At 66.6% G+C, this 57,671-nt stretch carries 43 protein-coding genes, 1 rRNA gene and 1 pseudogene (1 of these 45 running past the window's edge); 21 read left to right on the top strand and 24 right to left on the bottom strand.

Features of this window, described 5'->3' with window-relative positions; genetic code table 11:
* From QRM96_RS15855 to QRM96_RS15830, 6 genes are all read left to right on the top strand, one after another.
* Positions 1 to 1,215 carry the 3' portion of an aldehyde dehydrogenase family protein gene (locus QRM96_RS15855; RefSeq protein ID WP_285320224.1) on the top strand. It extends 324 nt beyond the left edge of the window, so the window shows 1,215 of its 1,539 coding nt (coding positions 325-1,539); the start codon falls outside the window, past its left edge; its stop codon occupies positions 1,213 to 1,215.
* Positions 1,216 to 2,871, top strand: coding sequence for a GMC family oxidoreductase (locus tag QRM96_RS15850; protein ID WP_285320223.1), 1,656 nt, complete (start codon positions 1,216 to 1,218; stop codon positions 2,869 to 2,871).
* A gap of 145 nt (positions 2,872 to 3,016) precedes the next feature.
* Entirely contained in the window at positions 3,017 to 4,591 is a 1,575-nt protein-coding gene (locus tag QRM96_RS15845; RefSeq protein ID WP_285320299.1) for an APC family permease, read from the top strand.
* Positions 4,592 to 4,740: 149 nt separating this feature from the next.
* Entirely contained in the window at positions 4,741 to 5,298 is a 558-nt protein-coding gene (locus tag QRM96_RS15840; RefSeq protein ID WP_051083402.1) for a hypothetical protein, read from the top strand.
* On the top strand, positions 5,295 to 8,129 hold the full coding sequence (locus QRM96_RS15835) for an ATP-binding cassette domain-containing protein (protein WP_285320222.1): 2,835 nt from the start codon (positions 5,295 to 5,297) through the stop codon (positions 8,127 to 8,129). Before QRM96_RS15840 ends, QRM96_RS15835 begins: the two co-directional genes overlap by 4 nt.
* A 362-nt stretch (positions 8,130 to 8,491) precedes the next feature.
* Positions 8,492 to 10,111, top strand: coding sequence for an ABC-F family ATP-binding cassette domain-containing protein (locus QRM96_RS15830; protein ID WP_285320221.1), 1,620 nt, complete (start codon positions 8,492 to 8,494; stop codon positions 10,109 to 10,111).
* A gap of 48 nt (positions 10,112 to 10,159) precedes the next feature.
* On the opposite strand, the gene metH is transcribed toward QRM96_RS15830, so the two are convergent.
* A complete protein-coding gene (gene metH, locus QRM96_RS15825) occupies positions 10,160 to 13,804 on the bottom strand; it encodes a methionine synthase (RefSeq protein ID WP_285320220.1) in 3,645 nt (1,214 codons plus the stop codon).
* A gap of 375 nt (positions 13,805 to 14,179) precedes the next feature.
* Here metH and QRM96_RS15820 point away from each other — a divergent pair, with 375 nt between their 5' ends.
* Positions 14,180 to 15,385 carry an AAA family ATPase gene (locus QRM96_RS15820; protein WP_285320219.1) on the top strand — a complete coding sequence of 402 codons (1,206 nt, stop codon included), beginning with the start codon at positions 14,180 to 14,182 and terminating at the stop codon, positions 15,383 to 15,385.
* A complete protein-coding gene (locus tag QRM96_RS15815) occupies positions 15,382 to 16,299 on the top strand; it encodes a hypothetical protein (RefSeq protein WP_285320218.1) in 918 nt (305 codons plus the stop codon). The genes QRM96_RS15820 and QRM96_RS15815 overlap by 4 nt, the downstream gene beginning before the upstream one ends.
* A 60-nt stretch (positions 16,300 to 16,359) precedes the next feature.
* Here QRM96_RS15815 and QRM96_RS15810 read toward each other — a convergent pair.
* Positions 16,360 to 16,818 (bottom strand): annotated as a pseudogene (locus tag QRM96_RS15810) (ABC transporter ATP-binding protein); the annotation flags it as partial.
* 151 nt (positions 16,819 to 16,969) lie between these two features.
* Entirely contained in the window at positions 16,970 to 18,019 is a 1,050-nt protein-coding gene (locus QRM96_RS15805; protein WP_285320217.1) for an LLM class flavin-dependent oxidoreductase, read from the bottom strand.
* Between the two features lie 142 nt (positions 18,020 to 18,161).
* On the opposite strand from QRM96_RS15805, the gene QRM96_RS15800 reads away from it, so the two are divergent.
* Positions 18,162 to 19,127: an alpha/beta fold hydrolase gene (locus tag QRM96_RS15800; protein ID WP_285320216.1), complete on the top strand. Its 966-nt coding sequence runs from the start codon at positions 18,162 to 18,164 to the stop codon at positions 19,125 to 19,127.
* A 131-nt stretch (positions 19,128 to 19,258) separates the two neighbouring features.
* Positions 19,259 to 19,537: a YciI family protein gene (locus tag QRM96_RS15795; protein WP_285320215.1), complete on the top strand. Its 279-nt coding sequence runs from the start codon at positions 19,259 to 19,261 to the stop codon at positions 19,535 to 19,537.
* A gap of 2 nt (positions 19,538 to 19,539) precedes the next feature.
* Here QRM96_RS15795 and QRM96_RS15790 read toward each other — a convergent pair whose 3' ends face one another.
* The 7 genes from QRM96_RS15790 to QRM96_RS15760 form a co-directional block, all read right to left on the bottom strand.
* Positions 19,540 to 20,115, bottom strand: a complete 576-nt coding sequence (locus tag QRM96_RS15790; RefSeq protein WP_285320214.1) for an SRPBCC family protein — start codon at positions 20,113 to 20,115, stop codon at positions 19,540 to 19,542.
* Positions 20,116 to 20,204: 89 nt separating this feature from the next.
* Positions 20,205 to 21,854, bottom strand: coding sequence for an alkaline phosphatase family protein (locus QRM96_RS15785; RefSeq protein ID WP_285320213.1), 1,650 nt, complete (start codon positions 21,852 to 21,854; stop codon positions 20,205 to 20,207).
* A gap of 236 nt (positions 21,855 to 22,090) precedes the next feature.
* Entirely contained in the window at positions 22,091 to 23,464 is a 1,374-nt protein-coding gene (locus QRM96_RS15780; protein ID WP_285320212.1) for a polysaccharide deacetylase family protein, read from the bottom strand.
* Positions 23,465 to 23,674: 210 nt separating this feature from the next.
* Positions 23,675 to 24,601: an intradiol ring-cleavage dioxygenase gene (locus QRM96_RS15775; RefSeq protein ID WP_285320211.1), complete on the bottom strand. Its 927-nt coding sequence runs from the start codon at positions 24,599 to 24,601 to the stop codon at positions 23,675 to 23,677.
* A 333-nt stretch (positions 24,602 to 24,934) separates the two neighbouring features.
* Entirely contained in the window at positions 24,935 to 25,570 is a 636-nt protein-coding gene (locus tag QRM96_RS15770; RefSeq protein ID WP_285320210.1) for a GntR family transcriptional regulator, read from the bottom strand.
* 39 nt (positions 25,571 to 25,609) lie between these two features.
* Positions 25,610 to 27,073 carry an FAD-dependent tricarballylate dehydrogenase TcuA gene (gene tcuA / locus QRM96_RS15765; RefSeq protein WP_285320209.1) on the bottom strand — a complete coding sequence of 488 codons (1,464 nt, stop codon included), beginning with the start codon at positions 27,071 to 27,073 and terminating at the stop codon, positions 25,610 to 25,612.
* Positions 27,074 to 27,193: 120 nt separating this feature from the next.
* Positions 27,194 to 27,862 carry a GntR family transcriptional regulator gene (locus QRM96_RS15760; RefSeq protein ID WP_223992974.1) on the bottom strand — a complete coding sequence of 223 codons (669 nt, stop codon included), beginning with the start codon at positions 27,860 to 27,862 and terminating at the stop codon, positions 27,194 to 27,196.
* Between the two features lie 319 nt (positions 27,863 to 28,181).
* Between QRM96_RS15760 and QRM96_RS15755 the strand changes: the two genes are divergently transcribed.
* The 5 genes from QRM96_RS15755 (at position 28,182) to QRM96_RS15735 (ending at position 34,391) form a co-directional block, all read left to right on the top strand.
* Complete coding sequence (locus QRM96_RS15755; RefSeq protein ID WP_285320208.1) at positions 28,182 to 29,273, top strand: PrpF domain-containing protein; 1,092 nt, start codon at positions 28,182 to 28,184, stop codon at positions 29,271 to 29,273.
* Positions 29,274 to 29,312: 39 nt separating this feature from the next.
* Entirely contained in the window at positions 29,313 to 30,410 is a 1,098-nt protein-coding gene (locus QRM96_RS15750; protein WP_109045441.1) for an ABC transporter ATP-binding protein, read from the top strand.
* Positions 30,407 to 32,191 carry an ABC transporter permease gene (locus QRM96_RS15745; protein WP_018763863.1) on the top strand — a complete coding sequence of 595 codons (1,785 nt, stop codon included), beginning with the start codon at positions 30,407 to 30,409 and terminating at the stop codon, positions 32,189 to 32,191. The genes QRM96_RS15750 and QRM96_RS15745 overlap by 4 nt, the downstream gene beginning before the upstream one ends.
* Before the next feature lie 31 nt (positions 32,192 to 32,222).
* Positions 32,223 to 33,341 (top strand): ABC transporter substrate-binding protein, encoded by a 1,119-nt coding sequence (locus QRM96_RS15740; RefSeq protein WP_285320207.1) that lies wholly within the window; start codon positions 32,223 to 32,225, stop codon positions 33,339 to 33,341.
* A 78-nt stretch (positions 33,342 to 33,419) separates the two neighbouring features.
* Entirely contained in the window at positions 33,420 to 34,391 is a 972-nt protein-coding gene (locus QRM96_RS15735; RefSeq protein ID WP_285320206.1) for a serine hydrolase domain-containing protein, read from the top strand.
* 40 nt (positions 34,392 to 34,431) lie between these two features.
* Here QRM96_RS15735 and QRM96_RS15730 read toward each other — a convergent pair whose 3' ends face one another.
* A complete protein-coding gene (locus tag QRM96_RS15730) occupies positions 34,432 to 35,337 on the bottom strand; it encodes a LysR family transcriptional regulator (protein ID WP_285320205.1) in 906 nt (301 codons plus the stop codon).
* A gap of 128 nt (positions 35,338 to 35,465) precedes the next feature.
* Here QRM96_RS15730 and QRM96_RS15725 point away from each other — a divergent pair, with 128 nt between their 5' ends.
* Both QRM96_RS15725 and dctA read left to right on the top strand, forming a co-directional pair.
* Positions 35,466 to 36,608: a PrpF domain-containing protein gene (locus QRM96_RS15725; RefSeq protein ID WP_285320204.1), complete on the top strand. Its 1,143-nt coding sequence runs from the start codon at positions 35,466 to 35,468 to the stop codon at positions 36,606 to 36,608.
* 56 nt (positions 36,609 to 36,664) lie between these two features.
* Positions 36,665 to 37,975, top strand: coding sequence for a C4-dicarboxylate transporter DctA (gene dctA, locus QRM96_RS15720; RefSeq protein WP_018763858.1), 1,311 nt, complete (start codon positions 36,665 to 36,667; stop codon positions 37,973 to 37,975).
* A 214-nt stretch (positions 37,976 to 38,189) separates the two neighbouring features.
* On the opposite strand, the gene QRM96_RS15715 is transcribed toward dctA, so the two are convergent.
* Genes QRM96_RS15715 through QRM96_RS15680 form a run of 8 tightly spaced genes read right to left on the bottom strand, consistent with a single transcriptional unit; the run spans position 38,190 to position 45,661 of the window.
* Positions 38,190 to 38,372, bottom strand: a complete 183-nt coding sequence (locus tag QRM96_RS15715) for a hypothetical protein (RefSeq protein WP_018763857.1) — start codon at positions 38,370 to 38,372, stop codon at positions 38,190 to 38,192.
* Positions 38,372 to 39,745 carry an NtaA/DmoA family FMN-dependent monooxygenase gene (locus QRM96_RS15710; protein ID WP_285320203.1) on the bottom strand — a complete coding sequence of 458 codons (1,374 nt, stop codon included), beginning with the start codon at positions 39,743 to 39,745 and terminating at the stop codon, positions 38,372 to 38,374. The genes QRM96_RS15715 and QRM96_RS15710 overlap by 1 nt, the downstream gene beginning before the upstream one ends.
* A gap of 9 nt (positions 39,746 to 39,754) precedes the next feature.
* Complete coding sequence (locus QRM96_RS15705) at positions 39,755 to 40,816, bottom strand: LLM class oxidoreductase (protein WP_285320202.1); 1,062 nt, start codon at positions 40,814 to 40,816, stop codon at positions 39,755 to 39,757.
* The gene (locus QRM96_RS15700) at positions 40,813 to 41,646 is read right to left on the bottom strand and encodes a DUF1684 domain-containing protein (RefSeq protein WP_285320201.1); all 834 of its coding nucleotides are present in this window, start codon (positions 41,644 to 41,646) and stop codon (positions 40,813 to 40,815) included. Before QRM96_RS15700 ends, QRM96_RS15705 begins: the two co-directional genes overlap by 4 nt.
* Complete coding sequence (locus QRM96_RS15695; RefSeq protein WP_285320200.1) at positions 41,630 to 42,754, bottom strand: LLM class flavin-dependent oxidoreductase; 1,125 nt, start codon at positions 42,752 to 42,754, stop codon at positions 41,630 to 41,632. The genes QRM96_RS15700 and QRM96_RS15695 overlap by 17 nt, the downstream gene beginning before the upstream one ends.
* On the bottom strand, positions 42,751 to 43,797 hold the full coding sequence (locus QRM96_RS15690) for a transporter substrate-binding domain-containing protein (protein ID WP_285320199.1): 1,047 nt from the start codon (positions 43,795 to 43,797) through the stop codon (positions 42,751 to 42,753). Before QRM96_RS15690 ends, QRM96_RS15695 begins: the two co-directional genes overlap by 4 nt.
* Before the next feature lie 11 nt (positions 43,798 to 43,808).
* A complete protein-coding gene (locus QRM96_RS15685) occupies positions 43,809 to 44,618 on the bottom strand; it encodes an amino acid ABC transporter ATP-binding protein (RefSeq protein ID WP_018763852.1) in 810 nt (269 codons plus the stop codon).
* Entirely contained in the window at positions 44,618 to 45,661 is a 1,044-nt protein-coding gene (locus QRM96_RS15680; protein WP_018763851.1) for an amino acid ABC transporter permease, read from the bottom strand. Before QRM96_RS15680 ends, QRM96_RS15685 begins: the two co-directional genes overlap by 1 nt.
* A 283-nt stretch (positions 45,662 to 45,944) precedes the next feature.
* Here QRM96_RS15680 and QRM96_RS15675 point away from each other — a divergent pair, with 283 nt between their 5' ends.
* The 4 genes from QRM96_RS15675 to QRM96_RS15660 all read left to right on the top strand — a co-directional run bounded on the left by QRM96_RS15675 (position 45,945) and on the right by QRM96_RS15660 (position 51,419).
* Positions 45,945 to 47,912: an FAD/NAD(P)-binding protein gene (locus QRM96_RS15675; RefSeq protein ID WP_285320198.1), complete on the top strand. Its 1,968-nt coding sequence runs from the start codon at positions 45,945 to 45,947 to the stop codon at positions 47,910 to 47,912.
* Between the two features lie 20 nt (positions 47,913 to 47,932).
* Positions 47,933 to 48,472, top strand: coding sequence for a GNAT family N-acetyltransferase (locus tag QRM96_RS15670; protein WP_285320197.1), 540 nt, complete (start codon positions 47,933 to 47,935; stop codon positions 48,470 to 48,472).
* 49 nt (positions 48,473 to 48,521) lie between these two features.
* A complete protein-coding gene (locus tag QRM96_RS15665) occupies positions 48,522 to 50,231 on the top strand; it encodes a helicase HerA-like domain-containing protein (protein WP_285320196.1) in 1,710 nt (569 codons plus the stop codon).
* 195 nt (positions 50,232 to 50,426) lie between these two features.
* Entirely contained in the window at positions 50,427 to 51,419 is a 993-nt protein-coding gene (locus tag QRM96_RS15660; RefSeq protein ID WP_196803377.1) for a hypothetical protein, read from the top strand.
* A gap of 128 nt (positions 51,420 to 51,547) precedes the next feature.
* Here the strand turns inward: QRM96_RS15660 and QRM96_RS15655 are convergent, their stop codons facing one another.
* The 5 genes from QRM96_RS15655 to rrf form a co-directional block, all read right to left on the bottom strand.
* Complete coding sequence (locus QRM96_RS15655; protein ID WP_285320298.1) at positions 51,548 to 52,198, bottom strand: endonuclease domain-containing protein; 651 nt, start codon at positions 52,196 to 52,198, stop codon at positions 51,548 to 51,550.
* A gap of 388 nt (positions 52,199 to 52,586) precedes the next feature.
* Complete coding sequence (locus tag QRM96_RS15650; protein ID WP_285320195.1) at positions 52,587 to 54,596, bottom strand: NHL domain-containing thioredoxin family protein; 2,010 nt, start codon at positions 54,594 to 54,596, stop codon at positions 52,587 to 52,589.
* Positions 54,596 to 56,755 (bottom strand): bifunctional copper resistance protein CopD/cytochrome c oxidase assembly protein, encoded by a 2,160-nt coding sequence (locus QRM96_RS15645; RefSeq protein ID WP_109045424.1) that lies wholly within the window; start codon positions 56,753 to 56,755, stop codon positions 54,596 to 54,598. Before QRM96_RS15645 ends, QRM96_RS15650 begins: the two co-directional genes overlap by 1 nt.
* 114 nt (positions 56,756 to 56,869) lie before the next feature.
* Positions 56,870 to 57,154, bottom strand: a complete 285-nt coding sequence (locus tag QRM96_RS15640; protein ID WP_011693739.1) for an HU family DNA-binding protein — start codon at positions 57,152 to 57,154, stop codon at positions 56,870 to 56,872.
* Positions 57,155 to 57,393: 239 nt separating this feature from the next.
* Positions 57,394 to 57,510 (bottom strand): 5S ribosomal RNA (gene rrf / locus QRM96_RS15635).
* Between the last annotated feature and the right edge of the window lie 161 nt (positions 57,511 to 57,671).

The following is a 57,671-nucleotide window of genomic DNA, read 5'->3' as shown; positions in this document are numbered from 1 at the left end:
ACCGGCAAGCGGATGGTCGAAAGCCGGATCGACATGGACGACGTCGCCGCCTGCTTCGAGTACTTCGGCAGGCTGGCCGGGCAGCAGGCGGGCCGGATTGTCGACGCCGGGGATGCCGCCGTGGTCAGCAGGATCGCCTACGAACCCGTGGGCGTCTGCGCCCTTATCACCCCGTGGAACTACCCCCTGCTCCAGGCGGCGTGGAAGATTGCGCCCGCACTGGCCGCCGGGTGCACCTTCGTCCTCAAACCCTCCGAGCTGACCCCGTCCACTGCCATCCTGGCCATGCAGCTGCTGCAGGACCTCGGCCTGCCGGACGGTGTCGCCAACCTCGTCACCGGGGCCGGCGCTGAGGCGGGCGCCCCGCTCTCGGAACATCCCGACGTCGACCTCGTCTCCTTCACCGGCGGCCTGGAAACGGGCAAGCGGATCGCGGCGGCGGCCGCGGGCACCGTCAAGAAAGTGGCCCTGGAGCTGGGCGGCAAGAACCCCAACGTCATTTTCGCGGACGCGGACTTCGACGCCGCCGTGGACAATGCCCTGAACGGCGCCTTCGTCCACTCCGGGCAGGTCTGCTCCGCCGGGGCGCGGCTGGTGGTGGAGGAATCCATCGCTGAACGCTTCGTGGACGAGCTGGTGCGCCGTGCCCGGGAGATCCGGCTCGGCGGCCCGTTCGACGACGACGCCGAAACCGGCCCCCTGATTTCCGCGGCCCACCGGGACAAAGTCAGCGCCTACGTCCAGCGCGGCATCGCGGAAGGCGCCCGGCTCCGGACCGGCGGCGCGGCACCTTCCGGAGGGAAGTACGACGCCGGGTTCTACTATCAGCCCACCATCCTGGACCAGGTGCAGCGCGGCATGTCCGTGGTCACCGACGAGGCATTCGGCCCCGTGGTCACGGTCGAGACGTTCCGCACCGAGGACGAGGCCGTGGCCACCGCCAACGACACTATCTACGGGCTGGCCGGCGCGGTGTGGACCCAGGACGCCGGAAAGGCGCAGCGCGTCGCCGCCCGGCTGCGGCACGGCACCATCTGGATCAACGACTACCACCCCTACCTCCCGCAGGCCGAGTGGGGCGGCTTCGGCCAGTCCGGCGTGGGCCGCGAGCTGGGCCCCACCGGCCTGGCCGAGTACCAGGAAGCCAAGCACATCTACCAGAACACCAGCCCCCAGGTCACCGGCTGGTTCGCTGACCACGGCAAGGAGAACTAGATGCACTACGACAACATTGAGGACCTCACCGACCGCGGGTTCGACTACGTCGTCATCGGCGGCGGATCTGCCGGCGCCGCCGTCGCCGCCCGGCTGAGCGAGGATCCGGACGTGAACGTGGCCCTCGTGGAGGCCGGTCCGGACGACCGCAATATCCCGGAGATCCTGCAGCTGGACCGCTGGATGGAACTGCTGGAATCCGGCTACGACTGGGACTACCCCATCGAACCGCAGGAAAACGGCAACTCCTTCATGCGCCACGCCCGCGCCAAGGTCATGGGCGGGTGTTCCAGCCACAACTCCTGCATCGCCTTCTGGGCACCGCGCGAGGACCTGGACGAGTGGGAGTCCAAGTACGGCGCCACCGGCTGGAACGCCGCCAACGCATGGCCGCTGTACCAGCGGCTGGAGACCAACGAGGACGCCGGCCCGGACGCACCGCACCACGGGGACTCCGGCCCCGTGCACCTGATGAACGTTCCCCCGGCGGATCCTGCCGGCGTCGCGCTTTTGGACGCCTGTGAGCAGGCCGGCATCCCCCGCGCGAAGTTCAACACGGGCACCACCGTGGTCAACGGAGCGGGTTTCTTCCAGATCAACCGGCGCGCGGACGGCACCCGTTCCTCCAGCTCCGTCTCCTACATCCACCCCATCGTGGACCGGCCCAACTTCACCCTGCTGACCGGCCTGCGCGCCCGCCAGCTGGTGTTCGACGCGGACAAGCGCTGCACCGGCGTCGACGTGGTGGACAGGGCGTTCGGCCGCACCCACCGGCTCAACGCCCACCGGGAAGTCATTGTGTCCACCGGCGCCATCGACTCCCCCAAGCTGCTCATGCTCTCCGGCATCGGCCCGGCAGCGCACCTGGCCCAGCACGGCATCGACGTCGTCGTGGACTCCCCCGGCGTCGGCGAGAACCTGCAGGACCACCCTGAAGGCGTGGTGCAGTTCGAGGCCAGGCAGCCCATGGTGCAGACCTCCACGCAGTGGTGGGAGATCGGCATCTTCACCCCCACCGAGGACGGCCTGGACCGCCCCGACCTGATGATGCACTACGGTTCGGTTCCGTTCGACATGAACACGCTGCGGCACGGCTACCCCACCACGGAAAACGGCTTCAGCCTCACCCCCAACGTCACCCACGCACGCTCCCGCGGCACCGTGCGGCTGCGCAGCCGCGACTTCCGCGACAAGCCCATGGTGGACCCCCGCTACTTCACGGACCCTGACGGCCACGACATGCGCGTCATGGTGGCCGGCATCCGCAAGGCCCGCGAAATCGCGGCCCAGCCTGCCATGGCGGAGTGGACCGGCCGCGAACTCTCGCCCGGCATCGAGGCGCAGACGGACGAGGAGCTGCAGGACTACATCCGCAAGACCCACAACACCGTGTACCACCCGGTGGGCACCGTCCGCATGGGCGCAGCCGACGACGACATGTCGCCGCTGGACCCCGAGCTGCGGGTCAAGGGCGTCACGGGCCTCCGCGTGGCCGATGCGTCCGTCATGCCCGAACACGTCACCGTCAACCCCAACATCACCGTGATGATGATCGGCGAGCGCTGCGCCGATCTGATCCGGGCCGCCCAAACGGCCGCGGACCGCACGGCCGAAGAGGCCATGGAAGAGAAGGAGCTCACCACGTCCCTCGCCTGAGCGGCAGGACCTCAGGGGGCCGTCTCCCCAACGGCAACGGCCCCCGCCAACGTCATTCCGCCGCACCCCAGGGCGGCCGGTCCAATCGTGCTTTCTGATCCAGGAGTCCATAGTGGAACCCAGCAAGAGTATTGATTCAAGCGGCATGGACGAATTCGGCTACACCCAGACCCTTGACCGGAGCATCGGCAAATTTGCCAGCTTCGCCGCAGGTGTCAGCTACATCTCCATCCTCACCGGTGTTTTCCAACTGTTCTATTTCGGTTTTTCCATGGCCGGCCCGGCGTACGCCTGGTCCTGGCCCATCGTGTTCGTCGGCCAGCTGATGGTGGCCCTGTGCTTCGCCGAACTGGCCGGCCGCTACCCGGTGGCCGGTTCCGTGTACAACTGGGCCAAGCGGCTCGCGTCGGGGACCTCGTCCTGGCTGGCCGGCTGGCTGCTGCTGCTCTCCTCCATCATGGCCTTGGGCTCGGTGGCGCTGGCCCTGCAGATCACACTGCCGCAGCTCTGGTCCGGCTTCCAGTTCGTCGGTGACGGCACCGGCCCGTACGACTTCGCCATGAACGGCGTGGTGCTGGCCACCATCATGATCACCATCTCCACCCTGATCAACGCGTTCGGCGTGAAGCTGATGACCCGGATCAACAGCATCGGCGTGTTCGTGGAACTGGTGGCCGCCGTGCTGCTGATCCTGGCCCTGGGCTGGCATGTGGTGCGCGGCCCTGAGGTTTTCTTCCAGACCAACGGCTTCGGCGAAGGCCACGACCTTGGCTTCTTCGGCGTCTTCCTGATCGGCGCCATGGCTTCCGGCTACGTCATGTACGGCTTCGACACCGCCAGCTCCCTCGGCGAGGAAACCAAGGACCCCAAGAAGACCGCTCCCAAGGCCATCCTGCGCGCCGTCACGGCATCGTTCCTGCTGGGCGGCGGGATCCTGCTGTTCGGCATCCTGGCCGCACCGGACCTCACCGACCCGCAGGTGGGGTCTCCCGACGGCGGCCTGCAGCACATCGTGCTCTCCGTCCTGGGCGGCCCGTTCGGCAAGGCCTTCCTGGCCTGCATCGTGGTGGCCGTGGTGGTGTGCACCCTGGCCGTCCACGCCGCCGCCATCCGGATGATGTTCGCCATGGCACGGGACAACAACCTGCCGTTCAGCCGGCAGCTCAGCAAGGTGGATCCCGTCCGCAGGACCCCCACGGTCGCGGCGATCGTCATTGGCGTCCTGGCCGTCCTGCCGCTCCTGGTCAACGTCACGCAGCCTGCCATCTTCACCATCCTGTCCAGCATCAGCATCGTCCTGATCTACCTCTCCTACCTCCTGGTGACGGTTCCCCTGCTCCGCAAACGGTTCCTGAAGAAATGGCCGCTGGCCGAGGACGGTTCCGAGCCAGGGTTCTGCCTGGGCAAGTGGGGGGTTCCGGTGAACATCCTGGCCGTCCTGTGGGGTGCCGCCATGACAGTGAACCTGGTGTGGCCGCGCCCGGAGATCTACAACTCGGTGCCGCCGTTCGAGTGGTACCTGCAGTGGGGCGGCGTGATGTTCGTGGCCGCGGTGGTGGTTGGCGGGACCCTGCTCTACCGGCTGAAGATCCGCCACCAGACCGGGGTGCTGGCCGAGCATGCTGCGTCCGTTGCCGCCCATCCGTCGTCCAATGACCCGCGGTACGACGCGCCGGAGGACGCGGTGCCGGCCAACGCGGTCCTGGCAACCGAAAGCTAACAGCACTTAAACAGTACGGCCGACGACGGCGCCCACCCGGGTGCCGTCGTCGGCCGTTGCGCGGGGCCGGGTGCGCGCCGGGCCGAGACGTTGCGTCACACAAGGCGACCGCCTCCGGTTCCCGGCCCGGCACGCCCTACCCTTGACAGGTGACATTGACTAAGACCCGCACCGCCGCCGCGAGCTCCCTCGCCGCCGCCGGCCTCCTGCTGACCCTTGCCGCCTGCTCCACGCCGGCCGCCACCCAGTCCGCTCCCTCCGCATCCGCTTCCACCTCGGCATCGGCGAGCGCCTCTGCCTCCGCCGGGCCCTGCACCGGGGTGAAGGTAGTGGTGGACTCCGCCTCCCTGAAGCAGTCCGCCGCCGACACCTCCGCCTGCGTGCCCGCGGACGGACCCACTCCGGCATCGGACGTGCTGGCCAAGGCCAACGTGAAGATCGAGGGCACCGCCAAGTACCCCACGAGCTTCGCGTGCCGCGTCAACGGCGTGCCCGCTGCGGACTTCGACATCAAGCACAAGGGCGGCAGCACCCGCGAAGCGTGCGATGACAAAAACACTGTCTCTTATTGGGCCCTCTGGGTGAAGCCCGCCGCCGGCGCATGGGCCTACGCGCAGGAAGGCCTGGACACCCTCAAGCTCAGCCCCGGCGAGAGCCTTGAACTGCTCTACACCGTGGACAACGAACCGGCTGCACCCGCGGCATGACCTTCCGGCCCGCGCCGTTGCGCGCAGCAGCGGTTCTCGCTGCTGTGTTCATTGCGGCGCGGGTCCTCTACCGGGTCCTCTTTAACGGGGCGGGTATTGGGGAGCCGCTCCTGCTGGCCCTGCCGCCGCTGCGGCTTCCGGCTCCGTACGCCCACGTGGTGTTCCTGGGCCCGGTCACCGCCCCGGGGCTGTGGGCTGCGGTCCTGTCCGCGCTGCCCATTGCCGGGCTGATCCTGGGCTTCGGCCTGCTCAATGCGTGGGTGGATGTGTCCCGCGGATTCGTCCGGCTGGCCCGGGGCGGCCCGCTGCAGGGTGTGGCCCGGATGGTGGTGGTGGCGTGGGCGGCGCTTCCGGCACTTGCCGACGCCGCGGGGTCCGTTCGCCTGGCCTTCCGGTTGCGTGGCGAACGCTTCGGGCCGCGGGCCTTGGTGCCCGTCCTGGAGCGGACCCTCGAACATGCCGGCCGGATTGCGGCGGCCCTGGAGCTGCGCGGCTTCGCTGGCCGGCCCGTACCGCCACCGGCCTCCGGAAGCGATGCTCCTCTGGTGGTCCGGGACGCGCTGTTCCGGGTGGGCGGGGCGCAGGTGCACGCGGCCGGGTTCGCGCCCGCCGGCGGATCCCTCACCGTGATCACCGGGCCTACGGGGTCCGGCAAGTCCACCGTCCTGCGCGGCATCGCGGGGTTGCTCTCCCACGTCGACGGCGGGGACATCACCGGCATGGTGCAGGTGGCCGGCGTTGACCGCGCTGCAGTACCGCCGCGGGACACCGCGCGCCTGATCGGCGTGGTCCTGCAGAATCCCCGCGCCGCCTTTGCCAGCACAAGGGTCCGGGACGAGATCGGCCTGGCCCTGGAACTGCGTGGCGTGGCCCGGCCGGCCGCCAAAGCCCGGGTGCTGGAGGTGGCGGAGCGGGTTGGGGTTTCGGCGCTGCTGGATCGGGATCTCAGCACCCTCTCGGCGGGTGAGGCAACGCTGGTGGCCATCGCGGCCGCCGTCGTGGACCATCCCGTCCTGCTCCTGGTGGACGAGCCGCTGGCCGACCTGGATTCCACTGCCAAGGCCCGCGTGACCGCCGTGCTCGGCAGCCTTGCGCACCACTCCGGGGTGTGCGTGATCGTGGCGGAGCACCGTGCGGAAGCGCTTGTCCCCGTCGCCGATTCCTGGTGGACCCTTGAGGGCGGCGCGCTGGTGGCGGGTACGGCCCCAACGCCCGCGCCCCTGCGTCCCTTTGTTGGTCCGGCCACGGCGCCGCCGGCCTCCGCGCCCGTGCTGGCGGCCGTAAACCTGGCCGTGCACCGCGGCGGCACGCCCCTCGTGCGGGAGGCTTCCCTGGCCCTGCACCCCGGCGAGATTGTGGCGCTGGTGGGCCCGAACGGTGCCGGGAAGTCCTCCCTCCTGGTGGCGCTGGCCCTCGGTGAGGGGACCAGCGGTGCAAGGACGGACGACGGCGGCCGGGTGGCGTTGGTGCCGGACGCCTCGGACGACCTCTTCACCAGGGACACCGTCGCCGCCGAGTTGCGGGCGGCGGAGCGGCGCCTGGCGCGGGGAAAGCCGGGCCAGCCTGCGGAGCTTGGCTTTGCGGCGTCCCGGCTGGCCCTCCTGCGGGGCAACGCCAGCATGCCGATCGGGCATGAGCATCCCCGGGACCTGTCCGCCGGCGAGCGCAGGATCCTTGCCATGACGTTGCAGACCATGGACCGGCCGCAGGTGCTCCTGATTGACGAGCCCACCCGTGGGCTGGATCCCGCGGCGCGGACGGCGGTGGCGGCGGCGTTGCGGGCGGCCGCGGATGACGGCGCCGCGGTCCTGTTCGCCACCCACGATCTCGAGTTTGCGCACCGGCTTGGGGCCCGGGTCCTGCCGATGCGGGACGGGGTGGCGCCGGCCGCCGTGACAGCCGTGACAACAGAAGCTGCCGTTCCCGCGGCACTACCCGTGGCCTCGGCCCGGGCCGCCGGGCGCCGGCCTGACCTGCCTGCCGCGATGCCGGCCCGCCGCCCTCGAATGCCGCGGGGCGCCGAGCTGGCCGTCCTGGCGGCAGCAAACCTGCTGGCGTTGGCGGCGTTCTGCTGGCCGCTGCTGGCCGCGGCACTGCCGCAGGATGCCGCTGCGGCCACCCCGTACGCTGCCCTGGCCATCGCACCCCTGGCGGCGGCCGCCGTCGTGGTGTCCCTGGACGGCACGGTCCGCTCGGCACACACCGTGGCGCTGCTCGGCGTTCTCGCCGCGGTAGGTTCCGCGGTCCGGGTGGCGAGTACCGGCGTCGGCGGCGTGGAGGCCGTGTTCATCCTGCTGGTCCTGGCGGGCCGGGCGTTCGGTCCGCGGTTTGGCCTGCTCCTCGGCGCCGCCACCATCGCCGTCTCCAGCGTGCTGTGGGGCGGAATCGGGCCGTGGACACCGTTTCAGATGTTCGCCTGCGCCTGGGTGGGTGCGGGAGCCGGGCTGCTCCCCCGCCGGGTGCGCGGCAGGGCAGAGCTGTGGATGCTTGCCGGGTACGGCGTGGTGGCGTCCTATGTGTTCGGCCTGCTGCTCAACCTGTGGTTCTGGCCCTTCGCCGTGGGCAGCGGCACCGGGATTTCCTATGTTCCGGGCGGACCGCTGGGCACCAACCTCAGCAGCTTCCTGCTCTACTCACTGCTGACGTCGACGGCGGGCTGGGACACCCTGCGCGCCGTCACCACCGTCATCGGCATCGCCGTGGTGGGGCGCGCCGTCCTGGCCTCGCTCCGCCGGGTGAAGCCGGTGGCCGGCGCCGCTTCCGGCGCGGACGGCCGGGCCGCCAGTGTGCCGTCACCGCAGGTGCGGGACCGGCGCCAGCTCACACCGTGATGCAGGAAGGTTGCCTCCAGCCAACGAATTTGTGACACTGTTGTCCTCTGTTCCCCAGTGTTAGGCAGTGTTTTGACGGGCATTCCAGGTTTCGCGACGCAGTCCGCGCGCTGACACTTCCCTGATGCCCCAAGGGCCGGCAAGTTCAGCGCTTCATCCGCTGAAACCACCCGGAGCCCGATGCCGATCCACGGCTTTCCTTCCCCTGCACTGATTTCCTGCCCCGCAGCATACGCCCGCCCATTCCCCGGGCCGCCGTGGCCGCCCACCGCCACGTCCCGTCCACCCTAGGACCCGCTCCTTTCGGACCTGACCTTGGCGAACCGCGGCCCAGCCGCCCAACATCCTTTTTTGGGAGCACCATGCCTGCAACAAAAAATCCATCCATCGTCCTCACGGACGTGCATTTCCGGTGGCCGGACGGCTCGCCGGCGTTGTCCGGGATCTCCGGGAGCTTCGGGCCCGGAAAAACCGGGCTCGTCGGAACGAATGGCTCCGGGAAGTCAACGCTGCTGCGACTCTTGGCCGGGATCCTCACACCGACGGCCGGCGGCATCAGCACGGGAGCCGACGTCGGCTACCTTCCGCAGACCCTGACGCTGCACGACGATGCCACCCTGATGGAGCTGCTCGGGATCAGGGACAAAGTCTGTGCCCTGCGGGCTATCGAATCCGGCGACGCGGCGGTGGAGCACTTCGATGTGCTGGGCGACGACTGGGACATCGAGGCCCGTGCGGACGAGGCGCTGGAGGGGATCGGCCTGACCGGCGTCGGACTGGACCGGCGCGTGGGCGAACTGTCCGGCGGGGAAGCCATGCTGGCCGCCATCTCCGGGCTCCGGATCCGGCGCACCCCCATCACCTTGCTGGATGAACCGACGAACAACCTGGACCGCGGGGCACGCTCGGCGCTCGGAGGGATGCTGGCTGAGTGGCCGGGCAGCCTGGTGGTGGTCAGCCACGACTTGGCACTGCTGGAACTCATGGACAGCACGGCCGAACTGCACGAGGGAGGGCTCACGGTATTCGGCGGCCCGTACAGCGAGTGGCAGGCGTACCTGGACAGCCAGCAAGCCGCAGCCGCACAGGCAACCCGTGCCGCTGAACAACTGGTGAAGAAGGAAAAACGGCAAAAGCAGGAGGCGGAATCGAAGCTCGCCCAACGGGCCAGGACGGGCCAGGCCAGCTACGACAATAAGAAGGGATCCAAGATCCTGATGAACCAGCGGGCCTCTGATGCCCAGGTCTCAGCCGGACGAATGCGTTCCGGCATGGACGCCAAAGTGCAGGCCGCGCAAGCGGCCCTGGACGCCGCTGCGTCAAGGGTGCGGGACCAGGAGCGGATATCCCTGAACCTTCCCGACCCGGACGTTCCGCGCGGCCGGCGGATCGCGGAACTGCGGGGCACCAACCGCTCCTTCGTGGTGCAGGGCCCGGAGAAGGTGGCCATCACCGGACCCAACGGCGCCGGCAAGACCACACTGCTGGAACGCTTGATGGGCGGTGTCCCGTGCATCGAGGGCGAAGCCGGTGGAAGCCTGCTGACGGACCGCGCCGGCTACCTGCGTCAACGGCTCGACGGGCTGCGGGAAGAGGCCACAACCCTCGAAAACGTGCAGGACGCCGCGCCGGACGTGCCTGCGGGCGATATCCGCAACCAGCTGGCCCGGTTCCTCCTCCGCGGCGACAGCGTGAACCGGCCGGTGCACACGCTCTCGGGCGGTGAGCGGTTCAGGGTTTCCCTGGCCCGGCTGCTTTTCGCCGACCCGCCGCCTCAAGTCCTGATCCTGGATGAGCCAACCAACAACCTGGACATCCGGAGCGTTGACCAGCTGGTGGAGTCGCTCGGGGCCTACGGCGGCGCCGTCATCGTGGTCAGCCACGATGACGCCTTCCTGGACCGGCTGGACCTGGACCTCATCCTCGGCATGGGACCAGACGGGTCGTTGACGGAGCTGGCCTCGCTGCCTGGCGCGGAATGACAAGAGCCCGGCGCCGCTTCCGGCGCGGACGGCCGGGCCGGCGCCAGCTCACACCTTGAAGTACTTGGCCTCCGGGTGGTGGAACACGAACGCATCGGTGGACTGTTCCGGGTGCAGCATGAGCTCGTCGCTCAGGACCACGCCCATGCGCTCGGGCTTCAGCAGCTCGGTGACCTTGCGGCGGTCCTCCATGTCCGGGCAGGCGGGGTAGCCCAGCGAGAACCGGGCGCCGCGGTAGTCGAGCTTGAAATACCCGGCCGTGTCCTTCGGCTCCTCGGACCCAAAGCCGAGCTCCTTGCGGATCCGGGCGTGCCAGAACTCGGCCAGCGCCTCGGTCAGCTGCATGACCAGTCCGTTGAGCTCGTAGTAGTCGCGGTACTGGTTGGCCGCGAACATCTTGGACGTGAACTCCTCGATCTTGGAGCCGGCGGTGACCAGCTGTACGGGCAGCACGTCGATCCGTCCCGATTCGCGGGACTTCACGAAGTCTGCCAGGCACAGGTGCCGGTCGCGGCGCTGGCGCGGGAAGTCGAACCGCAGCCGGTCGCTGCCGATGGGACCGCCTGAACCACCGTCGGGGGCGAGCAGGCCCGCCTGGCCCAGGACGCCGTCGGGATCCTCGCCGTGGTGCAGCACCACCACCTGTTCGCCTTCGGAGACCACGGGGAAGTAGCCATAGGCTACCGAGGCGTCCAGCATGCCCTCGCCCAGGATGCGGTCCAGCCAGTACCGCAGGCGCGGCCGGCCTTCGCGTTCCACCAGTTCCTCGTAGGAGGCGCCGTCCTCGCCGCGGCCGGGCTTGAGGCCCCACTGCCCCATGAAGGTGGCACGCTCGTCGAGGAAGGCGGAGTAGTCGTGCAGCGAGACGCCGCGGACGATCCGGGTGCCCCAGAACGGCGGCGCGGGGACGGGGTTGTCGGTGGCGACGTCGGACCGGCCGGGCATGGCCTCGGGCTCGGTGATGGTGAACTTCGGGCCGCCCTTGTGGATGCGCTTCTTCAGCGGCGGCAGGCCCACGGAGTCCGGGTCCTCGCCGCGGGCCACGCGGACCAGCGGTTCCATGAGGGCAAGCCCCTCGAAGGCATCCTTGGCGTACCTGACGGTGCCCTCGAACTGTTCGGCCAGGTCCTGCTCCACGTAGGCGCGGGTCAAAGCGGCGCCGCCCAGGATAACCGGCCACTTCTTGGCCAGGCCGCGGGTCTGCAGTTCGGCGAGATTTTCCTTCATCACCACGGTGGATTTCACCAGCAGCCCGGACATGCCGATCACGTCGGCGTCGTGTTCCTCCGCGGCGGCGATGATCTCGGCAATGCCCTGCTTGATGCCGATGTTGACTACCTTGTAGCCGTTGTTGGTGAGGATGATGTCCACCAGGTTCTTGCCGATGTCGTGCACGTCGCCGCGGACGGTCGCGATCACCATGGTGCCCTTGCCGGAGGAGTCGGCCTTTTCCATGTGCGGCTCAAGGAGCGCCACGGCGTTCTTCATGACCTCGGCGGACTGCAGCACGAACGGAAGCTGCATCTCGCCGGCACCGAAGCGTTCGCCCACCACCTTCATGCCCTCAAGCAGGTGGTCGTTGATGATGCCGAGCGGGGTCATGCCTTCGCTGCGGGCCAGGTCCAGGTCCTCTTCCAGGCCCTTGCCTTCGCCGTCGATGATGCGCCGTTCCAGGCGAGCGCCCGTGGGGAGGGCGGCGAGTTCGGCGGCGCGCTGGTCCTTCAACGCTGCGGTGTCGACGCCGGCGAAGAGGTCAAGCATGCTGGCGAGGGGGTCGTAGGTGGTGTTGCCATCGGCGTCGTATTCGCGGCGGTCGTAGACGAGGTCCAGGGCCACCTTGCGCTGCTCCTCCGGGAGGGAGGCGAGCGGGACGATCTTGGCGGCGTCGATGATGCCGCTGGTCAGGCCGGCCTGGACGGCTTCGTGCAGGAACACGGAGTTCAGGACCATGCGGGCGGCCGGGTTGAGGCCGAAGGAGACGTTGGAGACGCCGAGCGTGGTGTTGATGCCGGGGTATTTGGCGGTGATCTGGCGGATGGCCTCGATGGTTTCGATGCCGTCGCGGCGGGTTTCCTCCTGGCCGGTGGCCACGGGGAAGGTGAGGCAGTCGACGATGATGTCCTCCACCCGCATGCCCCAGTCGCCCACCAGGGCGTCCACCAGGCGGGAGGCGATGGCCACCTTGCCCTCGGTGGTGCGGGCCTGGCCCTCTTCGTTGATGGTCAGGGCGATCACGGCGGTGCCGTGTTCCTTGACCAGCGGCATGATGCGGGCGAAGCGGCTGTTGGGGCCGTCGCCGTCCTCGTAATTGACGGAGTTGACCACGGGGCGGCCGCCGATGAGTTCCAGGCCTGCCTGCAGCACCGGGGGTTCGGTGGAGTCGATGACCAGCGGGAGGGTGGAGGCGGAGGCGAAGCGGCTGACAACCTCTTTGATGTCGGCGACGCCGTCGCGGCCCACGTAGTCCACGCAGACGTCCAGCAGGTGGGCGCCGACGCGGATCTGCTCGCGGGCGATGTCCACACAGTCGTCCCAGCGTTCCTCGAGCATGGCCTGGCGGAAGGCTTTGGAGCCGTTGGCGTTGGTGCGCTCGCCGATGGCCAGGTAGGCGGACTCCTGGTCGAAGTTGACGTGCTGGTAGAGGGAGGCGACGCCGGCCTCGCGCTCGGTGGGGATTCGCGCCGGTGCGTTGCTTGCCTTGGCGTCCACGGCTTTGGCGCGGAAGGGCGCAAGGCGTTCGACGACGGCGGCCATGTGCTCCGGCGTCGTACCGCAGCAGCCGCCCACCAGGCCCAGGCCGAATTCGCGCACGAATTGTTCGTGCGCGGTGGCGAGTTCGGTGGGAGTGAGCGGGTAGTGCGCGCCGTTGGCGCCGAGGATGGGCAGGCCGGCGTTGGGCATGCAGGCGATGGCCACGGAGGACTGCTTGGAGAGGTGGCGGAGGTGCTCGCTCATCTCGTCCGGGCCGGTGGCGCAGTTCAGGCCGATGGCGTCGACGCCGAGCGGTTCGAGGGCGGTGAGCGCGGCGCCGATTTCGGAGCCCATGAGCATGGTTCCGGTGGTTTCGACCGTCACCTCAACGAAGATGGGGAGCCGGACGCCGCGGGTGACAATGGCCTGCTTGCAGCCGTTGACGGCGGCCTTGGTCTGCAGGAGGTCCTGGCTGGTTTCGATGAGGAACGCGTCCGCGCCGCCGTCGATGAGGCCCTCGGCCTGCAGGGCGAAGGTCTGCTTGAGGTAGTCGTAACTGGTGTGGCCCAAGCTCGGGAGCTTGGTGCCCGGGCCCATGGAGCCGAGGACCCAGCGCATGCGGCCGTCTGTTTCTTCCGCGGCTTCGGCGCGTTCGCGGGCGATCCTGGCGCCTTTGTTTGCCAGTTCCTCGATGCGGTCGTCGATGCCGTAGTCGGAGAGGTTGGACCAGTTGGCGCCGAAGGTGTTGGTTTCCACGGCGTCGATGCCGGTAGCGAAGTAGGCGTCGTGGATATCCGCGATGACGTCCGGGCGGGTGTCGTTGAGGATCTCGTTGCAGCCCTCGAGACCCAGGAAGTCCTTCTCAAGTGAGAGGTCCCGGCCCTGCAGCATCGTGCCCATTGCGCCGTCGGCAATGACCACGGAGTGGTTCACTGCATCCAGGAGTTCCTGGGCACGGGCGGGGCGGGGGACGGACTCGATGTCCAGTGCGAAACGAGGCATTTAATCAGGTTACGTGTGGGGGCGCCAACGTTGCGCTGTGTGTCCGGATGCTACGGCGGGGTCCCACAGCGCCTTCCCAGTCTGGAAGAGCCCGGATGTGGACTTTCGAAGGTGCGCTCAACCGGGCGGCAATGGAGCAACAGATGAGCGCGCCGTTCATCCGCCACGGGGTGGGATCGGTGACGTGACAAGAAGCTAGGTTGGGAGACATGTCCTGATTTAACCGGTGTCCTGTACGCAAGCCGTTGAGTCTCATTCAGAGGAGACAGTCTACCTCTCGCTATGGTTAGGCTTGCGTCGAGTGCATCACGGTTGATGCAAATGAAACTTGATGAGTAGATGGAGCGCGTGCCTTGTACCTGAAACGGACACATGATGACCAAGCTGATTAGTTTTGAAATAACAGGACTTGCCGGTAACAGAGGCGCGCAAAAGGCGGTGTTTGACAAACACATCAACGTCTTTTGGGGCCTCAACGGGTCTGGCAAGACCTCCTTACTAAGGATATTGGACTCAGCCCTGTCAAATGATCCATCAGCGATAAGTGATGTTGCTTTTTCAGAAGCCACGGTTGTCTTTCTCAGCGAAAAGCACGGAGCAACAATTGAGCGGAAGCTGACAAGCGACTCTCTTGACTATGACGACGACGAAGAGTCGGTCAAAGCGAACCCTCGCGTACTTAAGAATCTACACTCGCAGAGGAGCTGGGGTGATGAAACTTCCATATCTGCCGGATCCTCGCAAACCAAGCGTCTATGGTCAAGCCGAATGATTGAGGGGGATCCAGATACAAACATAGCAGGATCATTTAAGCGGAAGTATCTTCCCATAACCCGACTGAACGACCTCCAAGTGCGCAGGTATTCCGGCCGACTCACGGCCGCGCCTTTGGGATCGGATATTGAGGAGTTTGATTTTGAAAATGACATTGAGAATGCGTGGCGCATATTTAACTCAAGCTCGCTAAGTCAAATTCGTGGAATCCAACAGCGCGGCCTCGCCGATATTCTCAACGCACTTTTTCAGACCTCCGACGAAAACTCGACCAGCGGCAAACAGGGACAACATGATGCAGATGAGGCATACAGACTCGTTTTTGACTTCCTGGGTATCCAAAATATGCCGCTAGACATCGGCCGAAAAGAGTTTAGTGAGAAGTATCTAGAACAAAAGCGCTTGCAGTCGGTCGTTGAGAGGATTCGGCTGGTCAATGACGAAATCGCTCAGATAACAAAGTCCCAAAGAGCATTTCAAGAGATTATAAATTCGCTCTATTCTGGCGACAAGCGAATTATATTCAACACCAACAGCACAATCGAATTTAGGGCGGGACGAAAGCGAGTGGAGCTAAACCGTCTTTCGTCAGGAGAAAAGCAGCTACTTCGTATCCTGCTGACGACCCTGTCCGGAGAAACAAGCCCGGTGCTTATCGATGAGCCCGAACTTTCCATGCACGTAGACTGGCAGCAGCGGCTCGTCGGATGCATGCAAGAAATAAATCCTGAATGCCAACTCGTGCTTGCCACCCATTCACCGGAGATTATCGCCGCGGTGGACCCGAGGCACGTAACCGAATTATGACTCCTCCAAAATGGACTCGCGCCGGAATGGCTGCGCGCGCGATGATAAGTCGGAACAAGTATACGATTTTCGTAGAGGGAAAGAGCTTCGACGCCCCCTATTATGATCGTCTCTTAGGGTCGGTAGAAGAAATCCAGGAGGTCGGCGTCGAAATCGTTAGAAGCTTTGACGTCTCTGACGCAGATACTGGAACCGGGGGGAAAGCAGCACTCTTGGACCTGTATACCTTTTATGAAAAAAACGGAACTCTGAGTTTTTCAACGAAGAGAGGGTCGAAGTTCTTAGTTTTCTTCCTCGATCGCGACTATGACGAGTTCGGTGCGGGACTTCAGTCTTCTCCCCACATTGTCTACACCTATGGCACAGACGTTGAAGCAGAGATATTTAGACGCGGTCGACTCTCACAGGCTCTCGCAACCGCACTGCATTTGACCACCAGAGAGTCGGTGGATCTTGAAGCTCGAATTGGAAATTTTCGTCTGGACCTAGCAACTTCATGGAAAGAATGGATAAAGCTATGCATTGCTAGCGTACCACTCCGGTCACGATGCGAAGTTCGACCGTCCTCCGGCTCACTTGTAAATCAGGAAAAGTACGGCCCGCTGGACTCGGTAGAGTACGAAAGGTTGAAGGGCCGACTTATAGAGACCTCTGTTGTGGATGATCCCGAGCTGGCGCTCGAAACGGTAATGGATAAAATTGATAGATGCTTCATCGATCTTGAGATCCATAAACTCCTGAAGGGAAAGTGGATTGCCGCATATATAGAGCATAAAATAGTTGAGTTGCATCAGCCGAGTAATAATCAGCTGAAGTCATTCACTCCAATACTTACAAGTGCAATGTTGGACAGTATCACTTTCGATTCTCTAGCTACACATCACCATCGTCGTTTGCTCGCTCTCGATAGCTAGGCATTGACTTACGGGCTGCGGACGTATGGTGGCGTCGATGCATCTAAACCTCCCCCGCCGGGCCGCGAACTGAGCGTCATATAGCCGCGCGTGAGCCTGTCGGCAGCAAGCAGTGACGCATGATTCCCCTGCTCCACGATCTGGCTAGCCTCCATCACCAGGATGAGGTAGGCGTTGGCGGATCGTGGACAGGTGGTGCGCGATCGCAGAGGACGTCCGGTCGGACCGTGGCGCTCATGGCCTTTTGCACCAGCACCTCGGTCCGGGTGTCCACCGAAGAGGTCGCCTCGTCCAGGATCAGAACAGAACGCTGCGCCAGAAACAGCGGGAATGGCTAACAGCTGTTTCCCGTCGGCTGACACATTTGCGCGCCCCCTCGTCCTCCAAAATCGCGTCGTACCCGTTCCCTAGGACCGCACGATCCGGACAATATACGTCTCCTGCGCGCCTCCAGGATCTCCTACGAAGAAGCAGTGGTTCCCCGGACGCAATGTTGTCCCGGATGGTCCCGCCGAACAGGCCACCGTTCCCCCGCCTCGCTTTGGCAGCCGGAACACCTTCACCAACGCATGCCCGAACGGCGTTTCCTCGATTTGCCCGTTTGAGTCGCCCGTTTCTTCCCGCTCCACCACAACAGCTTTTGTACGCGCTTGGGGGCAACCCCGGATGACTACGACGCCGCGCTGCCGGTCGTTAGAGCCCAGCCCAGTTCCGGCCCCAGCTTTCCCGCAATATCCGTCAGGATCTGCACATAGTCCTCGTGGTCGAAGCTGAAGGGCAGGGCGAAGGCCACCTCGTCCACTTCCTGGAACCCTGCATGCGCGTACAGCTGTTCAGCGATCTCCTCGCTGGTGCCGATCAGATCAGCCGCGAACATCATTCCCCGCGGCCCCTGCGGAGCAGCCGTGCGCGGAGTGCGTTCGTCAACATACCGCTGGTACTTCTCCCGCTGGGCGGCCGACGCCGAATCAGTAGGGATCACCACCAGCCCCTGCGAAACCCGCGCCTGAACATGTCCGGCGGCAGCAGCCGCTTCACGGAACGCCCGGATCTGCGACTGCTGGACCACAGCGAAGTCCGGTTCCTGGTCCTTTTCGGGGAAAATCACGCTGCTGGAGAGCAGATTGAACCCGTTCGCTCCCGCCCATACCGCTGACTTCGTGCTCCCTGCTCCATACCAAAGGCGGCTCCGCAGCCCTGGCGAGTGCGGCTCCACCCGGTTGGAGAACTCCTCCACCACGCCCTGCTTGCCCGAGAATTCCCGCACCCGCTCTCCAGCCACCAGGCGCGCAAACCGCTCCACCCGCGCGTAGCTGAAGTCCTCCACGTCACCGGTGTCCGGATACAACTCGTGCTTCACGGTGTCGTACTGCATCGGCTCCCCAACGCTCACGCCGGGATTGATGCGTCCACCGGCAAGCAAATCCACGGTGGCCAGGTCCTCCGCCAGGCGCAACGGGTTTTCCCACCCCAGCGGCGTCACGGCAGTACCAAGCTCAATCCTCGAAGTGCGCTGGCTCGCGGCCGCCATCACGGCCACAGGCGAAGAAATCCCGAACTGCAGATGCCGGTGGCGCAGCCAGGCACTGTCGAATCCCAGCTGCTCGCCCAGCTCGATGATCTGCAACGTGGACTCGTGGCCCGCGGCCGGATTGGCGGGATCAAAGAGGCCAATGGTGAGGAATCCCAGCTTGCGCAGGGGACGGTCGGGGTGCGGCATCGGCTTCCTTCAAAGCGGCGGACGTGGCTGGTCTCAGACTAGGCGGAAGCCCCATCAATGAACCAGCAATCATTGACGCACATGACGCCACTGTGGATAGGCTCGCCTCAAGCCAGCGACGGCGCCGCCACAGGAGGAATACATGTCACTGCAGGAAATCGAGTTCGCGTCCGCCAACGGCCGCGACACCATCCAGGCCTGGGTCTACGAACCCATCGGCCAGCCCAAGGCAATCGTGCAACTGATCCACGGGCTCGGCGAGCACTCCCGCCGCTACCTCCACCTCATCTCCACCCTGGTGGACGCCGGATTCATCGTGGTGGCAGGTGACCACGCCGGGCACGGCCGCACCGCCATGCAGCAGGGCACCTGGGGCGACGCCGGCGAGGACGCCGCCAAGGTGGTGGTCGCGGACGAGGTCACGCTCCAGGCCAAAGCCAGGGCGGCCCTCCCCCAGCTTCCCTACGTGGTGTTCGGCCACAGCTGGGGCTCCATGATCGCGCGCGGCATGGCCGTGGACCCACAGGCTCAGCTGTCCGGCTTGATCCTGTGCGGCATCGCCGCCCAAATGCGCGGCATCGAAACAACGATCAACCGGCCGGAACTGGCGCGGCTTGCCTCCGGCGCCGGCGCAGCGGACGCCGCACCGCAGGACCTCGTGGGCCAGCTGTTCGACGGTTTCCTGGGCCGCTTCGGAGACAATCCCGGCCCCACGGCCTGGGTCGCCCTGGACGCCGACGTGGTGGCCGACCACGCCAGGGACCCCTTCAACAACTTCGGCGCACCCCTGAGCGCCCGGTTCCTGCAAGGCTTCGTGGACCTCTACGACCACGTCAATTCCGACGACTGGTACAAACAGCTCCCCACGGACCTCCCCGTCCTCATCCTCGCCGGCGACCAAGACCCTGTGACCAACTACGGCGAAGGCGCCTACCACGTGGCAAACCGCCTCACCGATTCGGGCCACGCGGACGTCCGCACTCGCGTCTTCCCCGGCGTCCGGCACGAGGTGCACAACGAACCCACCACCCGCGCCGAAACCGAGCGCGAGACGGTCGAATTCATCCAGCGGGTTACGCACCAACCCCAGGACTCCCCCACACAGTAGGCAGCAGGCTGGCCGTCCCGGAAGGTAGCACCCCGGCGGAAGGTACGACGACGGCACTTACCCCGCCGCCGTCGTCGTACCTCCCAGCAAAGGCAGCCGGAGGCGGCTGCCCCGCGTGGTAGGTTCGCCGCATGGAATGTGTGGTGCTGTACACCGTGCGGGAGGGCGTGGACCGCTCCCGGATCATGGAGACCTACCCCCGCCACAAGGCCTTTTACGAGGCGTTTCACGCAGACGGTGGTGGCCTCGTGGCCCTGGGCGCGTTCCAGGACCCCGATCCGGCTGCCAGCTCCATGGGCATTTTCACGTCCCGGCAGGAAGCCGAACGTTTCGTTGCCGGCGACCCGTTCGTTAACGAAGGGCTCGCCGAACCGAGGCTCCTGGACTGGAATGCCGTGCGCTTCGCGTAGGGCTACCGCCGGTTAGTTGCCTTCCCCGGCCAGCGGGGCAGCCGTGAAAAGGTGGGCCCCGCGGGCGCCGGAATCTTGGCAGGGTCGGTGCCAGGCCGCCGTCGTCGCAGCTCCAACGCCAGCGCCTCCTGGCCACGCGCCATCGCCCACCTGTGGTTCGCAGCAAAGGCCGGCTTGAGCAGCCAACTCAGCCGCCGCAGCAGCGGTTTGGCGGCGCTGACCCGCCACTCATAGGTGACCACCGTTTCGGGCCCGTCCTGCTCAAAGGTCCAGCGGCCGGCGCCGTTGAGGTCGCCCCGGGCCGAGATGGCGAAGCCGTGTTCCGTTACGGGTTCGGTGACGGTGAGCTGCCACGTGAGCGTGTACGGCAGCCAGCCTTTGGTGTGGAGGTAGAACGCCTTCCCGGTCCCGTCCGGGTTGCCCGGATCCAACTGCTCAACGGTCAAATACACCGAGGGCCACCAGCGGGGAAGCGTCCCGGCATCGCCCAGGATGTCCGTGACCTCCCGCGGGGTTCCCGCCACGCGCCAGACAGTCAGGAATTCGTAGTCAGTGCTGCTGGTCGAAGTGCCGGCCATTGGTGCCTCCACGGCGAGGGTGAATAGGCGGCCCACAGTACTCACGCCGTTGTTTGCGGTCAACGGGCAAGCGTCAAATCCCGAGCGTGTCAGTATGTGCTGGCGTTGGCGATCAGGTGCGGCGGCAGCGGCTGCTGGGTGAAGTCGAACGCCTGGGTGAGGTCGCCCAGGATCGGGCTGTTTTCCCTGACGTCCGGGCGGGGATCGGGCCGGCCATCGGTGGCCGGGTCGATCCGTTGGCCGTGCAGGAAGTCGTCCTCGATGAACTTGATGTAGGCGTCCTGGCTCAGGGTTTGATGGTCGATGTACCCCTGCCTCGCGAAGGGGCTGATGATCAGGCTGGGGACGCGGAACCCGTACCCGTTGCTGTCCGCGTTGGGTGGTTGCACGTGGTCGTAGAAACCGCCCCAGTCGTCCCAGTTCAGGAAGATGGCGGTGCTGTTCCAGTCGGGTCCGCTCATGATGGCGTTGATGAGCCCGGCAACGTATTGCTGTCCCGTGCTGATCTTTGCCGGCGCGTGTTCGCTGACCTTGTCGGTCGGGGCGATCCACGTCACGGCGGCCAGCGCTCCCCGTCGCGCGGCGTCGTAGAAATTGGTCAGGGGCTGGATGTTCCCCAGTTCCCCGTCCTGTTTGACGGTGTCGAAGTACAGCAGGGGGTTCCACAGGCCCGGCGTCGTGGCATCCTGCTTGATCGGGGCGCAGGTGGCAGCGTCATCCCGGCAGTCGGGTTCGGTGCCCTTGAAGACGTAATAGTTCCACGGGACGTGCTGTTGGTGGAGCAGGTACGTTAGGTCGGTCCACGCATAGTCGGGCACCTGAAGGTGTTTGGCGGCGTCGGAGAGTTCGTGCTTCAGAGCAGCAGGAACGTTGGCGGCGTCGACGGCGGCCTGGCAGGCCGGGTAGGTGTCAGTGGGCTTGCAGCTGGCGTTGATGAGCCGGTCCACACCGGCTGCCAAGTCCGGGCTGATGCCGGCGGCGCTGAGGGCTTGCTTGCAAGGGGCAAGGTCCGCGGCGGACTGGCATTTTCCGATCAGGCTGTTGCCGATGATTTCGGGGTCGGGTCCGGAGTCCGGGTTCTGGAGCGCATTGGAGCACGACGCCGGGTCCGCGGCTTTGGTGCATTTGGCGGACCATTCCGAGACCAGGTAGAGGTGCGCCGGAAGGCTCCAGGCGGAGGCGGCCGCGAACATGTGGTCCTGCAGCGTGAAGTTGCGGGCATAGTCCCAGTACGTGGGGAGGTCCCGGCCATCGTGGTAGCCCATCACATCCGTGGCGGTGGTCCGGTAGCGGCAGTTCACCTGGGTGGCGGTGCAGCCGGCCAGGCCCTTTTCCGCCTGGGCCACAAACCCGTCCATCGCCCCGTTGTCCACGTCAGCCACTTCGTCATTGTGGCTGTGCGGGGCACCGACATTGGCATCGGCCGGGTTGTAGAAAGGTTTGACGCACCCGCCGTTGGCGGGGTCCGGCAGACACACGGCCGGCTCGTTGTTGGCCATCGGAATCCCGTCGGCGCCCGGGTACGTCCCGAAGTACGTGTCAAAGGAGCGGTTCTCCTGGGTAATGATCACCACGTGCTTGATCTTGGAAATCCCGGCCTCGGCGCTGACCGGCCCCCCGGCGGCGCCGCTTCCGGCGAATGCCAGCAGCGCCCCGAGGGCCAGGGCGATCCAGCCCGCCAACAGCGTGTGGAACGGGGAGCGAGCCAGCCCAAGGCGGCGCAGGACTTTTCCCTGCAAGATGCGCCTCCTGGTGCTGAACATCGCGTCCTCCTGACGCTGCTCCTGCGAACCGGCCGTCACCGCATCAACAAGACTCCTGCAGGGGTCCGGCCACTGGGGTTACCCTCCCACACGGTTCCTGCGCACCTGACGGGAATTTTCTGGGAACTTGCCCACAATCCATCGCCCGGGCCTGCCGGAACGCGGGCACCCGGGTGCTCAGGTGCTCAGCAGCTCAGGCGCTCGGGTGCTGCCTACTGGCGCACCGGCCGGGACCTGTACACATGGCCCGGGACCAAGGGCGTTCCCTCGAAGAGCTGCGGGACGGACACCAGCTGGTAGCCCTGGGCCTGCAGCGTGGAAATCAGCTCCTGTTGCCCGGCGATCGTCGTCGGCTGCACGTCATGCATGAGCACCACCGCGCCGGGCGTGATCTCCTTGAGCACTTTGGGCACGAACACTGCCGGGTTCTTGCTCTGCCAGTCCAGTGAGTCCACGGCCCAGATGATGAGTGGCTTGCCCACAGCGCCCTGCACTGCGGCATCGGCCGCGCCGTAGGGCGGCCGCATCATGACCGGGGTGGAGCCGGTCGCGGCCAGGATGGCGGCGTCCGTACGCTCCATCTCCTTCTTGACTGCGGGGGTGGGCAGCTTGGTCAGGTAAGGGTGGCTGAACGTGTGGTTGCCGATCGCGAAGCCGGCGTCGGCCACCTGCTTCGCGGTTGCCGGGTTGGCGGCCGTATTGGACCCGGTCATGAAGAACGTGGCCTGGGCCTTCCGCTCTTCCAGGATGGCCAAAAGCTCCGGCGTAGTGCGGGCGTCCGGCCCGTCGTCGTACGTCAAGGCAGCGCACGGGACGATGTCGCAGTTCACGTGCCTGGCTGCCGGCGCTGTCGCGGGACGCGGGACGGCGGCGGCGTTCAGCTGCCCCAGGACCTGCCGGCCGTAGTCGCTGAGCACCGCGCCGGCATCGGCGGCGTTCATGGTCAAGGTCACGTTGCCCGCGGGGTTTCCCGGAACCTCCGCGGACACCGCCAGCTCCCCGGACGGTTTCAGGACCAGGTCGCCTACCGGGATGTCCTGCCGGACGGGGGTGGCGATCTGCGCTGGAACGCCCACCATGCGCGACTGGATGCCCGGAACCGCCTCCGGCCGGACCAGCTCCGCGCCGCCACGGACAGCCCCGGAAACCGTGTCAACATAGACGGTTTCGGATCGCTCTGAGACCGTCCCGCCCGTCCCGGACGTCCTCACTTTTTCCCGGACAATTATCACTGTTCCCGCAGCCTGAACGGGCGCCGCGGACGCCGTCAGCTCCTGGCCCGACGGCTGCTGTGCGTTCAGCGCCATCGCGGGCCGGTACCGGCCACCCGCCGGGGCAGCGGCATCGAGGAGTCCCAGCAGCCACGAGTCAACATGCGTGTTCAACCCCGGCACCCCGTCAACGTAGGTCCAGGACGCATGCACGTGGTGCTCCCCCACGTGGGCCGTCAAGGCCATCCCGTACCCGCCCGGCACCTCCACCGGCCCGTCCAGCGCATCCGAGAGCGGCTGGGGCAACGCCACGGTCTCCGGTTGGCTGGAAACCCGTTCGTGGGAGTGCAACGCCGGGTACGGCGCACCGGACATGCTGTCACCACCGCAGACGAGAGCCGCTACGCAAATCGCTGCCAGGAGGACATGCAGGCAGGCAGCAGCTACGCTCCCGCGGGTGCGCCCCATCCCCAGCCCCATCGATCCGCACGCTCCTCAGGTGTTGACCCTTCGATTGTCCCTTATTACCAGGCCGGGATGGTGAAACCGGAGGCCGTTGCCTGGAACCGGGGGGGCGCCGGCGCGCTAGATGGTCACGTTGAGCCCCGCCGTGTAGCCGGCCGCCGCCGAGCCGGTCATGGTCGCCAGCTGGTAGATGCCGCCGTCGTCCCCGAACACGTTGTCCGACTGCAGGGTGGTGCGGGCCATGTTGGTGACGCTCTTTTCGTATCCGGGGGTGGCATAGACGTCGTCGCAGGCCGCCTTGGGCAGGGCGATCTGGGAGACGGCCAGCACCTGTCCGGCAGAGGTGGCATTGTTCATGGACTCGAAGACCTCAAAGTGGATGTGCGGCCAGCGCCCGGAGTAGGCGGCCGGGAAAATGGACGTAAAGGTGACCTGCCCGTTGGCGTCCGCTTCCTGCACACCGCGCAGGTAGTTCTCGTTCTTCAGGCTCGAGTCGTACATCGAGTACTTCCCGTCCCGGTCACAGTGCCACGCGTACACCGCGGCGCCGGCCATCGGGGTGCAGCCGTTGGCGTTGTCCAGCAGGGTCAGCGTGAACGTCAGAGGCACACCCTCCGCCGTCGCTGACGCGCTGCCGAAGCTTGAGGTGATGTCCCGGCGCACCACGCCGGAGGCTTCCAGGACGTTCGGCCCGTTGGAGCCGTCGCCTGGGTAGGGGCCCGCCGTTTCCTCCGGAATCTCCACCCCGCATTCGGCGATGGCCCGCGTCAGCGCTGGCGTGGCCGAGGCGGCAGCGGAGCCCGTGGATGCTGCGACGGAACCTGAAGACGCCGCCGAAGAAGTGGCTGACGTCGTAGCCGACGACGTGGACCCCGTGGTTCCGGCAGGGGTGCAGGCGGCGAGCGCGGCGGCCGCCCCGCCTGCACCCAGGAACAGCCCCAGGGTGCGGCGGCTCATCAGTGTGGTCAGATCGAACTCCAGCCCGCGGTCATGGTTGGGATGGGGCTGGTCGACGTCGGGCTGATCGGGTGTGCGTGAAGTGGTCATGGTCCAAGGAAACCGCATGCGGCTATGCCGGGGACTGGTGGTATCTGTGCCCTTGCTGTGCGTCCTGGCAGGCTTCATGCTGCCGGAACCTGCCCCACGGAAGGCTCGACGACGGCACCCACCCCGCCGCCGTCGTCGTCCGTTCCAGCAAAAGCAGCCCGGCGCACGAGGTGCCGGAAAAAGCGAGGCGGGGCAGGCCCTTGGGAGCCTGCCCCGCCTCTTTGCACCGGCTGATGACCTGCGCCCGACTTTCGGGTTTCCTGTTGCGATGGAGTATGCAGGAACATCTGCCGGCGGGTCTTTGTGCGGAACGCCCGCGGCCGTCGGCGCGGCCTAGAGCGTCCTGGGATCTTCGGCGTACATCTTCAACCTGATGTTCAAGGCGTCCGACATGTGGCGGGCCGCGATCTCCCCGGCGAGGGCGGAATTGCCGTCCCCTATGGCGGCCAGCAGGTCGGCGTAATCCGCCAGCACCACCGGCCACCGCCCCGGGTAGGTCAGGGTGGTGAGCGTGTACCGGCGGACCTGTTGGTCCAGGCGTTCGAGCAGTCCGATCAGCGACGGGCTGTGGGTGGCGCGCCACAGCTGGGTATGGAAGGCGCGGTTGGTTTCCGCGAGCGCCCGGCCGTCGCTGGGGTCCAGCTGCTGCATCTGCGTCAGCAGCCCCGTGAGCAGCTGCCGGTCCAGGGCGGTTGCCTTGACGGCAGCCTTGGCCGCGGCGGCCTGCTCCAGGATGATCCTCGACTCGTAGATGTCGATGATCTCCTCGGCTGAATGCGTTCGGACCACCACCGCCTTGCCGCGCCGTTCCACCAGTCCGTCCTGTTCCAGCCGCTGCAGCGCCTCCCGCACCGGTGTCCGGGAGGCCCCGTACCGCTCGGTGAGCTTGGCCTCCGTGAGCGGCTCGTCAGGCGCAAAGACGCTTGCGAGGACATCCTCGCGAAGCCGCTGGTGGATGGGAATGGCCACTTTTTCCTCTTTCCGTTGCTGGTGGGGTTGCTGGGCTGCCTAGGCGATGGAGCCTGCGCGGCGGCCGAAGACGGCTCCCGCCGCAAGCCCGGAGCCGCCGGGGTAGTTTCCGCTGAACAAACCACCCAAGGCTTCACCACAGGCATAGAGCCCATCAAGCGGCCCTGCGTCTTCGGTCAGCACGCGTCCCCAGGTGTCTGTCTTGAGGCCGCCGAATGTGAAGGTGATGCCGCAGGTTACCGGGAACGCGTAGTACGGGCCGGTGGCGATGCTTCGGGCCCAGTTGCTCTTCGGCGGCTGGGTATCCGCCCGGCGCCCGTCCTTGACGTTGGGATCAAACGGGGCGCCCTCGGTGATCGAATCATTAAAGCTCTTCACCGTCTCCTCCAGCCCCTCAGGGCTGATGCCGGCCTTCTGTGCCAGCTCGGCAAGACTCGGCGCAGTGACCACCGAAACCCCCGGCATGTCGTACTCCTCCGCTCGCAGCATGGGACGGGAGGAAGCGTCAAAGATCTGGAAGGCGGCGGAGCCCGGCTGGGCAAGAATGTCCCGGCCGTACTTCGCATAGGTGTAGTTGCGGTAGTCGGCGCCCTCGTCCACGAACCGCTTCCCGTCGCTGTTCACCACGATGCCCAGCGGGTACCCGCCACGGGTGAGCTGGTTGGTGAGTTCCAGGTTGCCCTCGTTCTCCGGGTGCCAGGCGTCCCAGGCGACGCTGTGGCAGGTTGACCAATCGCCGCCCCTGGCCGCGCCGGCGTCCAATGCGGCGACGATCATCTCACCCGTGTTGCCCGGTGTGCCGCGTACCTTCGCGTTCTGCCAGCCCTCCCCCAGGTGTTGGCGGCGCAGTTCAGGTGATGCTTCAAAACCTCCCGAGGCGAGGATGACCGACTCGGCCCGGAGCTCACCTTCTCCGGATGAGGTGCGGTACCGGACTCCGCGGACGCGGCCGTCCTCCTGGATCAGTCCGGTGGCTGCGCAGTCATAGATGACCTCAACGCCCATGCGCTCCGCGGCCGCCCGATGGTCGGTCATGAGCCCCTTTCCGCCTCCCACGTTGCCCACGTGCAGCCCGCCCCAGAACAGATACCCACCGTCCTGGGTCCGGTACGCCTGGCGCTCATACATCAGCCGGTATTTGAGTCCCATGCCGTGAAGCCAACGCAATGTCGGGTTGCTTTCGCTGACCAGGACCGCGGACAACTCGGGGTCGTTGCGCCCTTCAGAGACCTTGGACAGATCGGCAAGGTACTCGGCAGCGGTATAGGCGGGGACTTCACTGACGGCGTGCCGCTCGTCAGGCTCCACGAATTCGGTCAGCTCCTGGAGCCCGTCATGGGAGATGCGGGTGGCGCCGGCGGTGTAGAAGCTGTTGCCGCCCGATGCGGCTTCCCGCGCCTTTTCGAGCAGGACCACTTTGCGTCCACGCTCGGCGGCTGCAAGGGCTGCCGCAAATCCGGCGTTGCCGCCGCCAACCACCAAAACGTCGCTCTTGATCATCATCAGTCTCCTCAGCTCCATCGCTGTACACGATTGTATACATAGGTATGCCGTCGCATGCAATAGCGTCTTGGCGCAGGCTTAACGGGCTCGGCGGGAGCGGTTTATTGCCGGGATTTGCGGCTACCCCAGGCGCGGGTGGCTGATTTCCTGGGCGTCGATGTACATCTGGATGCGGATGTTCTTTGCCTCGTCCATGTGGGCGCTGGCGATGCGGCCGGCTTCCTCCGCGTTCCGTGCGCGGATGGCCACCAACAGCTCCTCATGCTCCTTCAGCACGCGGTCCCAGCGCTCCTTGGTGGAGAGCGTGGTGCCGGGGTAGCGGATGAAGTGGACCAGGATCCGGTCCAGCAGGTCAAGGAGGGCGGCGCTGTGGCTGGCGGCCCAGATGCGCTCATGGAAGGTGCGGTTGGCGGCGGCCAGCTCAGCCGGAGTGGCAGCATCGAAATCAAGGGTGACCATGGCCTGGTGGGCGCGGTCGATCAGCATCAGGTCCATGTCGGTGTGCCGGAGAGCCGCGGTTTTTGCGGCCGCCTCCTCCAGGAAGGTCCGCACCTCGTAGAGGTCCAGCATCTCCTCCGGGCGGTACTCCCGCACCTGCATTCGCGAACCGTACCGCTCCACGAGCCCCTCGGTTTCGAGGCGCCGCAAGGCTTCCCTGATGGGCGTCCGGGAGACGTTGTACTTCTTGGCCAGGGCGCTTTCAACGAGCTGGGCACGGGGAGGCAGCTCCTGCGAGATGATGGCGTTCCTGATCATCAGGTAGGGGCTTGTCTCTGGTTGCGACGCCACGGGCGGCCTCCGGTCTTCATGCAAACAAGCGGCAGGACGCGCCGGCGCCATACCTTTAGCCGCAATTCTATCGCACTGCATACCGTTTCGGCGCGCTGTGAACACCGTGCCGATTTTCGGCACACCCGCTGCAGCAGGAAGCCCGCCAAACCACCTTGTCGGTATTCATATTCGAGGGACTGTTGCTTAAGTCATACCAACGGTATACCGTTTGTGACCAACGCCATACAGCAGGGCATGTACCGGATTCTGGTTTGCTCAGCTTTGAACATTCACCCGGCGGCTGCACACGGTGGCACGGGTATTTTCAGGAGAACCAATGACGCTTCTATCCAGGGAAGAGCCGCAGGCCGGCACCCTCCCCGTCACCCCGGTGCCGGCCACCCTCGTCCGTGGCGGCACCAGCAAATGCTGGATATTCCGGGACGAGGACCTTCCGTCTGACGCCCTGGAGACGGACCGCCTCCTTATCCGCACCTTCGGTTCGCCGGACCTCCGCCAAATCGACGGAGTCGGCGGCGCCTCGTCAACCACCAGCAAGGCCATCACCGTGGCCGGCACCGACCCGGACGGAACGGTCCGCTACAGGTTCGCCCAGGTGGCCATCGACAAGCCGGCAGTCGAGTGGGCCAGCAACTGCGGCAACTGCGCAACGGCGCTGGGTCTGTACGCGCTCCACGCCGGGCTGGTCGCTCCCACAGGGGAAGTCACCCGGGTACCCATCCTGAACACCGTGACCGGGCTGCGCCTGATTTGCGAGATCCCCACACCAGGGGCCAAGGTGCCAGCCTACGGCGGGCGGCGACTTGACGGCCAGCATTACCCCGGCGTCCCCATCGATGTCATCTTCCAGAAAACCTCATGGTCCACTTACGGAGCACAGTTCCCTACAGGCAACGCCATCGATGAGCTTGAGGTCGACGGGCAGCGGTACCAGGCGACGCTGATCGACGCAGGCGCGCCGGCCGCACTCTTTGCCGCACAGGACCTGGGGCTGGATGCAACCGGCAGCGAGGAAGCTTTGGAGGCGCTGGTCCGGATCGCTCCGCGGCTGCGCGCTGCGGCCGCCCGCAGGATGGGCCTGCCGCAGGACCTCAGCTCCATTCCGAAGGTGGGCATCGTGGGGCCTCCGCCGGAAGGAACAACCGGCGTTTCCGCCCGGATGATCTCGATGACCGCACTCCACCCCGCCATCGGCCTCACCAGCGCTGTCGCCGTCGCTGCCGCCTCAGGAACAGCAGGCAGCGTGGTGCAGCGCAGCCTGGTTTCGGCTGCGGAGGCCGGACTCTTTATCCACCTGCTGAGAGGCAAGACGGCGCTGGCATTGGATGCAGCCGATCCCACCGAAGTCTCCTTTCAACGCTCGGCCCGCGTCATCAGCGAAAGCACCATTCTGGTGCCCAGTGACTGAAGAAACCCCTACCGGAAAAACCCAGCCAAGGAATCAGCCATGAAAATCAGCATTCAAAACCTGCAGCTGAAGTACGGAAGCTTCACTGCCATCGAAAACCTCAACCTCGACATCGAAGACGGCGAGGCCCTCGTCCTGCTGGGCCAGTCCGGTTGCGGCAAGACCAGCACCATGCGCTGCATCGCCGGCCTGGAGGAACCCACGTCGGGGCGGATCATCATCGACGACGTGGTGGTCTTCGACTCCGAAAAGGGCATCAACCTGCCCCCGAACAAGCGCAACGTCGGCATGGTCTTCCAGTCCTACGCGGTATGGCCGCACATGACGGTGGCCCAGAACGTTGCCTACTCGCTCAAGCAGAAGAAGCTGTCCAAGAGCGAAATCGATGAGCGCGTCATGGAGGCCCTCACGCTGGTGGGCCTGGAGCCCTACGCGGACCGCGGCGCCAGCCTGCTCAGCGGCGGCCAGATGCAGCGCGTCGCGCTGGCGCGCAGCTTGGTCATGCGGCCCAGCGTGCTCATGCTCGACGAACCGCTCTCCAACCTTGACGCCCGCCTGCGTGACCGGCTCCGCGTTGAACTGCGTGAAATCCAGCTCCAGCTGGGGCTCACCTGTGTGTACGTCACCCACGACCAGCACGAAGCCTTCGCACTGGCAGACCGCATCGCCCTGCTCCAGGGCGGCCGGATTGTCCAGATGGGCGCCCCGCAGCACATGTACGAGGCACCCGCCAGCGCTTCGATCGCCCACTTCCTGGGTGTTTCCAACATCATGGACTGCACCCCGGAGGGCACCGCCACCGGGTCCACCACCGCACGCATCACCAACAGCGAGCTCACCATCCAGTCGGCGCAGCAGGCCAGCGACGCCGGCACATCCCCCAAGGTATGCATCCGGGCCGAGGACCTGCAGATCACCGCCATGCCCACCGAACACCCCAACTCATGGCCGGGAACGGTCCGCGTGGCGGGCTTCCAGGGCAACGACATCCGGTACGCCATCCAGCTGGAATCCGGGCCCGAGCTGGACGCCCTGGGGGGACTGCGCCGCGGCGAACAGCACAAAGTGGGGGACCGCGTGTGGGTGACCGTCAACCCCCGCGAAGTCCAGATCCTGCCGGCTGAGGTCCTCGCATGAGCCTCAAGACCACCGAGGCGGCCACCCGCGCCGACGCCCGCCTCGCACCCACGCCGGCGCCCCGGGACTACCGTGCAGCCCGGACCCTTTCAGGCCTCCGAAAGAACACGCCGGGCCTGATCGTCCTGGTCATCCTCGGCGTCCTCATCGTTCTTCCTCTTGCCCTCGTCCTGCTCGCCGCCTTCTCGGACAGCGTTCCCCGGCCCGGCAGCATCTCGCTGGGCGGCCTGACACTGTCCAACCTGGCACTGCTGGCCACCCCGGAAGCACTCGGGGCCCTGGTCAACTCGCTCATGGTCGGTGCCGGCTCAGCGATCGTCGCCCTGCTGATCGGGGCATTCCTGGCCTTCGTGTGTGCCCGCTCCGATGCGCCGTTGCGGAAGTTCATTTTCTTCATCGGGATGGCGCCGATGTTCATTCCCGCTTTGGTGGGCGCATTGGCCTGGTCCCTCCTGTGCTCGCCCAGCGCCGGGTACATCAACATCTTCCTCCGCGACCTGGGCATTGATGCCGCCATCAACATCTACAGCCTGCCGGGCCTGGTGTTCGTGCTGGGAATCTTTTACGCCCCGTACGCTTTCCTGCTGCTGCACAGCTCGCTGTCTATGATGAACGCCGACCTCGAAGAGGCCGCCACCGTCCACGGGGCGCCACTGCGCACCATGCTGCGTACCGTCACCCTGCCCCTGGCCCTGCCGGCCATCCTGGGCTCCGCCGTCCTGGTCTTCGCCTTGACCATGGAGAACTTCCCCGTGGCCCAGGTCATCGGCAACCCCGCCGGCGTGGACACCCTGCCCACCTACATCTACCGCCTTATGAGCGCCACGCCCGCCAAGAGCAACCAGGCGGCGAGTGTCGCCGTGATCCTGACCGTTGCGCTGATGGCCGTGACCCTCATCCAGCAGCGCATCATCAACAAGCGCAAATTCACCACCATGACCGGCAAGGGCAACCGTCCCCGCCAGGTGCCGCTTCGCAAGATGCGCTGGCCGTTCACCATCCTGGCCCTGGCCTACTTCGCCGTTTCGGTGGTCCTGCCGATGCTGGCCCTGCTGGCCGCTTCGATGCAGGCCACCCCGTTCGTGTCCTCGATGTCGCAGCTGCTCGAAGCCAACTCCCTTAGCTTCGCGAAGCTGATCGAGGTCCTGGGATCCAACGACTTCCAGCTCGCCCTGAAGAACAGTGTCCTGGTGGCCCTGATCGCAGCCTTCGCCGGAACCACCCTCAGCTTCATCGCCTCCTACATCCGGTACCGCACCAAGTCCAAGGTGGGACGCCTGATCGAGCTGGTGGCCATGACCCCTCTCGCCGTCCCCGCCATCGTCATGGGCATCGGACTGCTCTGGACCTGGCTGCTGCTGCCCCTGCCCATCTACGGCACCCTGGCGATCCTCGCCGTCGCCTGCGTGGCCGTGTTCATGCCGCAGGGATACCGCGGTGTCTCCGCGTCAATGCTCCAGATGGACCAGGACCTCGAAGACAGCGCCGTGATGCTCGGCGCCGGGCGGACCCGGTCCGTACTGGATGTCACCCTGCCCCTGATGCGCGTCGGCATCATGTCCTCGTTCCTGCTGTTCCTCATGCTCTCCATGCGTGAGCTCAGCGCCTCCATCTTCCTCTTCACCTCGAACACCCGGATCCTGTCCATCCTCGTCTTCGACAACTTCGACAACGGCCAGAGCCAGGCAGCTGCCGCCGTCAGCGTCCTGTACTGCCTCGTCATCGGAATCCTCGCCGTCATCGCCCAAAAAGTCGGCGGCGAACGCAAGACCAAGAACTGACCTCCCACCCACCTTTGAAAGGGACACCACAATGAAGTTAGCGTCCAAACTGCCCGCTTTCACCGCAGCCGGAGTATTGCTAGCCCTCAGCCTTGCCGGCTGCGGAAGCCCCGCCCAGAGTGCCGGCGTGGTCACGGCCACCGCCACCGTAAGCACCGATGACGGACTGGTGATCAACGGCGAGTCCATCGCGGACAAGGCCACGTACGAGAAGGCAAAATCGCAAACACTGTCCCTGTACTCCGGCTACACCGACTCCTCCGAAAGCGCACTGGTTGACGCCTTCACCAAGGACACCGGCATCAAGGTCAACGTCGTCCGGCTCACCCCGAACAAGCTCTCCGAGCGCGTACTTTCCGAGCAGGGTGCCGGCAAGCTCAGCGCCGACGTCATCCGCACGTCCGACTACCGGATTGCCAAGTCCATGGAGGACGCCAAGGTCTGGAAGGCCTACGACGTACCCGGCGCCTCGGCCCTCAAGGACGTTTCCGTGGACGGCGGCCAGTTCACCCGCATGTTCAACTCCGTCTACACCCTGGGCTACAACACCCAGTTGGTGAAGGAAGCCGATGCCCCCAAGTCATGGGCGGATGCCGTCGGCGGGAAGTGGCAGGGCAAGCTGGGCATCGTCCAGGGCGGCTCGGGCGGGAGCACAGCTGCGCTGAACAGGTTCATGGAAACCAAGATGGGCGGCGACTACTTCGCCAAGTACGCTGCGCAGAAGCCCAAAATCTATGACTCCCTGGGCGCTGAAGCCACGGCGCTGGCCCGCGGTGAAGTGGCCGTAGGCACGGTCACCATCAGCGGCACCAACATCTCGGCCGTCCAGGACAAGGCTCCGGTCAAGTTCATCGTCCCCGAGGAAGGACTCGTCTCTTACGACTACTACCTGGGCATGACGGGCACCGCCACAAACGTGGAAGCCGCGAAGGTCTTCATGAACTACAACCTTTCCAAGCAGGGCCAGCAGGTCTTCGCGCAGATCGGTGAATACCCGGTCCGCACCGACGTAGCACCGCCCACCATCATGGGCGTGACGCTCCCCGCCGTCGATTCCGGCAAGGTCTACCGCATGCAGAACACCGACGCCGCGACCTACGGCAAGGACGACCTTGCCAAGTGGAACCAGGTCTTCGGCTACACCAAGTAACCCCGAAATCCCACGCCCGGGGACCCGGCCTCCGCCGGGTCCCCGGGCTTCTTGTTTCACACCACCATCAGGAGCCCTGTGACCGCCGTCCACGCCGCCGCACTTCCGGTACCCCGGAACACCTCGTCCCTGCTGGTCCTCCAGGACGGCAGGACCGTCGTCGAACTGGGCGACACCACCCGCGCCAGCTACGTCGCCTCTATGCGCAAGAGCCTGCTCTCGGTCCTTTTCGGCATCCAGGTGGACGCCGGCACGGTCAGCCTCGACGCCACCCTTGGTGAGCTCGGTGTTGACGATGTGGGCGGCCTGCTGCCCATCGAGCGGACGGCCCGGCTCCGTGACCTGTTGACGTCGCGGTCGGGGGTCTACCATCCGCCGTCCAGCCCGGGCAGTGACGAGGATGCTTTCCCTGCACGTGGCACAAAGGCGCCCGGGCAATATTTCGTCTACAACAACTGGGATTTCAACGCCGCCGGCGCCATCTTCGAGAAGGCCAGCGGCCTGGGCGTCTTCGATGCGTTCGAGAAGCACCTGGCCGGTCCGCTGGGGTTCGACGACTACGTCCCCACACGCCAGCAGATGCTCGGGGACGACCGAAAGTCCGCCTTCCGGGCTTACCACTTCTTCCTCTCCGCCCGGGACCTGGCGAAGATCGGGCTGCTGATGGCTGCCGGCGGCCAGTGGCAGGGCCGGCAGCATGTCCCCGGGGAATGGGTCAGGGAGAGCGTGGCCACCCATGTGAGGCGCGCAGACATGGCGCCGGCCACCGGTTTTGGCACCTGCGACTACGGCTACCTGTGGTGGCTACCCCGGGAATCCGGCCCGCAGTGGGAGGGGGCGTTCCTGGCTGCGGGCAACTACGGCCAGTTCCTGCTGGTCCTGCCGGCGATCGGGAGCGTCATTGTGCACCGGCGCGTCGTCAGCGACAGCTTCGCCATCGCACGGAACACCCGCACGGCAACTGCCTCGACGGCAGGCCCCGCTCCGGTGACCCACTCCGAATTCATGGACCTTGCCAGGGCGCTGGTTGCCGGGCCCCTGGCCCGGTAGGCATCAGAAAGGCACGGTACGACGGCGGCCCCATCCATTGTCAGGAAGCCGCGCCCTTGGCGACGGAACGGAATACCTTGGTTGCCTGCTGCGCGGCGGGGCTGAGCCTCCTGTTTGCCAGGTGCGCAAGAAGGATGCGGCGCTTCGGAGCCCCCGCGAGCGGGACTGCAACGACGTCGGGGCGCAGGGCCGTCAGCGCCAGCCTTGGTGCCAGCGCGATCCCGATACCGGCCGCCACCATGCCCTGCGTCTCCTGGTAATCATTGGCCGCGAAGGCGATCCGCGGCTCGAACCCGGCGTCGCGGCATACCCGGCTGAGGACATCGGCCACGGGGTGCTCATCGCGCACCACCCATTCCTGGTCGCTCAATGCGCCGATGCGGACCGAGCGCAGTTTCGCAATGGGATGCTCCCGCGGGACCAGCAGCATTGTTGGATCGTTCATCAGCGTGGCCAGGGTCAAGTCAGGATCCTGGATCTGCTGCCAGGGGTAGTCCCACAGCAGCGTCAGCTCGATTTCCCGCCGCCGCAACCGTTCCAGCAAACCGTCCCGCCGGGCGCTCACCACCGTTACCGCCACCTCCGGATGGCGGGCGCGGAACGCCAGCACCACATCCGGCATCAGGGAGGCCCCGCCGGTGGGAAAGGTCCCGAGCCGCAGTTGGCCGCGCCGAAGGCCCGCGAACTCCCCCATTTCGGCACGGGCAGCTTCCACGGTCCTGTCGATCTCGTCGGCGTAGTGCAGCAGGGCGTGCCCCGCCTCGGTCAGGACCACGCCCCGCGGGTGGCGCTCGATCAGGACCACACCCATCTCCTGCTCGAGTTTCGCGATCTGCTGCGACACCGCTGACGTGGTGAAGGAGAGTGCGGCGGCAGCGGAGGTCAGGGAGCCGGAACGGCCCACCTCGCGGAGCACATGGAGCCGGGGGAGGTCAAGGATTGCCATGCATTGAGTTTAGCAAAAGTAGATAGTCGTCCACTTATTTGCGATTGTGCTGAAGGCTGCCATCCCGGATCGTAGAAGGACAAGGTGCTGTGAAGTAGGGCACCTGCAAGTTACGAGGGAGAAATACAGTGGGACTCAAAGGACATTGGTACCGGGGTGGCACCAGCAAGTGCTGGCTCTTCGATGCCAGGGACGTGGCCCTCCACGCCCCCACCCGCGAGGACATCCCCGCACTGCTGTCCGCCGCATTCGGCGCAGCGGATGCGCGGCAGCTGGACGGCGTCGGGGGCGGAACGTCCACCACGTCGAAGGCCGCGGTCATCTGGGCCACCCCTGGCGCGGAGGCAGACCTCGACTACCTTTTCGCCCAGGTGGGGATCGGCGACACCACCGTTGAGCTGGGTTCCAACTGCGGCAACTGCGCCACCGCCATTGCCCTGTTCGCAGTCCAGACGGGCATCGTTCCTGCCGGGGACGGCATGACCAAGGTCCGCATGCGCCACGTCACCTCCGGCGCCGTGCTCAGCGGAGCGGTTCCAACTCCCGGCGGCCACATTCCCAAATCGGGCCTGGCGCGGGTTCCGGGCAGCAGCGCCGCCGGTGTTCCCGTCAGCCTCTCGTTCCACGGCCCCTGGGGCCAGAACACCGGCGCACTCCTGCCCACCGGCAACACGGTGGACCAGCTTGAGGTCAACGGCAGGATCCTGGACGCAACGATGGTGGACGCCGGCGCCCCTGCCGTGCTCCTCGCAGCCGACCAGGCCGGCGTCGACCTTTCCTCGATGACGGACAACCTCTCCGCGCAGCTGCCCACCCTCATTGCGGCACGGGCATCAGCAGGCCTGATCATGGGGCTGCGCAAGCCTGAGGATCCGCCGCAGAACGCTGTCCCGAAAGTCGGGGTTGTGGCGCCTGCCGGGGACTACATCGCCGCGGACGGAACCACCATCACCGCCGGAAGCCACGACGTGCGGGTGCGGATGCTGTCCATGCTCGCGCCCCACCCGGCCATCGGCCTCACCTCAGCCGTGGCAGTGGCCCTCGCAGCCTCGCAGCCGTCGTCGGTGGTAGCCAACGCAGCAGCCCAATCATCCTCCGCCGGCACCGGAACTCCCCGCTTGCTGCGGATCGGGACACCTGCCGGCGTGATCACCGCCGAAATCATCACCGATGACACCGGCACCGTCAGCGAAGTGGCCCTCCACCGGGCGGCCCGCCACATCGCCACCGCAGATATCGACGTGGCCCCGGCCGCCGAGCTGTCTGCCTAACACCCCTATCTCTTTGCCCCATCATTAAGGGGCCGCACCAACCAGGAAGTTGTTCAATGAAGATCAAATCCATCCTCGGACACCTGTATGTCCAGGTACTCATCGGAGTCGCCCTCGGCGTAGTTGTGGGCGCGCTGTGGCCGGACCTCGGTTCGTCCCTCAAGCCCATCGGCGACGGCTTCGTGAAACTCGTGAAGTTCATGATCGCCCCCATCGTGTTCTGCACCATCGTCGGAGGCATCACGTCGCTGAGGGACACCAAGAAGGTGGGCCCCACCCTGATCCGTTCGCTGGGCCTCTTCTACGCGCTGACGGCACTCGCCCTGGCCCTGGGCCTGGCCGCGGTGACGCTGTTCCAGCCCGGCGCCGGGATGCACATCGATCCCACGCATCTGGACTCCTCGGTGGCGCAGAAGTACACCACGCAGCTGCCCAGCAGCAACCCCGTGGACTTCATCCTCAGCATCATCCCCACCACCTTCGTTGGCGCCTTCGCCGATGGTGAAGTCCTGCCCGTGCTGGTCATTGCACTGCTGTGCGGCTTCGCCTTCAGCAAGCTCGGCGCACCGGGCCAGCTGGCCCTGAACGTGGTCAACAGCTTCAACAAGCTGCTCTTCATCATGTTTGGCTACATCATGAAGGTGGCTCCGCTGGGAGCCTTTGGGGCCATGGCCTTCACGGTGGGCAAGTACGGCGCCCACTCCATCGGCAACCTCGGCATGCTGATCCTTGCCTTCTACGCCGCCTGCATCGTCTTCGTGGTGGTCGGCCTGGGCATCCTGGCCAAGGTGACCGGCTTCAGCCTGTGGCAGATCCTGCGCTACTTCAAGGACGAATTCCTGATCGTCCTGGCCACGTCCTCCAGCGAACCGGTCCTGCCGCGCCTGCTGTCCAAGCTCGAGCGGATCGGCTGCGACCGCAGCGTTGTAGGACTCGTGGTCCCCACCGGCTACTCCTTCAACCTCACCGGAACGGCCATCTACCTCACCCTTGCCTCCATGTTCATCGCCCAGGCCTGCGACATCCACCTGAGCTGGGGCCAGATCCTGCTGATGCTCGGCATGATGCTGCTGACGTCCAAGGGCGCGGCGGGCGTCACCGGCAGCGGCTTCGTGGCCCTGGTGGCCACCCTGACAGTCATGCCCACCCTGCCGGTGGCCGGCGTGGCCCTCATCGTTGGCATCGACCGGTTCATGAGCGAGGCCCGCGCCCTCACCAGCACGGTCTGCAACATCGTCTCCTGCGTGGCAATCGCCAAGTGGCAGGGTGAGCTGGACATGGTCAAGCTCCGCTCCGAGCTCCAGGCGGGCTTCGTGCCCACCGAGGCGGAGAAGGTTCAGCTGGCCGAACCGGCCCTGGCCCACTAACCGGCCGCCAAGCCACCACCCCAGGGTTTGCCCGGGACCCCGGAACGGGTCCCGGGCAGATCCCTGAGCGGGGTACTACTGCACAAACCCACACGGAAAGGACCCGCCAATGAGCCAGCGCCAAACGGAGCAGGACATTGCAGAAGACTGCGATGAAGGCACCTGCTTCTACTGCCAGAGCCCGGAAACCGACTAGCGGCCCAGCTGTCGGGCCCTACACCCACTGCTCCCATACCGTCAGCTGCAGGGTGACGCTCCCGGACGAACCAGCCACCACAGCACCAGCCCCCACGGAAGGTTCGACGGCGGCACCTACCCTGCCGCCGTCGTCGTCCCGTCCGGCAAAACCAGCCTTCCAATTAAAGCCAGCCCCGCGGGCAAAACCGGCCCAGCGCATCACGCCCGGACCGCCTCAGCAGCCTCATCGGCGGTACGCACCGGCGTTTCCAGCCCCAGGTGCTCGCGGAGCGTGTTCCCGCGGTACTCCGTGGGGTACACGCCGCGTTCCTGGAGTTCCGGGACCAGATGGTTCACGATGTCATCCAGGCCGGTGGGGATCAGCCACGGGGAAATGTTGAATCCGTCCACGGCGCCCACCCGCGCGTACTCGGCCAGCTGGTCCGCCACCTCAACGTACGAACCGGTGAAGGTGGAATCGATCCGCGCGGTCTTCGAGGTGACGAACTGCCGGATGGACAGCCCCTTGTCCTTGGCTTCCGCCCGCCACTGGTCCGCCAGCTGCCGGGCCTTGGCGCCGTGGAAACCGCTGCCCCGGGTTTCGGACGTTTCCTCCACCACCGGATCGATCTCCGGCAGGGCGCCGTCCGGATCGTAAGAGGACAGCTCGCGGCCCCAGAACTGCTCCAGGTAGGCAATGGCCTGCTGCGGGCCGATCTGCAAGCTGCGCACCCACTCCTTCTTCTCAGCGGCTTCGGCGGCAGTAGGCGCCAGGATGAACTCGCTGGCCGGCATGATCTGCACGGCGTTGGCGCCACGACCGGCGGCCACGGACCGCTCCACGAGGTCCTTCCGGAAGTCCACGGCGTCGTCGAACTTCGGGTGGGCAGAGAAGATCACGTCCGCCTGCCGGGCTGCGAAATTGCGGCCCTCGGGCGAGTCGCCGGCCTGGAACAGCACCGGCCGGTACTGGGCGCTGCGCGGCAGCCGCGGCGTGACGTCCACCGTGTAGTGCTGCCCCTGATGCAGCACCCGGCGGGCAGGGCCGTTCGGCGTCTCCCAGGAATCCCAGATCCGTTTGGCTGTCTCCACGAATGCTTCGGCGTGCTTGTACCGGTCGGCGTGGTCCAGGTAGCCGCCGCGGCGGAAGTTCGCACCGGTCCAGGCGTTGTCAGTGGTCACGATGTTCCACGCCGCGCGGCCGCCCGAGATCAGGTCCAGGGAGGCGAGCCGGTGCGCCAAATCGGCGGGATCGTTGTAGGTGGTGTTCTGGGTGGCCACCAGGCCGATGTTCTTCGTCACCGACGCCAGGGCGGCGAGCATGGTTTGTGCATCCGGCCTGCCCACCACGTCCAGCGCGTGCGGGCGGCCCAGGTGCTCCCGCAGGCGCAGCCCCTCGCCCAGGAAGAACGCGGCGAACAGGCCCCGCTCCGCGGTCTGGGCGATCCGGCGGAACGATTCGAAGTCCGTCTGCGAGCCCGATTCGGCGGCCTTCCAGATGGTGCCCGAGTTGACGCCCTGGAAGAAGACCCCAAACTGGATCTGGCCGCTCGGGGTGAAGATCTCGGATGTAGCACGGGTGTGCTGTGTCATGTTTTTCCCTTACTTTCCGGCGCCGGCAGGCGCAGCAGCGGCGGCGGTTGCATAGCGGCTGGCCGGGCGCTCCAGGCCGAGCAGGTCGCGGAAGGTTCCGTCCTGCGCCACCGGGCGGAGTGCTCCGCGGCGCCGCAGTTCCGGAAGGACCAGCCGGCCCAGTTCCTCCACGTCAACAAAGAGCGACGCCGGGTGCAACCGCACGCCGTCGGCCTCCTTTAGAAGGTCGGCGAGGAAGTCGGTGAGGCCGGCCGCAGAACCTGCGAAAGCCGCCCGGCCGCCGTCGAACGATGCGTCCCGCGCAGCCGCGTCCTGGCCGCGGGCGTCCAGGACGACGTCGAGCTCGGCGATCACGGCAATGGACGCCCCCACCCGGGCCCGGACGTCGCGGACCTCAGCCGCCAACAGTTCCGCTGCGGGCGCGGACACCAGCACGGCATCCACCGCGTCCGCCCGGACTTCGCCGAGCAGGGACGCGGGAACCAGCACCGGCAACTGCCCCTGGAGCGGCCGCGGAATGATGGATGGCCCCTTGACCGAGTACCCAACACCGGCAAACCCGGCAGGCGTCTGGAAATCAACGTAGTGCAGCTTGTCCACGTCGATGTACCGGCCGGTGGCAACGTCGCGGATCACGGCGTCGTCCTCCCAGGAATCCCACAGCCGGCGGGACACCTCGATGGAGGCGGCCGCTTCCTGGCCCAGCGCCGCGCCGGTGACGGCGGAACGGCCGACGGCGGCAGCCGCTTCAGGTGCGTCGGCGGCGGTGGCGATCCACCCGGCCCGGCCGCGGGACACGTAGTCCAGGCTGGCCAGCTGGGTGGAGACGTGGAAAGGCTCGGTGTAGACGGTGTCCACCTCCGGGACCAGCGCAATGGTGTGCGTCACCGGCCCCGCGAAGGCTGCCCGCTGCAGGGCGTTGGCCCGGGCGGGAACCGGTGCGTCGGTGAAGGTGGCGGCGTGGAAGCCGGCCGACTCCGCTGCCAGCACGGCGCGGGCAAGGTCCGCACCGTCCCAGCCGGCGCCGTCGAGCTCGATCGCCAGGAAGCCCGGCTTTTTGAAGGTACTCACTGCTGGTCCTGACGTTCGTAGGGAATCTTTTCGCCGGCTTCGATGGCCACGGGCAGCCGGTTTTCGGCTGGCGGCAGCGGGCAGGTGGCCAGGTCCGTGTAGGCGCACGGCAGGTTCACGGCCCGGTTGAAGTCCAGCACCACGGACCCGTCCGCGGCGGGCACCACCGAGAGGGAGCGGTTGGCCGCGTAGGTGGTCTTGCCGGAGGTCTGGTCGGTGAACAGCACGGACAGGGAGCCGGGCGCGTGGCCGTTGAACGCGGTCAGCGCCAGCTCCTGGCCGGCCAGCTTGAAGCGGATTTCCCCGGGTGCCTCGTAGACATGCTGGATGCCTTCCACGGCTGCACCCACGGTGGTGGGCCGCGGCGCCTCGAACGGCACGAAGGTTCCGCGGACGGCATAGGCAGCGTCCGGGGAGTAGGCGGGCGTGCCTTGGTAGGCCTGCAGGAGCGGGTTTTCGGGGTGACGCGGCCGCACGATGTACTCGCCGCCCCGCTTGGCCAGTTCAATGACGGTCTCGCCGGAGACCAGGTTGATGCCGCCGCGCTCTTCGACAGGCCCGAACTCCAGCGATGCGCCGGCTTCGGTGTTCAGCTCCGTGCCGTCCTGCTGCAGGCTGTCACCCGGTTCCAAAAGGACGCGGACGACGTCGGCCGCCACGCTCCAGGTGCCCGGGGCGCCTTCCAGCCGGGCGGGTTCGCTGCCCAGCCAGTGCAGGTGGGTCACCGCCAGGAAGCCGTGCGGGTGGGCGCGCTGCTGTTCGTGGGCGGCGTGCCATTCCTGCCAGTCGGCGTCGAAGGACTCGAGGGCGGTTTCAGTGGACAAGGACATTCTCACTCCTGGCGGTGGTGGACGGGCGGACAAATTCGGGACGGTTGCCGTAGGGGTCGCCGGCTTCCCACAACGTGGTGGGGGCAGCCGCCCGGACGGCCGGGATAACCTCCAGCGCAAACCGCTCCAGGATCTCCAGCTGCTGCTCGAACGGCAGGGTGGTGGGCAGGGAGATGGATTGAAGGTCATGCCCGTACAGCGAGTGGTAGCTCAGGATCTTGTCGATCACCTGCTCAGGGCTGCCCACCAACGCCGGGCCCTCGGCCACTGCGTGCTGGATGTCCCGGAAGGGCGAATTGTTGCCCGGCACGTTGCGGTTTGCGGTGAGGGCCTCGTACACCGGGCCGAACTGGCGGATGGCCTCCTGTGTGGTGCCGGCGATGAACACGCCGCCGGCCCCGCAGCCCGAGCCCACGTACTGGTGCCGCGGATCATGGCCATGCCGCTCGTATTCCTCGCGGTAATGATCGATCAGCACCGCGTAGTTTTCGCGCGGCTGGATGGCGTTGGCCGTGAACAGCGGGTCACCCCATTTGCCGGCGAGCGCCGCCGAGGTCAAGGTTGTAGCAGAACCGTGCCAAATACGGGGTGGACCGTTGAACGGCCGCGGCGTGGTGGTGGTTGGCTCAACCAGCGCCGGCCGGAAGCGCCCGGTCCAGGTGACGTCTTCCTCCCGCCACAGCCGGCGCAGGAGCTGGTACTTTTCCGCCAGCAGGTCCCACTGGTCCGCCAGGTCCAGCCCGAACAACGGGTACTGCAGCACCTCGTTGCCCTTGCCGATGGTGATTTCCAGGCGGCCGCGGCTGAACTGGTCAATGGTGGCGTAGTCCTCCGCCACCCGGACCGGGTCCAGGACAGAGAGTACGGTGACGCCGGTGTGGAGCCGGATCCGGTCAGTGACCGCGGCGATGGCCGCCAGCACCGTGGTGGGCGAGGAGGAAATGAACTCCCCGGCGTGCCGCTCCCCCACGGAGAAGCTGTCAAAGCCCAGTTCCTCCGCCCGGCGCGCGGTTTCCACCACCTGGTTCAGCCGGTCTGCGGTGGAGACGATCTCCCCCGTGACCGGGTTCTTCAGGTGCGGAATGATATCCAGGACCTGGAACTTCATGAGGCCTTCCCGGACGGCGTGGCGGTAGCCGTTGCCTGGGTGGCCGCGAAATTCTCATCGGTGATGGTCTTGGATTCGGGCAGGGCTTCCTCGGACAGGCCCCAGCGCTCCAGCACTTTGCCGTAGGAGCCGTCCTTGATGGCCGAGTTGAGGGCCTCGGAGATGACCGGCGCCAGGCCGTTACCGCGCAGGGTGGTGGCTGCCACCAGGGTTTCGGACGGCCAGCCTGCGTTCACTTTGCCCACCACCTTCAGGTCGTCCCGGGTGTTTTCCCGGTACACGGTGGACGGGTAGGGGGCGATGTTAAGGTCCGTCCGGCCGGAGGAGAGCGCCAGGATGGTGTCGGCGTCGGACGAGTAGTACTGCAGCGTGGCCGGGGCCTTGCCCTTGGCCTCCAGTTCCTTGTTCCAGGCCAGCAGGATCTTCTCCTGGTTGGTGCCGGACCCCACGGAGACCTTCAGGCCGGAGATATCGTCCGCGCCCTTGATGTCATAGGTGGCCGACTTCTTGGCCTCGAAGCCCATGTACGCGGCGCGGTAGCTGGCGAAGTCGAACAGTTTCACCCGGTCCTTGTTCACGCCCACGTTGGAGAAGACGGCCTCAAAGTCGCCGGACTGGGTCTTCAGCGGCCAGTTCTCCCAGGACGTGACCTGCACGTCCAGCTCCAGGCCCAGTTTGTCCGCCACCAGCTGGGCAATGTCCAGCTCGGAGCCGATCGGCGTCTTGTCGTCCGTGGCGTGGAAGGACAGCGGGATGGAACCGGCCGTGGTGGCCACCGTCAGCTTGCCGTCCTTGCTGATCAGGGCGGGAACCTTGGCGGCGAGCGCCGGGTCCTTCTCCGCGCGGATCCGCTGCTGGTCCGGGGACGTGTTGTAGACCACGCCGTTGCGGGCCGCCGTCGTCTGCGCGCCGCCGCTGGGGTTGCCGGCGGCCGAAGCACCGGGGTCGGCGCACCCTGCCAGCGCGGCGGTGCCAAGGAGGACGACGGCGGGAAGCACCGCGAGCGCGCGGCTGCGGCGGAGGCCGGGGGTGGAGAAAGCCATGGGAGAGGTCCTTAGATGTTGAAGGCCGGTTCCAGCACCTTGGAGAAGAAGCTCCGGGTGCGCGGTTCCTGGGGGTTGCTGAAAATTTCCTTGGGGGTGCCCTGTTCCACGATCTGGCCCTGGTCCATGAACACCACGGTGTCCGCCACGTCGCGGGCGAAGCCCATCTCATGGGTGACGATGATCAGCGTGGTGCCGGACGTTGCGAGTTCGCGGATGACGTCCAGCACTTCGTTGACCAGCTCGGGGTCCAGTGCGGAGGTGGGCTCGTCGAACAGCAGGATCTTGGGATCCAGGGCCAGGGCCCGGGCAATGGCGACGCGCTGCTGCTGGCCACCGGAGAGCTGCCGGGGATAGGCGCCGGCCCGGTCCTTGAGCCCCACCCGGTCCAGGAGTTCCAGGCCGCGGCGGCGGGCGTCCTCCTTGGACCGCCCCTGGGCCACGACCGGGGCTTCCGCCACGTTCTCCAAGGCAGTGAGGTGCGGGAACAGGTTGAAGTTCTGGAACACCATGCCGATGTCGGTGCGCTGTTTCAGGATCTCCTTTTCGCGCAGCTCGTGCAGCCGGTCGCCGCGGAGTTTGTAGCCCACCAGCTGTCCGTCGATGGTGATGTGGCCGCCGTCCACCTTTTCCAGGTGGTTGATGGTGCGCAGCAGGGTGGATTTGCCGGAGCCGGAGGGGCCCACGATCACGGCCACCCCGCCCGGTTCCACGGTGAGGCTGACGCCTTTGAGGACTTCCGTGGGGCCGAAGGATTTGCGCACGCCGGTGATTTCCACCAAGCCGCGGGTGGCTGTGGGGGCGGTGAGGGTGTCAGTCATCAGGAGTTCCTCCGGTTGGGCACTGCCGCGTGGGTGGCGAAGAATTTGCGGGCCTTCTGCAGGGGCGTCAGCGGCAGGTTCCGCACCGCGCCCTTGGAGTAGTGGCGTTCGATGTAGTACTGGAAGACGCTCAGCACGGAGGTGATCACGATGTACCAGAGCGTGGCCACCAGCAGCAGCGGCAGGACCTGCTGGGTGCGGTTGTAGATGACCTGGACTGTGTAGAACAGCTCCGAGTAGGCCAGGACGTAGACGATCGAGGTGCCCTTGACCAGGCCGATGATCTCGTTGAAGGCGGTGGGCAGGATGGCGCGCATGGCCTGCGGCAGCACGATCCGGGTGGAGCGGCGCCAGGCGGGGATGCCCAGTGCGGCCGCCGCCTCCAGCTGGCCCTGGTCCACGGACAGGATGCCGCCGCGGATGATCTCCGCGGAGTAGGCGGCCTGGTTCAGGGTCAGGCCCAGGACGGCTGCGGCGAACTGGCTGATCAGCGTGGTGGTCTGCACTTCGAAGAACCGGACATCGGTGAACGGGATCCCCAGGCTGATCTTTTCGTACAGGTAGCCCAGGTTGTACCAGAGGAGCATCTGGACCAGCAGCGGCGTGGACCGGAAGATCCAGGAGAACGTCCAGGACACCGAGACCAGCAGGGGCGAGGCCGAGAGCCGCATCAGCGCCAGGATGAAGCCCAGCACGAACCCGAGGACACCTGAGATCGCCGTGAGCTTCAGTGTTTCCACCAGGCCGTTGACCACGGACTGGGCGGTGAACCACTGGGCCACAACCCCCCATTCCCAGCGCGGGTTGGTGGCCAGCGACCATGCCACGGCCAAGACACCGAGCGCGACGACGGCAGTTCCCACCCAGCGCCACGGATGCTTGGCGGCCACCACCCGGTAGGACGAGTAGTCCTTTGCCACCCGGGGCGCCACCTCCGTGGCGGAGCCGCCGGCGCCGGACGTGCCTGTTCCTGCCGGCGGCGCTTCCGCCGCCGGTACCGGCTGCGACTGTTGGGACTGCGCCACCCCTGTTGCTGAACTCATGCGCCACCTCGCTTCTCGTGCTGGGTTTTCCTTGTGGGCCGCTGCCCGTCGATACGGGGCGTGGCGGCCGGTGCTGGCTGCAAATCTAGGACCGGCCGGAACGGGCCAGCAAGGCGGCAGGTTGCAATACTTCACGGGACTTCGCACGGCGTCATGCGTCGGTTTTTTGCGTCCCTTAACGCGCTGTGACGCGGCGTTAACGGCCGTGACCAGGCGCTCGACCGGCGTCGTCACGGCTGCCTAGCATGGGCAATCAACCCAGCCCCGGCCGTCAGGAGTACCTATGCCAGCCAGCATCCCGGCCATCGTCTTCATTGGCGGCGGACCGCGCACGGCGGGCGTGCTCGAACGGATCGCGGCCAACCGGCCGGACGTCTTCGCCGGCCCGCTGCAGCTCCATGTGGTGGAACCGCACATCCCGGGTTCCGGCCGCATCTGGCGGTACGACCAGGATCCGGGCCTCCTGCTTAACTCCATGGCCGCGGACATCACCATGTTCACCGACGATTCCGTGGACTGCGCCGGACCCGCGGCCCCCGGTCCTGGCCTGGCCGAATGGGCAGCGGGCGTGCTGGATGCCTCCATCATCGACGTCCCGGACTTCCCGCAGCCCCTGTGGGACCAGCTCCGGGCCCTCACCGGCACCACGTTTCCCACCCGCCGGCTGCAGAGCCAGTACCTCGAGTGGTTCTTCCGCCGCGCCGCCAAATCGCTGGGCCGCAGCGTCACCGTGCACCGCACCACGGCCGTTGGCATCACGCCCCGGCCCGGCGGCGGGCACGACGTCGAGCTGGGCAACGGCCGCACCCTGCACGCGGATATCGTGGTGACGGCGCTGGGCCACACGGATTCCCGCCCGGACGCCGTGTCCGCGGGGTTCTCGGACTTCGCCGACCGGCACGGCGGCTACCACGCGGCACCCGGCTACACCACCGACGTCGACTACTCCCCCATCAGCCCGGGGCAGGACGTGATCGTCTCCGGGATGGGCCTGGCCTTCGTGGACCTGCTGGTCCTGCTCATGGAGGGCCGCGGCGGCAGGTTCCAGGAAACGTCCGACGGCGGGCTGCGCTACCTTCCGTCCGGGCGCGAACCACGGCTGTGGGCCGGCTCCCGCCGGGGCGTGCCCTACCACTCCAAGATTTCGGGAGCCCTGCGCGGACAGGCGCCGGGGCCGCTGCAGTTCTTCACGGCCGCTGCTGTGGATGCCCTGCTGGAGCAGCACGGAGAACTGGACTTCCGCCGGGACCTGTGGCCCCTCATCGCCAAGGAAACCGGCTACTGCTATTACCGCGAGCTCCTGACGGGCAGCCCCGAACGTGCCGCCATGGGGTGGAGCGAGTTCGCCGCCCGGTACGCGGAGCTGGACTGGTACAGCGGCGGGCGCGAAGCGCTGGTTGCCGCCGCGGTCCCGGACCCAGAACTGCATCTGGACCTGGAGCGGCTGGACCGGCCCTTCGACGGCCGGGCCTTCACGGGCCACCAGGACGTGCAGGACGCCGTGGCCGGCTACATCGAACACGACCTTGCCTTGCGTGACAGCCCGGACCATCCGGAGACGCTCGCGCTGTTCCTGGCCCTGCTGCACGTATATATGGAAGTGGGCCGGGTGGTTCCGCCGGAGCGGTTGAACGCGCGCTCCCAGCAGGTGGTCCACGGCTGGTGGCACGGCTTCTTCAGCTTCGTCGATTCCGGACCCCCGCCGCACCGGTTGCGCCAGATGCTCGCACTGCACCGGGCCGGCCTGCTGCAGTTCCTTGGCCCGGGACTGGACGTGACCGCCGACGAAACCACGGGGACCTTCGTCGCCACATCGCGGCAGTCCGGGGTCACGGTGTCAGCGACGGCACTGATCGAGGCACGGCTCCCGGCCACGTCCGTGGCCCGCTCGCTCAACCCGGTGCTCGCCTCGCTGCACCGAACCGGGTTGGGCAGCGAACAGCAGCTGCTGACCTCGGACGGCATCCACTCCACCGGAAAACTGCTGGTCTCGGCCCGGCACCAGCTGGTGGATTCCGACGGCGCAGCCCAGCCCACCCTCTTCGCCGTGGGTCCGGGAACCTCCGGGTGGGGCGCCGGCGCCTTCGCCCGCCCGCACACCAACGCCGCACCGTTCCGCGAAAATGACGCCTTGGCCCGGACCGTCCTCGCAGCTGCCCGGGACCTGGCCGGCGCGTCCGCCCCGGCCCCCGAAGAACCGGTAGTTTCAGAACCAGCAACTCCCCAGCCAGCCGCCGTCGGAAAGACCTGATCCGTGACAAGGAATGACCAGTGACCGCAGAACCCGGCCTCCGTCCCAGACCTCTGGACCCCAACGCCCTGACGGTCCTCAGCCTGCCCATGCACGATCCCCGTGTCCGCCCGCTCCTGGACGAGCTCGCCGTCGAATATGACACCCGCTACGGGGACCTGTTTGGCCGCGGCGCCGCGGCCGAGGAACTGAACCGCTACCCGGCGGCCGAATTCGAAGGCCCCCATGGCGCCCTCTTGGTGATCCAGGAAAATGGCGAGTCGATCGCCGGCGGCGCGTTCCGCCGGTATGACCCCGCCACGGCGGAACTGAAACGGATCTGGACCCACTCGGCCCACCGCCGTCGCGGGCTGGCCCGCGTGGTGCTCGCCGAACTCGAGGCCCTGGCGGCCGCCCGAGGCTACACCAGGCTGTACCTCACCACCGGGCCACGGCAGCCGGAGGCCAAGCACCTCTACCTGAACACCGGTTACCAGGCGCAGTTCGACCTTGCGGCGGACCCGGAAACCATCGGGCCCCTGGCGTTCACCAAGGAGCTGCCCGCAGGGCCGCTGAACTGACCGGGCGGGTACCGTCCCATCCGGGGCAGCCCGCCGCTAAGCTAACGCCATGGCCACGAAAACCACAGCAGAGAAGCTTGCCACCATCCAGCAGGGCTACACGCTGGAAGGTGCCACCATCGAGCTGGGGGCCGCCATCATCGACGGCGAACTCCACAAGGACGCGCCGGTTCGGTTGCCGCTGGCCATGATGAACAGGCACGGACTGGTGGCCGGCGCCACCGGTACGGGCAAGACCGTCACGCTGCACATGATGGCCGAACAGCTGTCCACCGCCGGCGTCCCCGTCTTCCTGGCCGACATCAAGGGCGACCTCTCCGGGTTGGCGACAGCCGCCGTCGGGAGCGACAAACTGACCGCCCGCACCCAAAGCATCGGCCAGCCCTGGGCGGGGAAGGCGTCTCCGGTGGAATTCCTGGCGCTCGGCGGGGACGGCAACGGTGTCCCGGTCCGCGCCACGGTCACCTCCTTCGGTCCGGTCCTGCTCGCCCGGATCATGGAGCTGAACGACACCCAGGAATCCAGCCTGCAGCTGGTCTTCTATTTCGCGGACAAGAACGGCCTGGAGCTCGTCGACCTGAAGGACCTGCGTGCCGTCATCCAGTTCCTCACCTCGGACGAGGGCAAGGACAAGCTGGAGGAACTTGGTGGCCTGTCCAAGGCCACTGCAGGGGTGATCCTGCGCGAACTCGTGAACCTGGAGGCGCAGGGGCTGGAGAAGTTCTTCGGTGAGCCGGAATTCAATACCGCCGAGCTCCTCCGCACTGCTCCGGACGGCCGCGGTGTGGTCACCTGCCTGGAACTGCCCACCCTGCAGACCAAGCCCATGCTGTTCTCCACCTTCCTCATGTGGCTGCTGGCGGACCTGTTCGAGGACCTGCCCGAGGCCGGCGACCTGGACAAACCCAAGCTCGTGTTCTTCCTCGACGAGGCACACCTGCTCTTCAACGGCGCCTCCAAAGCTTTCCTGGACGCCATCACCACCACGGTCCGGCTGATCCGGTCCAAAGGCGTGGGGATCTTCTTCGTCACCCAGACCCCCAAGGACGTGCCCGCCGACGTCCTGGGCCAGCTGGCCAACCGGGTCCAGCATGCCCTGCGCGCCTTCACCCCCGAGGACGCCAAGGCGCTCAAGGCCACGGTGTCCACCTTCCCGGTCAGCGACTACGACCTTGAGGAAATCCTGACCTCGGCCGGAATCGGCGAGGCCGTTATCACCGTCATGAATGAGAAGGGGGCGCCCACGCCCGTTGCCCTCACCCGGCTCCGCGCGCCGGAATCCGTGATGGGTCCTGCCGAGGACGCGCTGGTGCGGAGCACGGTGGCCGGCTCGGCGCTGCTGGGCAAATACGGGACGGCCGTGGACAACCCGTCCGCCTACGAAAAGCTCACCGGCAAAGGGGCGGCACCCACCGGCCCGGCCGCGCCGGAACCGTCCGCCGCGATGCCCGGGGGCCAGTCCGCGCCGGCGGCCTACGACGTTGACGCCGAGGCCCGCCGGATCGAGGAGGAGATCCTCGGCCGGCCCAGCAGCCGGCCCGCGCCAACCCCGGCCCCAGCAACCCGCGCTCCCCGGCCGCCCGCCGAGCCCCAGCCTCAACCCGAGCCCGGCGGCATGATGGGGGACCTGGGCGGTGTGCTCGGCGGCGCCCTGGGTGGCGGCCTGAAGAGCATGGCGCGCTCCATGGGCACCCAGTTGGGACGCGAACTGCTCCGCGGCGTGTTCGGCACCTCTTCCACCCGGCGCCGCCGCCGCTGACTCCCCCGGCTCCGCTGAGTCCGGTGCTCTGCTGCCGCCTGGCCGCCGGTACGTGCTGCGCGCCGACGTCAGGCCCCACCCGCTGACCCTGCCGGCCACCCGCCGTCGGGCCTTATCGGTGTCCCGCCCGCCGGATTAGGGGGGACACCAACTTTAGAGTGCGTCCGCACTGCCGTTACTGTAAGAAACGTGCAGATGAGTCAAGCGTTGGTGAGGATCGCGGCCGGATGGCTGCTGGGCCTCATGCTTGCCATCGCCGGAGCCGTCGTGGCCATCAATATCGTCAACAACACCGTGGCCAGTCCGCAGCAGCCGGTCAGGGAGTACCTGGACGCACTCAGGAGCGGTGACGGCGGACGGGCGCTGGGCATCCTGCGCGCCACTGTCCCGCCCGGCAACGCCGCGATGCTTGACGGCAGCGGGCTGCAGACGGCCGCGTCCCGGCTGTCCAACGTCGACGTCGGCGATCCCGAGGAACGCCCCGGCAACCAGGTGATGGTGCCCCTGGAGTACACGATCGACGGCAGCCGGCTCCGCACCGAGTTCCTGCTGCAGAAGACCGGCACCGAGTGGCTGTTCTTCAACACCTGGGCCTTTGTCCCGTCCCGGCTGCCAACCGTGGACATGACCGTGGTTAACGGCAACGAGGCCACCGTCAACGGCGTTCCGGTGAACATGCCGGGCGGCCGCAACTCCTTTGCCGTCTTCTATCCCGGCGAGTACGAGGCATCCCTGAACGGGCAGTACTTCTCGGCGCCCGCCACCCGCGCCACCGTCACCTCCAAGGACTCCCCGGTGGCTCCGCTGAACCTGTTGACCCAGGCCACGGACAAGCTGAAGAACGATGTTGCGGCCAAGGTCCGTGAATTCCTTGACGGCTGCGCGGCAGAGGCGGTCAAGGAACAGAAGCTCCAGCCGGATTGCCCCTTCTACTACGCCAGCAACAACAGGGTCCAGGACGGCAGCATCAAGTGGACCGTGACCGAGTACCCGGGCGTATCGGTGGAACCGTTCGACGGCCGCTGGGTGGTGGCACCGCTGGACGGCAAGGCCAAGGTGGAGGCGCTCCAGCAGAATGCCTTTACCGGGGCCTGGTATCCCTTGGACGCGGAGGTGGACTTCAGCTTCACCACCCGTCTGGACGTAGCCGGTGACACCGTCAAGGTCACCCCGATGCTGAGTTTCTAGCACTCCCCTACCCGCCGCGTCACGCCAGGCACGCTTTCAACAGTGGCACATGACGCAGCCCCTGGGTTTGCGGGGCTGCGTCGGCCCAGGGAACGCAATAACCTGCTCCGCGTGACGCCACCGGCAAGTTAGCGCCGCCCCCGCAGCACAGTCAGCACCTGCTCCACCATCGCCTGCGGACCGTACACCACGTCGGCATAGTAGTAGCGGAGGGCTGTATATCCCTGGAGGACCGACTCATTGTTTCGGCGATGATCCTTTTGAACCTGTTTCCACTCCGCGTGCTGCCTCCCGTCCAGTTCAACGACCAGCCATCCGTCCAGCAGCAGGTCCACATACCCCACCCGCTCGAGGTACACCTGTGGTTGCACCTGGATTCCCGCCTGCCGGAAGTAGGTGCGTGCCAGCGTCTCGAGGAGGGAATCCGCCCCGCGATCCACCCAGTCCAGGACCGCTCTGGCCTTTCCGTTGCGTTTTCCCGGCAAACGCTGGCGCAGGAAATCAACGGTCATGTCGCCGCGGGTTACGGCGCACTCCACCATGACCAGCGATCCCGCGAAAGACAGGCATCGAAGCGCGTGGATCAGCACATCAGCCAGGGCGGCCACAGGCTGCACCCGGGACGGTGGCAGCAGGAGCCCCGAATGATGGATTGCATCGCCGTTGACCGCCTCCTGCCGGCGGTGGTAAACGTGGCGTTTTCCGTCCGAGGGCAGCGACCACAGGCTATATGCAGTCGCAGCACTGGAACAGGTCAACAACTCCCGGTTTCGCAGCACGGCAACCAAGTCCGGAGGCGCCGTCGGAAGCGCATACAGACCCCGGTCCGGTTGCAGGACCCCCGCCCGTACTGCCCTCCGAAGGGCGGCGTCATCCACTCCCAGTCTGGCCAGGGCGGGCCTTCGCGCGGCTCCGCCGCAGACTTCCAAGGCTCTGAGGGCATCCACCCGGCCATGGTGCCCGGCTTCTGAGGGCCGCCCATACCCCGGCGCCGCCCTATGTGGACAGCGGAGGATCCGGCCAGCGTCACGCAGAGCACGCTTTCAGGGCCAGCGGTCTGTGAAAAGCCCGGAATTCCGGGACGGCCACCATGCCGGGAACGCGAAAGGCTGCCTCCCGTGACGCGGAGTCACAAGGAAGCAGCCTTTCAGCAAACCAGAGGCCGTATCAGTCCATTCCGCGGAGGTCCAGGACCAGCTCGGTGTCGCCGTCGGCCTGCAGGACCACCGGGATACCCCAGTCCTGCTGGTAGAGGTGGCAGGCTGCGTGGTCGGGGATCTCGCCGTCCTCGGTCTCGGGTCCGTCGCAGGCCGCGGCACGGGCGGTAATGTGCAGCACGCCTTCCGGGACGTCGGGCGACAACTCAAGGGTGCGCAGCAGCCCCACGGACGTCCCGCCGCCGGAGACCAACAGCTCGGGCGGGGTGGAGGAGATCTTCAGCTGGGTGGGGTCTCCCCACCTGTCATCGAGCTTCTGCCCGGTGGGAGCCGTGAAGCGGACCGTCAGTTCCAGCGGGCCCGAGGCCACGGGGCTCTTGGGCCGCTGGGTCTGGGATGCGCCTTCATCCACCTGCTGCGCTTCCTTGGGAATGGGAACGTACACCAGCTGGTGCTTGTTGGCCTCCACCACCACCAGCAGCGGCTCCGAGCCGGCGGACTGCGTGTGGTCCACGATCACGTCGGAGGGCTCAGCGAGGCCACGTGCCAGCGTGGACACCGTGCCGGACGCGGGGTCGTACCGGCGCACGGCCCCGTTGTAGGTATCCGCAATGGCCACGGAACCGTCGGGCAGGACGGTCACGCCCAGCGGGTGCTGCAGCCGGGCCTCGGCGGCGGGACCGTCGCGGAAACCGAAGTCGAACAGGCCCTTGCCGACGGCGGATTCAACCGTCACCGAACCCTCCTCGCCAACGACCAGCTTGCGGATCGCGGACGTTTCGGAGTCCGCAACCCAGATGTTGCCGTCGGCGTCCTCGGCCAGGCCGGAGGACTGGGCGAACCAGGCTTCGTGGGCCGGACCATCCAGCAGTCCTTCCAGCCCATTGCCCGCCACGATGGACACGGCACCGGTCAGGGGATCGAAGCTGAAGATCTGGTGGGTTCCGGCCATCGCCACCACCACCGCGTTCAGTTTGCGCGACCAGACAACGTCCCACGGTGAGCTCAGCGAGACCTCAAGGGGGTGTCCGCCCAAGCGTCCGGTGAAGCCGGCTGCCTCTTCGTCCACCCGCGCGGGTCCGGTCTCCAGCAGGCGCTGGATGCCGTTCCCGGCCAGCGTGGAGGCTTTGCCTGAGCTGAGGGACAGCCCGCGGAGGCGGTGGTTCACTGAGTCCGCAATGACGACGTCGTACCCGGCCTTGGCTGCCACGTCTTCCGGGAGGAGCACCAGGCCCTGCGGCTCGTTGAACCGGGCGGTGGCATCATCACCGGCGGCCGGACCGTCGGCGTGGCCCTTGGTGCCGGAGCCGAAGGTGGCCAGGACAGTCGTGAAGTCCGTACCGAGCTCCACCAGGCGGTGATGCCCGGTGTCGGTGACCAGCCAGGAACCTTTGGCGGCGGCATCCGGGGAGCTGCCGGCGTCGGACGTTCCCGCCACGGCCGTGGAGCCGCGGCCCGGCGGCAGGAACAACGCCTTGCCCGGGAAGCGCAGCGTGCCGGAGGTCGCCTCGGGCGCCACGTACGGGCCGGAACCCCGGTGGAGGGTGCCCTTGGCCTCGTGTTCGGCGATGAGTTCGGGGATCAGCACCGCCAGCCCGTCCGCGTGGCCCTCACCGGACAGGTGCGCCACGATGTAGCCCTCGGGGTCGATGACCACCAGGGTGGGCCAGGCGCGGGCAGTGTAGGCCTTCCAGGTGTCCAGCTCGGGATCGTCCAGGACGGGGTGGTGGATCTCGTACCGCTCCACGGCGGCGGCCAGCGCCACCGGATCCGCTTCATGCTCGAACTTGGGCGAGTGGACCCCCACGGTGACCAGGACATCCGAGTACTGCTCTTCCAGCGGCCGCAGCTCATCCAGGACGTGCAGGCAGTTGATGCAGCAGAAGGTCCAGAAGTCCAACAGCACGATCTTGCCGCGCAGGGCTTCGAGGTCCAGGCTCTTGCCGCCGGTGTTCAACCAGTTGCGGCCCACCAGTTCGGAGGCCCTGACCCGGGCGTGCGTGCGTACGGTTTCGCTCATCAGCGTCCTTCCAGCTTGTTGCGGTCAGCCAGCTTGGCGTCGCGTTCAGCCAATTTGGCAAACATATCGTTGTAAGCGGCCAGATCGGCGTCGTTATTCCTGTCCGCCGCCCGGTCCACGCGTTTTGTCTCCCGCTGGTCCGACCTTGACCACATAATGGCGACGCCGATCGCCACCAGGAGCGTGGGCACCTCGCCGATGCCCCAGGCCACAGCCCCGCCTGCTTGCTGGTCACCGAGGGCGGAGGGCCCCCAGGCGCGCCCGAGGTTGCCGAAGTAGTCGGCCGCCAGCAGACCGGTGCCACCCATGATGGAGACGCCGAAGAAGGCATGGAACCCCATGGTTGCCAGGAGCAGGAGGAGGCGCATGGGGTAGGGCGCCCTGCGCGGCAGCGGGTCGGTACCGATCATGGTCAGTACGAAAATGTAGCCGGTGAGCAGGAAGTGCAGGTTCATCAATTCGTGGCCCACATGCTCGCGCATTGCATACCCGAACAGGTCCGAGTAGTAGAACAGCACGATCGAGCCGGCAAAGTTGGCGGCCGCGAACAACGGATGCGTCACCAGCTGGGAAAACTTCGAATGCACGAAAACCATCAGCCACTCGCGCGCACCCCGGGAGCCGTCACTGCGGGCGGGCAGTGCCCGCAAGGCAAGTGTCACCGGCGCTCCGAGCACCAGGAAGATCGGCGCCACCATGGTCAGTGCCATATGGTCCACCATGTGCGCGGAGAAGAGGACTCGGCCGTAGACCGACGGCGGCCCGGACGTTATGTACGTCAGGACAACCAGGCCGATGACCCAGTTCACGGAACGGAACCACTGCCAGCTGTCGCCCCGGCGGCGGACCTTTGCCACGCCCAGGAAATAGGACACCAGGCCGAAGAGGGCAACGGCGACCCAGAGCCAGTCCAGGCGCCACTCAGTGAGCCAGCGTTCCGGCGTGAGTTCCGGGGGGAGTTCATAGCCGCTGAGGATGAAGGCCGGCGAAGCATCCGGCGCCAGCGTGGTGGGCTGCGGCGGGGCGGACCGGCCCAGCGCCACCGCGATGCCGGAGGTGGCACCCATAACCAGCAGCTCGGCCAGGATCAGCTGCCACAGCACCCGCCGGGAGGACATGGCGGCGCCCTTGCGGCCAAGCTGCGGAATGACCCACTGGCGGTGCATGAAGCCAATGCCGCCCAGCACCACGGCCCCGGCCGTCTTGGCAAGGATCAGCTGGCCGTACGCCGATCCGAAGAGGTCTGCCCAGCTGGTGACGCGGATGCTGGCGTTGATGATGCCGGAGGCGAAAACCAGCACGAAGGCGAAGCCTGCCAGTGTGGAGAAGCGGCGGAGGGTCGGTTCGGTGATATCAGCTGCCGTGCCGGCCTTGGGTCCGGTGAGGATGCCGGACAGCATGGCCAGGATAATGATGCCGCCCACCCAAGTGCTCACGCCCACCAAGTGCAGGCCCAGAGAGTTGATGGCCCCTTCGTGGTCTGAGGAACTTGACGAGTGCCCGATCAGGGCTGCCGGGACCAGGCCGACGAGGGCCAGGATGAGGGTGAGGAACAGGCCGCCGGTGGACCTTACGCCAAAGAGCGCGGTTGTCACTACGGCGGCGATGATGGTGACGGCGAGCCACGCCCGGCCCGTTTCGATATCCGTCATGAAGTACACCAGGGCTTGGGTGAACGCGGGGTCCCCGGAGAGCCCCTGGCCCGCAACATCGGCGTAGGTGAGGACCAGGACAGCAATGGCGGATAGCGTCCACACTGCGCCCGCTGCGGCTGCCACGGCCAGGACACGGGTGAAGGCCGGGTGCTCGGGGCCTGCATCCCGGGATGTTTCCCGGTCGCGGCTGCGGGCGTTGAGGTTCTTGGGGAGGATGCCGACGGCGAAAATCAGGCCGCCGACGACGGTGGCCAGGGACACGTTGTGGATGGCCTTGCTGATGGGAAGGCCCCACCGGACCAGGGCGCCGGGATCCGCGACGCTGCGGGCTGCTGCCGCGCCGGAGAAGAGCAGTGCTGCCGTGAGGCCCAGGATGAGGGCTGCCAGTCCCGCCAGCTGCCAGGGCAACGGGATTCCCCTGATCCCGGCGTCCCGGACCGGGGCTCCCTTGCCAGGTTCGGACTGGGGCGCGGTGGAACGGGGTTTTGCGGCAGAAGACACCATTCCATTGTCCGCTACGCCTGCCCGGGCGGCGAATCCGGCTTAAAGCCAAGGAGCGGCAACCCATGGGGTTGCCGCTCCGTTACAGCCGGCTGCGCGCCGGACAGGGAGAATGCTCTACTTCTTGGAGACAGCAGCCTTCAGCTTGGAGCCGGCGGTCAGCTTGACGCTGTGGCCTGCTGCGATCTGGATGGTTTCGCCGGTCTGCGGGTTGCGGCCGGTGCGAGCGGCACGGTCGGTGCGCTCTACGGCGAGCCAGCCCGGGATGGTGATCTTCTCGCCGGCGGCGACAGAAGTCTCGAAAACCTCGAACAGAGCGTCGAGGACGGAGTTGACGGCAGCCTGGCTGGTGCCGGCCTTGCCAGCTACCTCTGCAACAAGTTCACTACGGTTCTTAGCCATTTATGTCCTCCTGGACGATTCTTGATTCTGAAGCCTGCACGCGGCATGCGCGCAAGCCACTGTTCGAAAACTTACCAGCTTGGGACGTTCCGATCCGCAAATTCCGCGTGTTTCCGCGACTTTTTGAGGTTAATCACCGAATTCGGAGGCTATATCCACCCCTTCACGGGGGTGGGTGGTGGTGTTTTTAAATGTGGGAGGCCCCAACCGTGTTGGTTGGGGCCTCGACCAATGTGTGTGTCCGGCGGTGTCCTACTCTCCCACACCCTCCCGGGTGCAGTACCATCGGCGCTGTGGGTCTTAGCTTCCGGGTTCGGAATGGGACCGGGCGTTTCCCCCACGCTATGACCGCCGTAACCTTGTTACCCGTCCCAACCCTGGGGTTGGTGGGAAGACTGTGGTTACAACATGTGTGGTGTTGTTATTCAGTTGTTGGTTCCGTGCCGTATCAAACCCCGGGTGTGGGGGTTGTTGGTTGGGAACCACATAGTGGACGCAAGCAGAATTTTGTATGTAT

Origin of the sequence: Pseudarthrobacter sp. lyk4-40-TYG-27 (assembly GCF_030209295.1) — a bacterium.
Lineage (GTDB): Bacteria > Actinomycetota > Actinomycetes > Actinomycetales > Micrococcaceae > Arthrobacter.
This window is presented reverse-complemented; position numbering and strand designations above follow the sequence as displayed.

Coding starts and splice junctions, on each gene's coding strand:
- QRM96_RS15850 (WP_285320223.1), top strand. CDS start 1,216: ATGCACTACGACAACATTGAGGACCTCACCGACCGCGGGTTCGACTAC.
- QRM96_RS15845 (WP_285320299.1), top strand. CDS start 3,017: ATGGACGAATTCGGCTACACCCAGACCCTTGACCGGAGCATCGGCAAA.
- QRM96_RS15835 (WP_285320222.1), top strand. CDS start 5,295: ATGACCTTCCGGCCCGCGCCGTTGCGCGCAGCAGCGGTTCTCGCTGCT.
- QRM96_RS15830 (WP_285320221.1), top strand. CDS start 8,492: ATGCCTGCAACAAAAAATCCATCCATCGTCCTCACGGACGTGCATTTC.
- metH (WP_285320220.1), bottom strand. CDS start 13,804: ATGCCTCGTTTCGCACTGGACATCGAGTCCGTCCCCCGCCCCGCCCGT.
- QRM96_RS15820 (WP_285320219.1), top strand. CDS start 14,180: ATGACCAAGCTGATTAGTTTTGAAATAACAGGACTTGCCGGTAACAGA.
- QRM96_RS15815 (WP_285320218.1), top strand. CDS start 15,382: ATGACTCCTCCAAAATGGACTCGCGCCGGAATGGCTGCGCGCGCGATG.
- QRM96_RS15805 (WP_285320217.1), bottom strand. CDS start 18,019: ATGCCGCACCCCGACCGTCCCCTGCGCAAGCTGGGATTCCTCACCATT.
- QRM96_RS15800 (WP_285320216.1), top strand. CDS start 18,162: ATGTCACTGCAGGAAATCGAGTTCGCGTCCGCCAACGGCCGCGACACC.
- QRM96_RS15795 (WP_285320215.1), top strand. CDS start 19,259: ATGGAATGTGTGGTGCTGTACACCGTGCGGGAGGGCGTGGACCGCTCC.
- QRM96_RS15790 (WP_285320214.1), bottom strand. CDS start 20,115: ATGGCCGGCACTTCGACCAGCAGCACTGACTACGAATTCCTGACTGTC.
- QRM96_RS15780 (WP_285320212.1), bottom strand. CDS start 23,464: ATGTCCGGTGCGCCGTACCCGGCGTTGCACTCCCACGAACGGGTTTCC.
- QRM96_RS15775 (WP_285320211.1), bottom strand. CDS start 24,601: ATGACCACTTCACGCACACCCGATCAGCCCGACGTCGACCAGCCCCAT.
- tcuA (WP_285320209.1), bottom strand. CDS start 27,073: ATGATGATCAAGAGCGACGTTTTGGTGGTTGGCGGCGGCAACGCCGGA.
- QRM96_RS15755 (WP_285320208.1), top strand. CDS start 28,182: ATGACGCTTCTATCCAGGGAAGAGCCGCAGGCCGGCACCCTCCCCGTC.
- QRM96_RS15750 (WP_109045441.1), top strand. CDS start 29,313: ATGAAAATCAGCATTCAAAACCTGCAGCTGAAGTACGGAAGCTTCACT.
- QRM96_RS15745 (WP_018763863.1), top strand. CDS start 30,407: ATGAGCCTCAAGACCACCGAGGCGGCCACCCGCGCCGACGCCCGCCTC.
- QRM96_RS15740 (WP_285320207.1), top strand. CDS start 32,223: ATGAAGTTAGCGTCCAAACTGCCCGCTTTCACCGCAGCCGGAGTATTG.
- QRM96_RS15730 (WP_285320205.1), bottom strand. CDS start 35,337: ATGGCAATCCTTGACCTCCCCCGGCTCCATGTGCTCCGCGAGGTGGGC.
- dctA (WP_018763858.1), top strand. CDS start 36,665: ATGAAGATCAAATCCATCCTCGGACACCTGTATGTCCAGGTACTCATC.
- QRM96_RS15715 (WP_018763857.1), bottom strand. CDS start 38,372: ATGCGCTGGGCCGGTTTTGCCCGCGGGGCTGGCTTTAATTGGAAGGCT.
- QRM96_RS15710 (WP_285320203.1), bottom strand. CDS start 39,745: ATGACACAGCACACCCGTGCTACATCCGAGATCTTCACCCCGAGCGGC.
- QRM96_RS15700 (WP_285320201.1), bottom strand. CDS start 41,646: ATGTCCTTGTCCACTGAAACCGCCCTCGAGTCCTTCGACGCCGACTGG.
- QRM96_RS15695 (WP_285320200.1), bottom strand. CDS start 42,754: ATGAAGTTCCAGGTCCTGGATATCATTCCGCACCTGAAGAACCCGGTC.
- QRM96_RS15690 (WP_285320199.1), bottom strand. CDS start 43,797: ATGGCTTTCTCCACCCCCGGCCTCCGCCGCAGCCGCGCGCTCGCGGTG.
- QRM96_RS15685 (WP_018763852.1), bottom strand. CDS start 44,618: ATGACTGACACCCTCACCGCCCCCACAGCCACCCGCGGCTTGGTGGAA.
- QRM96_RS15680 (WP_018763851.1), bottom strand. CDS start 45,661: ATGAGTTCAGCAACAGGGGTGGCGCAGTCCCAACAGTCGCAGCCGGTA.
- QRM96_RS15675 (WP_285320198.1), top strand. CDS start 45,945: ATGCCAGCCAGCATCCCGGCCATCGTCTTCATTGGCGGCGGACCGCGC.
- QRM96_RS15665 (WP_285320196.1), top strand. CDS start 48,522: ATGGCCACGAAAACCACAGCAGAGAAGCTTGCCACCATCCAGCAGGGC.
- QRM96_RS15660 (WP_196803377.1), top strand. CDS start 50,427: ATGAGTCAAGCGTTGGTGAGGATCGCGGCCGGATGGCTGCTGGGCCTC.
- QRM96_RS15650 (WP_285320195.1), bottom strand. CDS start 54,596: ATGAGCGAAACCGTACGCACGCACGCCCGGGTCAGGGCCTCCGAACTG.
- QRM96_RS15645 (WP_109045424.1), bottom strand. CDS start 56,755: ATGGTGTCTTCTGCCGCAAAACCCCGTTCCACCGCGCCCCAGTCCGAA.
- QRM96_RS15640 (WP_011693739.1), bottom strand. CDS start 57,154: ATGGCTAAGAACCGTAGTGAACTTGTTGCAGAGGTAGCTGGCAAGGCC.